The following is a 57,671-nucleotide window of genomic DNA, read 5'->3' as shown; positions in this document are numbered from 1 at the left end:
GAGTCGGCACTCGCGGCGGTGCGCCGCCAGTTCCTCGAAGCCCTCGACGCCCGCGACGCCTCGGTCGCGCTCTCCTCCGCCCCGGTGGTGCTGGCGGTGCGGCGGCTGATCGAAGAGACACCGTCCCTGCTCAGCCGGGCGCACGCCTACTCGATACGCACCCGGGACCGGCTCGCCGAGGTCCTGGCCGACGAAGGGGAGGACGCGGTCGAGGCCCGGATCGTGGCGGCGCAGCTGATCGCCACCCGCAGCGCACTCGTCCGCGAGATCCGGGTGCGGATTCTCGCCGGTGCCGACGCCGAAGCCCTCGCGCCGGAAGCGGTACGACTGGCCGAGCGGGGCTTCGCGCTGCTGGAGACCGGGCTCGGCGGGTTCGCGACCCGGCGATGAGGCGCGACCCGGCGGTCCCCGGCCCCGGTGCCCGGCGGGCTGCGGAGTGCCGGAGGCCACGGACGGGGACGCCCCTCGGAGCCGTACGCTCGTCGTCATGCCGCCGACGACCCGCAAGCGCGCCCGCCGCTACGACCCCGACCGCACCCGTACCGCCGTGCTGGCCCAGTTCGCCCAGGTCGGGCGGGCGGTCGCGGGGCTGACCGACGAGCAGCTCGCGCTGCCCACCCGGCTCGGCGACTGGACCGTGCGGGAACTGGCCGTCCACCTCACGGAAGCGCTCGCGGTGGTCTCCCGGAACCTGGAGCTGCCGGAGCCGCGCGGTGCCAAGCCGGAACTGGCCCTCGTGCAGTGGCCGTTCTCGACGGCGGCGCGGGCGGACCGGATCGACGAGGACATCCGTGCGCTCGTCGCCGCCCGCCCCGACCCGGCCGCCCTGTACGAGGAGGCCGCGGCCCGCTTCGAGGCGGTGGTGGTCCCGGCCGACCCCGAGCGGCTGCTGCCGACCCGTACCGGCTCGATGCGGTTGGGCGACTACCTGGTCACCCGGACCGTCGAGCTGATCGCGCACACCGACGACCTCAACGCGGCGACCGGCCTGGACATCCCGTACGACCGGCAGGCCCTGGCCGCCGCCACCCGGCTCCTCGCGGACGCCCTCGCCGAACGGGCGCCCGGCGGGTCGGTGGAGGTGCGCGTCCCGCCGTTCGCCGTGGTCCAGTGCCTCGGCGGGCCCCAGCACACCCGCGGTACGCCCCCGAACGTCGTGGAGACCGACCCGCTCACCTGGATCCGGCTGGCCACCGGGCGGGCCGGCTGGGCCGAGGAACGGGACGCGGCGCGGATCTCCGCGAGCGGGGAACGGGCCGATCTCGCGGGGCTGCTGCCGCTCATGGGCTGAGCCGCGGGAACGACCCGCCGACCCGCCGACTGCCGACTGCCGACTGCCGACCGCCGCCCGTCGTCAGGGGCGGGCGGCGGTCGGCGACGTGCGGCGGGACGGGGTTCAGAACGGCGAGGTGCCCGTGCTCGCCGGGTACGGCAGCAGCTCCGCGTTCGTCCGCTCCCAGAACGCCCGCAGCTCCGCCAGCAGCTCCGGCTCCTCGGCAGCCCGGTTCGCCTGCTCGCGCTGGTCCTCGCGCAGGTTGAAGAGCTGGTCCGCGCCGGTCTTGCCCCGGTAGTACTTCCAGTCGCCCCGGCGCACCGCGCGCTCGCCGCGCACCCGCCAGAACAGGTCGCGCTCCGGCACCTCCTCGCCCCGCAGCAGATAGCCGCCGAGGCTGGTGCCGTCCAGCGGGTACGCGGGGGCGGGGCGGGCGCCCGCTATCTCCAGCAGCGTCGCTGTCCAGTCCGGCGAGAACACCGGCAGGTCGCTGACCTGCCCGGCGTCGATCCTGGCGGGCCAGCGCAGCACCGCGGGCACCCGGATGCCGCCCTCCTGGAGCGAGCTCTTGTTGCCGGAGAGCGGCCACTGGTACGAGAAGCGCTCGCCGCCGTTGTCGCTGGCGAAGAAGACCAGGGTGTCCTCCTCCTGGCCCGACTTCCTCAGCGCGTCGAGCACCTTTCCGACCGAGCGGTCGAGGTCCTCGACCATCTCCTTGTACTTCTCGACCGAGCCGCCGTCGTTGTGGAACAGGGCGCCCACGTTGCCCGCCTTGATCTTCCGGACGACCTCCGCGCTCTCCTCGGTGTCGCCGTCCGCGATCCACGGCCAGTGCGGGGTGGTGAAGTTCAGGTTCAGCAGCCACGGCTTGTCGTGGTCGCGCTGGACGTACTCGCTCGCCCGCTCGGTGAGGATGCGCGTGTAGTAGCGGAGGTCCTTGTACTCGGCGTCGCCCTCGTAGAGGTCGTACTCGCCGCCGAGACCGAGCTTGGAGTAGTACTCCAGGGCCCCGCCGAAGTTGCCGAAGAACTCGTCCCAGCCCGACTTGGTGGGGCTGTAGTCCGGCAGGTAACCGCAGTGCCACTTGCCGATCAGCGCGGTGGCGTACCCCGTGGAGCGCAGCAGCGAGGCGAGCGTCGGGTGCGTCGGCTCCAGGCCCACCGACCGGTCCGCGATCGGCTCCGCGAGCCCGCCCGCGGTACGCCCCGGGTAGCGGCCCGTGTACAGGCTGAAGCGGGTCGGCGAGCAGGTGGCGGAGCCCGCGTACGCGTCGGTGAACCGCACGCCCTGGCGGCCGAGGCGGTCGAGGTTCGGCGTCCTTATGTGCGGGGAGCCGTACGAGGACAGGTCGGCCCAGCCGAGGTCGTCGCCGAGGATGAAGAGGATGTTCGGGCGGCGGGCGTGCTTGCCGCGCGCCGCCCGGAACGGCCTCTCCCGGAAGTCGGCCTGTTGCGAAGCGGCGGCCGGGGCGGCGGACGCGGGTCCGGCCGACAGGCCCACGGCCGCGGTGGCGGCACTCACGCCGACGGCGGTGCCGAAGGCGCGGCGGGAGAGCGAACCGGACGGCTCACCGGCCGCGGGGTTCTGGTTCTGGTCGGGGCGAGGGGCGGAAGACATGGCGACTCCGGACACGGGCCCCCGCAGGGCGGCCGGATGCGCACGGGCGCACCCGGCCCGCGCGGGAGCGGGCGGGAAGCAGGGAGGGAAGGGCGGGGCGGAGACCGGACGCCACGGGTGGGCCCGGAAACGGGGTCCACCGCCGAGGAGTACGCGGCCCGTGGCCCGCACACATGGCGCGGGCGCGCACCGGCGCGGGCAGCCACCGGCGGCGCGGTCGGCGGGCCGGTGGGCTCAGGAGCTCAGGAGCTCAGGAGCTCAGGAGCTCAGGAGCTCAGGAGCTCAGGGATTCAAGAGCCGGGCGGTCCGAGGCCGGAGCTCCCGGAAGCCCCCGGGTGCTCCCCGGGAATCAGGAACTCGGGGACACGGGGACGCGGGGGCTCAAGGGAATCAGGACTCGAAGACTCGGGAACTCCGCGGCTCGGGCGCGGCTCGGACGCTCAGGAACAGCGACAGATGGCGCTCGCCAGACGTCCCAGATCGACGTGGCGGCGCTCCACGAGCGTGACCGAGAGATCACCGAGGGGCTGCATGGCCCTGGAGCCTGCCGCCTGGGCGTGTCCGTGTCAACGATCGTCTCGCGGTACGGACAGGCGTACCGCTATCCGGACCCGGAACGCCGTTCGGAGCGCCGGTGCGGTCCCCGGCGCCCGTCTCCCGGCGCGCGCAGTGTGAGGCTCGCCACGGAACGGGCGCTCGCCGGGGGCGTCCGGCCGCCTCCGGGCCCGCCTCACCCAGAGCGACGGACGGGGCCGGCCGCCGACGGGCGGACCGGGACCGTCACCGGCCCGGAGAGGCCGCAGTGCTGGGCTCCGGCCGCCCCGGCGCCCGGGGAGCGCCGCCCGGGATCCGCTGGTGATCACTCCCGGTGATCAACGGGACCCCCCGGAAACGGACTTCCCGCTTCGCGTCCGCGCACGTCCGGGCGGCTCCGGTGGCCGGTGCGGGGCCCGTCCCCAATTCGGACCAGTGGTCGACCTCGCCTACACTCGGTGGCGTGCCTCGTGGTGATGGACGACTCAACCACGACCTGCTCCCCGGCGAGAAGGGCCCCCAGGACGCTTGCGGCGTCTTCGGTGTCTGGGCTCCCGGCGAAGAGGTCGCCAAGCTCACCTATTTCGGACTGTATGCCCTGCAGCACCGTGGACAGGAGTCCGCGGGCATCGCAGTGAGCAACGGGTCCCAGATCCTGGTCTTCAAGGACATGGGACTGGTCTCGCAGGTCTTCGACGAAACGTCTCTGGGGTCGCTCCAGGGCCATATCGCGGTCGGTCATGCCCGCTACTCCACCACCGGTGCCTCGGTGTGGGAGAACGCGCAGCCGACGTTCCGTGCCACCGCGCACGGCTCGATCGCCCTCGGCCACAACGGCAACCTGGTCAACACGGCCCAGCTCGCGGAGATGGTCGCCGACCTGCCGCGCAAGGACGGCCGCGCCACCCAGGTCGCCGCGACCAACGACACCGACCTCGTGACCGCGCTGCTCGCCGGGCAGACCGACGAGGAGGGCACCCCGCTCACGATCGAGGAAGCCGCCGCCAGGGTGCTTCCCCAGGTCCGCGGTGCCTTCTCGCTCGTCTTCATGGACGAACACACCCTCTACGCCGCCCGGGACCCGCAGGGCATCCGCCCGCTCGTCCTCGGCCGCCTGGAGCGCGGCTGGGTCGTCGCGTCGGAGTCCGCCGCCCTCGACATCTGCGGCGCCAGCTACGTCCGCGAGATCGAGCCGGGCGAACTCGTCGCCATCGACCAGAACGGTCTGCGCACCTCCCGCTTCGCGGAAGCGAAGCCCAAGGGCTGCGTCTTCGAGTACGTCTACCTGGCCCGCCCCGACACCGACATCGCCGGGCGGAACGTCTACCTCTCCCGCGTCGAGATGGGCCGGCGCCTCGCCGCCGAGTCCCCCGTCGAGGCGGACCTGGTCATAGCGACACCGGAGTCCGGCACCCCCGCCGCGATCGGTTACGCCGAGGCCAGCGGTATCCCGTTCGGCGCCGGTCTGGTCAAGAACGCCTACGTCGGCCGGACCTTCATCCAGCCCTCGCAGACCATCCGTCAGCTGGGCATCCGTCTGAAGCTGAACCCGCTCAAGGAAGTCATCAAGGGCAAGCGCCTGGTGGTCGTCGACGACTCGATCGTCCGCGGCAACACCCAGCGCGCGCTGGTCCGGATGCTCCGCGAAGCCGGTGCCGCCGAGATCCACATCCGGATCTCGTCCCCGCCGGTCAAGTGGCCCTGCTTCTTCGGCATCGACTTCGCGACCCGCGCCGAGCTCATCGCCAACGGCATGTCCGTCGACGAGATCGCCACGTCGCTGGGTGCCGACTCGCTCTCGTACATCTCGCTCGACGGGATGATCGAGGCGACGACGATCCAGAAGCCCAACCTCTGCCGCGCCTGCTTCGACGGTGAATACCCGATGGAGCTCCCGGACCCGGAGCTGCTCGGCAAGCAGCTGCTGGAGACCGAGCTGGCCGCCGGCCCCGCCGCCACCGCGGCGGCCGACGCGCTGCGTCGTCCGTGATCCGGACCGACCGGCGTTTCTCCCAGCCCCGTATTCCCACACGAAAGATCCCGGGCAATGTCTGAGACAACAGGTGCTTCCTACGCGGCGGCCGGCGTCGACATCGAGGCCGGCGACCGCGCGGTCGAGCTGATGAAGCAGTGGGTGAAGAAGACGAAGCGCCCCGAGACCGAGGGTCTCGGCGGGCTCGGCGGTTTCGCCGGACTCTTCGACGCCTCCGCCCTCAAGCGCTACGAGCGTCCGCTGCTGGCCTCCGCGACCGACGGTGTCGGCACGAAGGTCGACCTGGCGCGGCAGATGGGCGTCTACGACACCATCGGCCACGACCTGGTGGGCATGGTCGTCGACGACCTCGTGGTCTGCGGCGCCGAACCGCTCTTCATGACCGACTACATCTGCGTCGGCAAGGTGCACCCCGAGCGTGTCGCGGCGATCGTGAAGGGCATCGCCGAGGGCTGCGTCCTCGCCGGCTGCTCCCTGGTCGGCGGCGAGACGGCCGAGCACCCCGGGCTCCTCGGCCCGGACGACTTCGACGTCGCCGGCGCGGGTACGGGCGTGGTCGAGGCCGACCGCCTGCTCGGCCCCGAGCGCATCCGCAAGGGTGACGCCGTCATCGCCATGGCCTCGTCCGGTCTTCACTCCAACGGGTACTCGCTCGTGCGCCACGTGGTGTTCGACCGGGCCGGCTGGACCCTGGACCGCCAGGTGGAGGAGTTCGGCCGGACCCTCGGCGAGGAGCTCCTGGAGCCCACCCGGATCTACTCGCTGGACTGTCTCGCCCTGACCCGTACGACCGAGGTGCACGGCTTCAGCCACGTCACCGGCGGCGGTCTGGCGAACAACCTGGCCCGGGTCATTCCCGACGGGCTGCACGCCACCGTGGACCGTTCCACCTGGACCCCGGGCGCGGTGTTCGACCTGGTCGGCAAGGCCGGCAACGTCGAGCGGCTGGAGCTGGAGAAGACGCTGAACATGGGCGTCGGCATGATCGCGATCGTGCCGGCCGACTCCGTGGACGCGGCCCTGACGACGCTGGCCGACCGCGGGGTCGACTCCTGGGTCGCCGGCGAGATCACCGACCGCGGTGACCACGCCACGGGCGCCGAGCTGACCGGCGACTACGCCCGCTGATCACACGCGAAACCGCCGGGACCGGGCGGGGCAGGACGACTCAGGGAGCGTCCGCCCGCCCGCCGGCGGGGTCCGCACGGCGGGGGAGACCGGCGGGAAGCCGGCGGTGCCGTCGCGCCGACCCGGACCGGATCGGCCGTGCGCCGCACCGATCACCACGGTCCGCGAACCCCGCCGTCCGACCGTGACCGGACAGCACAGAACCCGGTCCGGGACAGGCCCGGACCGGGTTGTTGTGTCAGCGCGAGGTCAAGCGCCGCGGCGCTGGGACGAGGGACCGGACTCGTCGTCCTCGTCCTCGTCGTCGTTGTAAAGATCCGCGTACTGTGCGTACGGGTCATCGTCCTCGTCGTCGTCCTCGAACGGCTCGGCGTTCGGTGGCTGACTCGAAGGTGATGCGCCCAGCTCATTGGCCAGACGTGTGAGGTCGGTTCCGCCGCTGCTGTACTTCAGCTGGCGGGCGACCTTTGTCTGCTTGGCCTTTGCCCGGCCGCGCCCCATGGCTCGACCCCCTCGGTGACGGGGCTCGACGGCCCCAGAGTCTTGACACGCGTTCATGTTTCGGGACGGCCTCTCGGATGAGAGTCCGTGCCCGTAGAGCTTCAACGGTACCTGCTTCCGTGGCCATACGGTACGCCGCCCGCGTCTTGCGCCCCGGTGCAGGACCAATGAGGAGCTCCGTCCTCGCTGGTCAACTGCGATTTTAACCTCTTCTTGGCGTACGACCCGCCGACCGGCGTGAGTCTTGTCTCGCGGCTTCCGCGTGCCCTCCCACCGGCCGGAACCGTCCCGGAGGGCGGGACTCCGGAACGGTTCCTTCCGCTCCTGGACGGTTCAGGCCGACGGGAGGGCCACCCCTGTCAGACGCGCGGGGAGCGGGCGGCCCCGGCCATCCGGCGCTCGGCGATCCGGTCCGCGGCGGCGGCCGGCGGAACCCCATCCGCCTTCGCGAGTGCGAACAACTCCAGGGTGGTGTCGAAGATCCTCGCCGTCTTCGCCCTGGCCCGCTCGAAGTCGAAGCCGTGCAGCTCCTCGGCGACCTGGATCACCCCGCCGGCGTTCACCACGTAGTCCGGGGCGTAGAGGATCGCGCGGTCCGCGAGGTCCTTCTCCACCCCCGGGTGCGCGAGCTGGTTGTTGGCCGCTCCGCACACCACCTTCGCGGTGAGTACCGGCACCGTGGTGTCGTCCAGCGCGCCGCCGAGCGCGCACGGGGCGTAGATGTCGAGTCCCTCGGTGCGGATCAGCGCCTCGGTGTCCGCCGCGACCGCGACCTCGGGGTGGGCGTCGGTGATCCGGCGCACCGACTCCTCGCGCACGTCCGTGACGACGACCTCGGCCCCGTCCTCCAGCAGGTGCCGGACCAGGTGCCGGCCGACCTTGCCGACGCCCGCGACGCCGACCTTCCGGCCGCGCAGGGTCGGGTCCCCCCACAGGTGCTGGGCGGAGGCCCGCATCCCCTGGAAGACACCGAACGCGGTGAGCACCGACGAGTCCCCGGCGCCGCCGTTCTCGGGGGAGCGGCCGGTGGTCCAGCGGCACGCGCGGGCGACGACGTCCATGTCCTCGACGTACGTGCCGACGTCGCACGCCGTGACGTACCGTCCGCCCAGCGAGGCCACGAAGCGGCCGTAGGCGAGCAGGAGTTCCTCGGTCTTCACGAGGTCCGGGTCGCCGATGACGACGGCCTTGCCGCCGCCGTGGTCCAGCCCGGCCATGGCGTTCTTGTACGACATCCCGCGCGCGAGGTTCAGCGCGTCGGCGACGGCCTCCGCCTCGGTCGCGTACGGGTGGAAGCGGGTGCCGCCGAGGGCGGGGCCCAGGGCGGTGGAGTGGAGGGCGATGACGGCCTTGAGGCCGCTGGCCCGGTCCTGGCAGACGACGAGCTGCTCGTGCCCGCCCTGGTCCGAGTGGAACAGGGTGCGCAGCACGTCGACGGGTGCGCCGGTCACATCGGTCACGGTGGTGACTCCCAAGTACGAAGCGGCGGAAGGGGACTTCTGCGGGTGGGAAGGCCCCGGCGGGCCGGCGGACCGGCCCGTCCGGTTCAGAGCGTAGGCGCTGCTCCCGCGCGGATCGCCTCTCTGCCGGGGATCACCCCCTGAGGGAGTACGGGCGTGACACGATCAGCTTCATGCCGGTGGTGTCTTCAGTGCTCGTCCCTTACACGTCCTATCTGCGGGTGTACGAGCCCCTGGCCGCCTTCCCGGAGGCCGAGCGCGCGCACTGGACGCGTTACGCGCAACGGACCGAGTTCCCCACGGCACAGGACGAACTCCGCCGCTCGCTGGCGGACTTGGTGCCCACGCCCCCGGTCGGGGTGAGCCCTCACGAGAGCGCGGACGCCTTCGTCGCGGAGATCGACGGGGTGGTCTGCGTCTGTCCGTGGCGGACCCGGCTGCGCGGATGGCTGGCCCTGGAGGAGCTCGGGGGGCTATTTCCGGCCAATGTGCTGGACGCGGTGCTGCCTCCGGTGGTCCGGGATCAGCAGACCGCCGACCACGAGCGGTGGCAGCGCAGGAACCCCGACGCGCGGCCCTGGATCAGGACGGCCGTGTGGCACGTACCGGTCCGCTGGTTCGTGCTCTTCACCGACGAGGAGCGGGAGTACGGGGCGCCGGACGGCGCGATCGGACCGGCCTCGCTGCGGTACCGGACGCCCATGGTGCAGGCGCGGCGCAGGCTGGCGCGCGGGTTGCGGACCCTGCGCGAGACGGTGGACGACGGCCCGTTGGCGGACGGGCTGATCGACGTGGGCCGCTGGCTGGAGGAGTTCCACCCCCGCTCCCTGGTCGAACTGGACTACGGGGGACTGGTGCACGCGGTGCCGGCGGCCCGGCTCGCCGGGGACCGGTCGGCGGCGGACGTGGCCGAGGGCCTGGCGGCGCTGCGCGCGGGCGACAACGACCGCGCCGCGGAGGCCTACGGGCGGCTGGCGGAGCGCTGGCGGGCGGTGCGGGACCTCCGGTCCGCCAACTAAGGGTTGTCCCGCAATTCGTCGCGCACCCACCAGGAATTGCGGGACAACCCGTAGGTGGTGTCCGGGGGTGGCGGGTTGCCGCCGCTCGGAGTGGTCCGGGTGCGGCGGCTTCGTGAAGTGAACGGAGAAGGGGCTGTCCGGCGTCAACATGTGTCGGCGCACCGCACCACCAATGGATGCGAATCGGACCACGGTGGCATGAAAGGTCCGAACCGGGGCAACCTCATGCCGAGGCGGTCGCAAGCAGGCCAATCGGATGGAATCGTCCCCAAGGCGCTCCAACCGCCTCCTTCGCCAGGAAGGCCGACCCGGACGGGCGGCCGTGACCGGGAGGGGAGTTGAGGAAGCCGATGATCGCCGAGGAGATGTGCGAGCACGCACGCGAACCCACGGGGCGGGTCGAGAGGTGCCGGACCGGGACGTGATCCGGTGCGGGCCGGGTGGGCTCAGGAGCCCTGCTGACGGCCCGTGGGATGCGTCTGCTGTGACGTGTGGGGCCACTGGGGTGGGAGGCTACGTCCTCCGGCCTAGGTCTTACGTCCTGAACCGGTCCAATGGTCGCAAGCGTGACGGACGGCACTAAGGGCGCCCTTGCGTCCATCCCTACCCCTCGTGCCAAAATAGGACAAGGAGTCCGGGGAGGACTCTGTCCGTCCAACTATGGGCGGATTGCTCTGCATTGCACGCTATGGGGGGTCTAGTGACTCCTGATCGCTCTGTGACTGATCGTTACTGACGCGTGACTGTCCGCTATGGCATGGTCCATCGGCTTCCGTCGCTGATGAACACCTGGGAGGGCAATTCCATCGGTTTGGCCGACGTGGCTGGACGGATGGTGTAGTTGTAGTGCCGAGGACAAGCCGTTCGTCCTATAACCGACTCGGCCCCCGTCCGCCATTACGGGCAACGTGGGCCAAGGTGCAGAATTTAGAGGAAAGAACCGAGATGGTTCGGTTCTCCCGAGGAGGCCGCTCATGACCGCTCGCACCCCTGATGCCGAGCCGCTGCTGACCCCGGCTGAGGTTGCCACGATGTTCCGCGTGGACCCGAAGACGGTCACCCGTTGGGCCAAGGCTGGCAAGCTCACGTCCATCCGCACGCTCGGTGGACATCGCCGATACCGCGAGGCAGAGGTCCGCGCACTGCTTGCGGGTATTCCGCAGCAGCGCAGCGAGGCCTGAGAAACCCCTGTCGCCGCATCACGACCGGGCAGCTGACGGCCCCCCAACCGCAGCCGCTCACCCATAGCTCCATACGACGGGCGCCCGCCCCAACGGGCGCCATACCTGTGCGATGCGGGTACGTCGTGAAGATCGCGCTGGACTCCGCCGGGTCCAGCGCGATCTTTTTTTGTGCCCGAACGCCCTGGTGGCGTAGGCGGGAGGCATGTGCGGCCGTCATGGCCGACCGGGGTGTGCACCCGGAACGTGCGGCCGGCGCGGGCCTTGGTCCCTGCTCCGTGGGGGGCCGGGCGCCTCGTCGGGGCGCTTTCCGGGTGCTTTCCGGCCCCTTTCCCGGAGTCTCCGTACAGCCTGCCACGGGACTCCTCCGACCGGTGCGGGTGGGGGGTGTGGGCAGGTGTGGGGTTCTCTGTGCGACCCGGTGAAGGAGTCTGTCCGGAGGCGGGGGAGCTACCCGTACGGGTCGGGAGAAACCGGAGGGATGGATTCCAATGGAGGGCCCGAGGGGGGTGCAATTGCACATATTAAATTCGGCCGTTGTATGGGGAGGGTAAAGCCACCCTGTCCAAAAACTGGTCTGGTGACTCCCGTCACACCCCCTGCCGCTTGCCAACGTCCAGCCTGCCACTACGGGAAGCCGGGGAACTTCGCCGATGGTCACGGGCCGTGGGGACTTTCGTCCTTGGCCGGGGTGGCCTCCGCGCCCTCTCCCGGGGGCCCGGAGGGCATCCCGGCGGCCTCCGTGTGGGCGCCCCGGTGCGCGCCGGGTGCCCGTGCGGCCCCGAAGAGGGTGCTCTCGTGGGCCAGGCGCGGCCCCCGGGAGGCCGGTGCGGGGCCCGTCGGGAGGCGCTCCGGGCCGCTCGGGGCCGGTCCGGGCGGCTCTCCGGAGCCCCGTGGCGCCCGGGGCGCTCTGCGGGGCCCAGGAAGCCCCGGAGTGCCCGTCAGGTGTCCGCCGGGGCACTGGCGGGGCGCGTGCGGGGGACCCGCGGGTGACCCCGGTCGGCGGCGACCGGCGGGGCCGACCGCGGGGGCCCGCCGCGGGGGCCGTCGGACGCCCGGACCGCGGCGGGGCGGCCCCGCCCGGTGGAGGGAGCGGCGGTCGAGGGGGACGGTGACGAGGGCGACGGCCGCGAAGGGAACGGCATGCCCCGTTCGTTCCGGACCCGTTAGTTCCGTGCCCGCAACGCCACGGAAACCGGCCCGCGCGACCCGGGAGCCTCCGGCCGCCCCGGCCGTGGCACCTCGGCCGTGGCACCCCGGAACGCGCGAAAGCCCGGATCGGGATGATCCGGGCTTTCGACTGCTGCGGTCCTGACGGGATTTGAACCCGCGGCCTCCACCTTGACAGGGTGGCGAGCACTCCAAACTGCTCCACAGGACCTTGCTGTTGTTCTTCGCTTCCGTACTCTCGTCCGGCTGCGAAACAGGACTGTACAGGAGGTTGGCGGGCCAGGTCGAATTCACTCGGGGTGACGGCCCGCTCACGCCCTCGCGGGGGTGTGAGCAGGCCGTTCTCCTACGGTGCGGCGGCGTCGATCGCCTTCACGATCCGCTTGTCCGACACCGGGAAAGCCGTCCCCAGCGCGTGCGCGAAGTAGCTCACCCGCAGCTCCTCGATCATCCAGCGGATGTCCAGGACCTCCTGCGGCACCGGCCGTCCCTGCGGCAGCTGCTCCAGCAGCCAGGCGTACTCGTCCTGCATCTCGTGGACCTTCTCCATGCGCGTGGTGTCGCGCTGGACGGAGGTCGGCATCTGCTGGAGCCGGCGGTCCGCCGCGACGAGGTAGCGCATCAGGTCCGGCAGCCTGCGCAGCCCGGTCGCGGTGACGAACCCGGCCGGTACGAGGCGCGCCAGCTGCTCCCGCACGTCGGCCACGTTGTTCACCAGCGTCAGGCTGTTGGTGGCCTTCAGACGGCGCTCGCAGGCCTGCCAGGCGGCCAGGATCTGCTGGACCTGGCCGACCGTGCGGACCGTGAGGTCCACCAGGTCGGCGCGGACCTTGTCGTACAGGGCCGTGAAGGCCGCCTCGTCCCAGACGGGGCCGCCGTGGGCGGCGATCAGGCGGTCGGCGGCGGCGGTCGCGCAGTCGTCGAAGAGCGCCTGCACGGAGCCGTGCGGATTGCGCGAAAGAGCCAGCTTCTGCTGGTTGGTGAGCTTGTCCGAGGCGAACTTCGCCGGGTTCACCGGGATGTTCAGCAGAATCAGCTTCCGGGTGCCGCGCCACATCGCCTGCTGCTGCTCGGCCTCGGTGTCGAAGAGCCGGACGGCCACCGTCTCGCCCTGGTCCACCAGCGCCGGGTACGCCTTGACCGGCTGCCCGGCCCGCCGGGTCTCGAAGACGCGCTCCAGCGTGCCGATGGACCAGCCGGTGAGCCCCGAACGCTCGATGGAGACGCCCGAGGGCCCGGCGGTGGCCGCGGCGGCCTTGGAGAGGGCCTGGCGGGCCTTCGGGCGCAGCCGGAGCTTGAGCGCCTCCAGGTCCTTGTCCTCGGCGACCTTGCGTCGCCGCTCGTCGACGATCCGGAACGTGATCTTCAGGTGTTCCGGTACGCGCCCCAGGTCGAAGTCGTCCGCGGCGACCGGCACCCCGACCATCCGCTGGAGCTCGCGCGCGAGCGTGGCGGGCAGCGGCTCCTGGAGCGGGACCGCCCGGTCCAGGAACCGGTCCGCGTAGTTCGGGGCCGGTACGTAGTGGCGGCGGATCGGCTTGGGCAGCGAGCGGATCAGTTCGGTGACGACCTCCTCGCGCAGGCCCGGGATCTGCCAGTCGAAGCCCTCGGAGGTGACCTGGTTGAGCACCTGGAGCGGGATGTGGACGGTCACGCCGTCCGCGTCCGCGCCGGGCTCGAACTGGTACGTCACCTTGAACTTGAGCTTCCCCTGCCGCCAGGAGTCCGGGTAGTCGTCCTTGGTGACGGCCCCGGCCTTCTCGTTGATGAGCATGGAGCGCTCGAAGTCCAGCGCGTCCGGCTCGTCCCGGCGCTTGTGCTTCCACCACGAGTCGAAGTGGGCGCCCGAGACGATGTGCTCGGGGATGCGCTGGTCGTAGAAGTCGAAGAGCGTCTCGTCGTCCACGAGGATGTCGCGGCGCCGGGCGCGGTGCTCCAACTCCTCTACCTCGCCCAGGAGTTTGCGGTTGTCGTGGAAGAACTGGTGGTGCGTCCGCCAGTCCCCCTCGACGAGCGCGTTCCGGATGAAGAGGTCCCGGGACGCCTCCTGGTCGATTCGGCCGAAATTGATCTTGCGCTGGGCGATGATCGGCACTCCGTAGAGCGTGACCCGCTCGTACGCCATCACCGCCGCCTGGTCCTTCTCCCAGTGCGGCTCGCTGTAGGTGCGCTTCAGCAGGTGCTGGGCGACCGGCTCGATCCACTCCGGCTCGACCTTCGCGTTGACCCGCGCCCAGAGCCGGGAGGTCTCCACCAGCTCGGCCGACATCACGAACCGGGGCTGCTTCTTGAAGAGCGACGAGCCCGGGAAGATCGCGAACTTGGCGCTGCGCGCGCCCAGGTACTCGTTCTTCTCGGTGTCCTTGAGGCCGATGTGCGAGAGCAGACCGGCCAGCAGCGAGGTGTGCACCGCCTGCTCGGGGATGCCCGCGTCCGCGGCGGGCTCCTCGACCTTGATGTCCATCTGCCGGGCGACCGTGCGCAGCTGGGAGTAGATGTCCTGCCACTCGCGGATGCGCAGGAAGTTCAGGTACTCCTGCTTGCACATCCGGCGGAAGCTGGAGGAACCGCGCTCCCTCTGCTGATCGCGGACGTACTCCCAGAGCTTCAGGTACGCCAGGAAGTCCGAGGTCTCGTCCTTGAACCGGGCGTGCTGCTGGTCGGCCTGCGTCTGCTTGTCCGAAGGCCGCTCGCGCGGGTCCTGGATGGAGAGCGCGGCGGCGATGACCATGACCTCGCGGGCGCAGCCGTTGCGGTCGGCCTCGATGACCATGCGGGCGAGGCGCGGGTCCACCGGGAGCTGCGAGAGCTTGCGGCCGAGCGGGGTCAGCCGCTTGCGCGCGTCCTTCTCCGCCGGATCCAGCGCGCCCAGCTCCTGGAGCAGCTGCACGCCGTCGCGGATGTTGCGGTGGTCCGGCGGGTCGATGAAGGGGAACTTCTCGATGTCGCCGAGCCCGGCCGCGGTCATCTGCAGGATGACGGAGGCGAGGTTGGTCCGCAGGATCTCGGCGTCGGTGAACTCCGGCCGGGTGAGGAAGTCGTCCTCGGAGTACAGCCGGACGCAGATGCCGTCCGAGGTACGGCCGCAGCGGCCCTTGCGCTGGTTGGCGCTGGCCTGCGAGATCGCCTCGATCGGCAGCCGCTGCACCTTGGTGCGGTGGCTGTAGCGGGAGATGCGGGCGGTGCCCGGGTCGATCACGTACTTGATGCCGGGGACGGTCAGCGAGGTCTCGGCGACGTTGGTCGCCAGCACGATGCGGCGGCTGATGCCGCTGGGGGTCCGCTGGAACACCCGGTGCTGCTCGGCGTGGGAGAGGCGCGCGTAGAGCGGAAGCACCTCGGTGTGGCGGAGGTTGCGTTTGCCGAGGGCGTCGGCGGTGTCGCGGATCTCGCGCTCGCCGGAGAGGAAGACGAGGATGTCGCCGGGCCCGGCGGACTGGAGCTCGTCCACCGCCTCGCAGATCGCGGTGATCTGGTCGCGGTCGGCGTCCTCGCCGCCCTCTTCGAGGAGCGGGCGGTAGCGGACCTCCACCGGATAGGTGCGCCCGCTGACCTCGACGATCGGCGCGTCCCCGAAGTGCCGGGCGAACCGCTCCGGGTCGATCGTCGCCGAGGTGATGACGACCTTCAGGTCCGGGCGCTTCGGCAGCAGCCGGGCCAGGTAGCCGAGGAGGAAGTCGATGTTGAGCGACCGCTCGTGCGCCTCGTCGATGATGATCGTGTCGTAGGCGAGCAGCTCGCGGTCCGTCTGGATCTCGGCCAGCAGGATGCCGTCCGTCATCAGCTTCACGAAGGTCGACTCGGGGTTCACCTGGTCGGTGAAGCGGACCTTCCAGCCGACGGTCTCGCCGAGCGGGGTGTCCAGCTCCTCCGCGACGCGCTCCGCGACCGTGCGGGCCGCGATCCGGCGGGGCTGGGTGTGCCCGATCATGCCGCGCACCCCGCGCCCCAGCTCCATGCAGATCTTCGGGATCTGGGTGGTCTTGCCGGAGCCGGTCTCGCCCGCGACGATCACGACCTGGTGGTCGCGTATCGCCTCCAGGATCACGTCCTTCTTCTGGCTGACCGGAAGCTGGTCCGGGTACGACACGGTGGGCAGCCGGGAGGCGCGCGCGGCGAGCCGGTCGGCGGCCTTGCCCGCTTCGGCCGCGATCTCGTCCACGACGGACTGACGGGCCTCGGGCTTGCGGATGCGGCGCGCTCCTTCGAGACGCCGGCCGAGCCGGTGCGCGTCACGGAGCGAGAGCTGTCCGAGCTGGGACTGGAGATCAGCGAAGGAAGTAGACATACGGATCCCAGGATCTCACCCGCGCCCGAAGAGTGGCGAACCGATTTCGCGCGTGCCACGCCCCGGGTACGGGGCGGCGTGGCGGATGCCCGGCACGGCGCCCCGCCGCGTTGTGCGGGCCGCCCGAGTACGTCCCGTACGCGGGCGGCCCTCCGCCTTGCGATGCACCGCACCAGACACCGCCCGCCGATCCGACGGGAAGGGGCGGGCACGGCCTAGCATTTCCGGCAGTCGACCGCCGAGACCGTCCGGGAAGGGGCCCTCGCCTTGTCCCGTACGACGCGCCCGGCGCTCCGGACCGCGCTCCCGGCCCCGCTCCTGACCGCTTCTCGCGGGTACGGCTCCGGCGGGCGAATAGCCGCCGTCGGCCGCGCGCCCGGCCGGTAGAGCCGCAGCCCCGCGCGTGGGTTTCTCCTCCCCGCCGTCCCGCATCCGTACGACGCTCCCGGAGTGCCGCATGCCCCTGCCCCAGAAGAGCCGCCAGAAGAGCCGGTCGAAGAAGCCCCTGCTGTACGGCTCCGTCGTGGTCCTCGCCGCAGCCCTGCTCGGTTACGCCTCCTACCGGGCCACCGACCCCGGCCCGTCCCCCGCCGCGGCCGGCGAGTCGGCCCGGCCCGACGCGGGGGAGTACGAGGAGACCGCGAAGCTCGCCCGCCGCGAACCCGGCGATCCGCTGGCCCTCGGCCGCCCGGACGCGCTCGTCGTCCTCGTCGAGTACGGCGACTTCCAGTGCGGCTACTGCGGCACGTTCGCCCGGGACACCGAGCCGGACCTGATCGACGCCTACGTCGCCGACGGCACCCTGCGCATCGAATGGCGCAACTTCCCGATCTTCGGCGCGGAGTCCGAGGCCGCCGCCCGCGCCGCGTGGGCCGCGGGCCGCCAGAAGCGCTTCTGGGAGTTCCACCGGGCCGCGTACGCCAAGGGGGCCAAGGAGAAGGGGTTCGGCCCCGACCGGCTCACCGCCCTCGCGAAGGAGGCCGGGGTGAAGGATCTCGACAGGTTCCGCGCCGACCTCGACAGCGTCGCGGCCTCGGAGTCGGTGAGCAGGGACCAGGCCGAGGCGTACGGGCTCGGCGCGACCGCCACCCCGTCCTTCCTCGTCAACGGCCGTCCGCTCGCGGGCGCCCAGCCCGACGCGACCTTCACCTCGGCCATCGAGGAGGCCGCCGAGGCGGCTCGTACCGGCAGCGCGGCTCCGGCCGAGAGCGTCACCCCGGTGGGCAATCCGGCCGGGTGACGCCGGACGTCGGCCGAAACGGCGGAAGCCCCATCCGTGGGGATGGGGCTTCCGGGAGGTGGCTGGGGCCGGGATCGAACCGGCGACCTATCGCTTTTCAGGCGATCGCTCGTACCAACTGAGCTACCCAGCCACGCAGTTCCTGAGAACTGCAGCGGTCCTGACGGGATTTGAACCCGCGGCCTCCACCTTGACAGGGTGGCGAGCACTCCAAACTGCTCCACAGGACCAAGCAATGTGCGAGACAAGTCTCGCACACGGTGATGCGTGCCCCCAACGGGATTCGAACCCGTGCTACCGCCTTGAAAGGGCGGCGTCCTGGGCCACTAGACGATGAGGGCTAAAGGCCCGCCGGTTCGCTTTCCAGCGCGTCGGGGACGTGAGAAGCATATGTGATGGCGGAGCCAACGCCAAAACGGTTTCCCGGCCGGGTCACGGAGACGGGCTGGGCGCGCTCCGCGGCCTGTCGGACGAGGTCCGGGGCGAGGCCGGCGACCTGGTCGGCGACGGGGTCGGCGACGTGGTCGCGGCGGGGGAGTTCTCCTCCGGCAGATGGCGGCTCACCTCGGCCGTCGTCAGGCCGAGTCCGCCCAGCGTGATCTCGTCCCAGGCCTGGAGCCGCCGGGTCGCGCGGTCCAGGTAGAGGACCGAGGCGCGCACCTTCTCGGGCTTCTCGTTCTGCACCGCGCGCAGCCCGCCGCCACCGGTGGAGCCCTCCACCTTCAGCCGGGTGCCGAGCGGGAGCACCTCGTTGACCCGGTGGTGGACATGACCGGCGAGCACGAGCGGGACCGCGCCGTCCGTCTCCCGCGCGGCCTGCGGGTCGTGCGTCACCGCGATGTCCACCGGAGTGCCGGCCGAGGTCTGGTCGCGGAGGGCGGAGGCGAGGCGGAGGCCGGCCATCCGTTCCGCCGCCTCGCCGCCCCGGGCCAGCGTCCGGTCGGGGGTGAACTGGGGGTCGCCGGTGCCCGCGATGCGCAGCCCGGCGACGGTGACCGCGCTTCCCCCGTCCAGGACGCGCACGTTCCTGAGGCCCTTCAGGTACTTCTGCGTCTCCTTCGAGTCGTGGTTGCCGCGCACCCAGACGTACGGGGCGCCGAGGTCGCGGATCGGGTCGAGGAAGCCGTTCTCGGTGGTGGTGCCGTGGTCCATGGTGTCGCCGGAGTCGATGATCACGTCGATCCCGTACTGCTCCACGAGCGAGGCGACGATGTGCCAGGACGCCGGGTTGAGGTGGATGTCGGAGACGTGCAGGACCCGCAGGGTGCCCGGGTCCGGCTGGTAGACGGGGAGCGTGGAGGTGGCGTCGTACAGCCGGGAGACGTTGGTGACCAGCCGGGCCAGTTCCTGCTGGTAGACGTCGAACTCGGTGACGATCGAGCGGGCGTCGCCCACCACCGAGGGGGCGCTGGAGAGCAGCCCGGAGAACTTGGGCTCCAGCACCGACTTGGGGTTCCAGGTGGCGTACGCGCCGACGCCCGATCCGGCCAGCAGCACCAGGGCGAGCCCGCCGGCGGCCAGGGCCGGGCGGGGGCGCCGGTAGACGATCAGCCCGAGCGCGGTCGCCCCGGTCAGTACGGCCACCACCGACCGCACCGCCAGCTCCCGGGCGCCGTCCGCGATGTCCCGGGTGACCTCGTCCTGGAGCCCGGAGAAACGTGCGGGCTGCTCCACCAGGCGCTGGGAGCGCTCGGGGTCGAGGCGGTCCACGTCCACGTCGAGGCGGACCGGCGCGACGTGCGAGTCCAGCTCCAGCGCGCCGAGCGGGGAGACGTCCACCCGGGTGCCCCCGGTGAGCGAGGGGCGCAGGGCCATCGTGGTGTCCATGGGGCCGACGGGCGTCTTCACGTCCCCCACCACCAGCAGCCCGAGCCAGGCGCCCAGCACCACCACCGCGAGCATCACGAGCACCCGCACCAGCGGGCGCGGCCGGGCCCCGGCGAGCGCGGGCACCGGCATCGGGGCGGTCCGGGTGCGGTGGCTTCGGCCGCCTCGGGCCGGGCGGGAAGCGGAACGGAACGGACGGAACGGGACGCGCGCCATTGGGCCCGTATGCCCGGTCCCCGCTCCGGACATGCGGCAAGGCCCGTGACGACCCGCGTACGGGGCCGCACCCGGCGGCGGACGGGAGGTCTCGTCGGGGCCCACGGGCACCCACGAGGGCGTACGACGGCTTACGGGGGCGGGTTCCGGCCGGGCGGGTGCGCCGGGGCGGGGGTGCGTGACAATGGCGGGGTGCTGGAGATGACGCGCGAGCAGTTCGAAGAGCTGGTGAGCGAGGCGCTCGACCGGATTCCGCCGGAACTGACGCGGCTGATGGACAACGTCGCGGTGTTCGTCGAGGACGAACCGGACCCCGGCGACCCCGAGTTGCTCGGGCTCTACGAGGGGACCCCGCTCACCGACCGCGGCGAGTGGTACGCGGGCGTCCTGCCGGACCGGATCACCGTCTACCGGGGGCCGACGCTGCGGATGTGCGAGACCCGCGAGGACGTCGTCGCGGAGACGGAGATCACCGTGGTCCACGAGATCGCCCATCACTTCGGCATCGACGACGCGCGGCTGCACGCCCTGGGGTACGCGTGAAGGAGACCGGTGCCCCGCCGCCGGGCGAGCCGGTGCTGCCGGCGCCACCCGCCGTGCCGGGGCCGCGCGAGGCCGCGGTGCTCGGGGTCGTGGCGGCGGGCGGAGCGCTCGGTGCCGCCGCGCGCTACGCGGCCACCCTGGTCTGGCCCACCGGCACGGGTGCCTTCCCGTGGACGGTCTTCGTCGTCAACGTCGCCGGCTGCGCCCTGATCGGCGTCCTGATGGTGCTGACCGCCGAACTGTCCGTGGTCACCCGGCCTCTGGTGCGCCCGTTCCTCGGCGTCGGCGTGCTCGGCGGGTTCACCACCTTCTCCACCTACGCGGCCGACGTCTCGAAGCTGCTCCAGCGGCAGGAGGCCCTGACCGCCATGGCGTACGCCTTCCTCACCCTGGCGGCGGCGCTCGGCGCCGTGTGGACGTCGGCGGTGGTGACCCGGAAGGCGGTGGCACGGGCCCGCGGGGCCCGTGCGGGGCGCATGGGAGGCACGCGGTGAACTGGGTGCTGGTGGTCGTCGGCGGCGCGGTGGGCGCCCCGTTGAGGTATCTGACGGACCGTCTCGTACGGCGGTACCACGGCGCCGGACTTCCGTACGTCTTCCCCTGGGGCACCTTCGCGGCCAACGCGGCGGGCAGCCTGCTGCTCGGGGTGCTGACCGGGGCCGCCGTCTCCGCGCCCGTGTACGCCCTGCTCGGCACGGGGCTCTGCGGGGCGCTGACGACGTACTCGACCTTCTCGTACGAGACGCTGCGGCTGGCCGAGTCCGGGCGGGCCTTCCTCGCGGGGGCGAACGTGGTGGCCTCGGTCCTCATGGGGCTCGGAGCGGTGTTCCTCGGCGCCGAGGTGGCGGGCGGGGCCGGGTTCGGGGGGTGACGCCACCGGCCGCCCATCGGTGGCGCGGCGGGCGTGTCCCCGGCGGGGTCCGGGGAGTTGGGTACACGCACCCGTTCCCGCGTTCCCTCCCGGAGGTGCCCCGTGCGCCCGTTCCCCGTTCCCGTCCGTTGGGCGGTCCTCACCGCGCTGATGCTGGGCGCCTCCCTCGGGTGCGTGAGCGTGGACGCGGAGGAGTCCGGCCCCCGCCCCACGAAGTCCGCCGGGGCGGCCGGGGCCGTCGAGGAACAGGACGGCGGGGTGCCCGGCGGGTCCGGGCGCTCCGGCCCGGGCGCCGGTGGCCGCCACCACACCGACCGGGCCGAGGGCGGGAAGCCGGACCCGAAGGACTCCGGGGACCCCGCCTCGCCCAGTCCCTCGGCGGCGGACCGGGGCCCGGGCCTGCCGACGCCCAGCGGGAGCGGCGCGGTCGTGGTGGTCCCGCCGGGGAGCACGGCGGGACCCGGTGATCCGGTCGTCACGGCCGCGCCCGTCACGCCCGACCCGACGCCGCCGGCCCCCACCGAACCGGCCCCGGGCGGCGACGCGGGCGGGGGTCCGGGGCAGCCCGCGGAGTCGCCGGCCGCGCCGCAGGAGCCGACGCCGCCCGCCGCGTCCCCGGCGGAATGACCGCCCGGCGCGGTGCTGCCGGCGTACGTCATCACCGCAGGTCGGAGGCGCTTTGGCGGAGTGCCGAAGAAGGGCGGTTTGCGCAAGGTGGGGGAGGGTGCGTATGGTAGTAGATCGTTTGATCCCATTGCCCGGCGCCGACACAGAAGAGCGCCGTGTGGCGCGTACTCTCCCTTGCCGTGGCTGGACCGCATTGAGGCGGTCGAAATTGCGAAAACACGGAGTTACGGGCGCGTGCCGAGACTCCGGAAGGTTTCGCATTTCGCATGTCAATTTCCAGTTCTGACCACACCGTCATGTCCGCAGACGCCGACACCGAGCTCGCGCAGACCGCCGAGCTCGCCGCCGAGGCCGTCGTGGCCGAGGCCGCTCCCGTCGCCGTCGAGGTGACCGAGGAGAAGGCCGCCGAGGCCGCCCCCGTCGTCGAGACCGAGTCCGCCGAGACCGTCTCCGCCGAGGACGCCGAGCCGACCCTCACCTTCGCCTCGCTGGGCCTGCCCGAGGGCATCGTCCGCAAGCTGGCGCAGAACGGCGTGACCACCCCCTTCCCGATCCAGGCCGCGACCATCCCGGACGCCCTGGCCGGCAAGGACATCCTGGGCCGCGGCCGTACCGGCTCCGGCAAGACCCTCTCCTTCGGTCTGCCGACCCTGGCCGCGCTGGCCGGCGGGCACACCGAGAAGAAGAAGCCCCGCGCGATCATCCTCACGCCGACCCGTGAGCTCGCGATGCAGGTCGCGGACGCGCTCCAGCCGTACGGCGACGTGCTCGGCCTCAAGATGAAGGTCGTCTGCGGCGGTACGTCCATGGGCAACCAGATCTACGCCCTGGAGCGCGGTGTCGACGTCCTCGTCGCCACCCCGGGCCGTCTGCGCGACATCATCAACCGCGGCGCCTGCTCGCTCGAGAACGTCCAGGTCGCCGTCCTCGACGAGGCCGACCAGATGTCCGACCTGGGCTTCCTGCCCGAGGTCACCGAGCTGCTCGACCAGATCCCCGGCGGCGGCCAGCGGATGCTCTTCTCCGCCACCATGGAGAACGAGATCGGCACCCTGGTCAAGCGCTACCTGACCAACCCGGTCACGCACGAGGTCGACAGCGCCCAGGGCAACGTCTCGACCATGTCGCACCACGTCCTCGTCGTGAAGCCGAAGGACAAGGCGCCGGTCACGGCCGCCATCGCCGCCCGCAAGGGCCGCACGATCATCTTCGTCCGCACCCAGCTGGGCGCCGACCGCATCGCCGAGCAGCTCATCGAGTCCGGCGTGAAGGCCGACGCGCTGCACGGCGGCATGACGCAGGGCGCCCGTACCCGCGTCCTCGAAGACTTCAAGAAGGGCTACGTCAACGCCCTGGTCGCCACCGACGTCGCCGCCCGCGGCATCCACGTCGACGGCATCGACCTGGTGCTGAACGTGGACCCGGCCGGCGACCACAAGGACTACCTGCACCGCTCGGGCCGTACTGCCCGTGCCGGCAAGTCCGGTGTCGTCGTCTCGCTGGCGCTCCCGCACCAGCGTCGCCAGATCTTCCGCCTGATGGAGGACGCGGGCGTCGACGCCTCGCGCCACATCGTCCAGGGCGCGGGCGTCTTCGAGCCCGAGGTCGCCGAGATCACCGGTGCGCGTTCGCTCACCGAGGTCCAGGCCGACTCCGCGAACAACGCCGCCAAGCAGGCCGAGCGCGAGGTCGCCGAGCTGACCAAGCAGCTGGAGCACGTGCAGCGCCGCGCCGGCGAGCTCCGCGAGGAGGCCGACCGCCTGGTGGCCCGTGCCGCGCGCGAGCGGGGCGACGACCCGGAGCAGGCGGTGGCCGAGGCCGTCGCCGAGGCGGAGGCCGCCGTCGAGGCCGCCGTCGCCGTGCCGGAGCAGCCGGTCCGCGAGGAGCAGCGCCGGGACGAGCGGGGCAACTACGAGCGCCGTGACAACCGCGGGGGCGACCGTGGCGGCTACCGCGGCGGCAACGACCGTCGTGACGACCGTCCGTCGGGCGGCTTCCGCTCGGGTGGCGACCGTCGTGACGACCGTGGTGGCCGTTCCTTCGAGCGTCGTGACGACCGTCCGTCGTTCAACCGCGACCGTCGTGACGACCGTCCGTCCGGTGGCTTCCGCTCGGGTGGCGACCGTCGTGACGACCGTGGGGGCGACCGTGGTGGCCGTTCCTTCGAGCGTCGTGACGACCGTCCGTCGTTCAACCGCGACCGTCGTGACGACCGTCCGTCCGGTGGCTTCCGCTCCGGCGGCGACCGTCGTGACGACCGTGGTGGCCGTTCCTTCGAGCGCCGCGACGACCGTCCGTCGTTCAACCGCGACCGTCGTGACGACCGCCCCTCCGGCGGCTTCCGCTCCGGTGGCAGCGACCGTCCGTTCAACCGCGACCGTCGTGACGACCGTCCGTCCGGCGGCTTCCGCTCCGGCGGCACGAGCGACCGCCCGCAGGGCCGTCGTGACGACCACCGCGGCAACACCGGTACGAACACCGGCAGCTTCGGCCGCCGCGACGACAAGCCCCGCTGGAAGCGCAACGGCTGACCGGTCGTCCGGACCGCCGGCCGGCGGCCCCGCGACCTGACGGCCGCTTGAGCCGTCCGATCCGACGCCAGGGCCCGTACACACACCGAGAGGTGGTGTACGGGCCCTGGCGCGTTGACGGAGGCGTACGGAGGGAGGCCCCGGACACGGCGGGGCCGGTGAGGGGCGGGGCCGGCGTGCGTCGCCGGTGTGCTTCGCCCGCACCTCGCGCCCGTGCCCGTACCGCGGTTCACAAGGTCACGATCCGGCTGCCGGGAGGCCTTCCGGCGGCCCGCTTCCCCGCCGCGGCGGCCCATCACGGGATACCGGATCGGCTCGCGGGTCCGGGCGGGCTATGCTCGTGGGTGATCCGGTAGGGGCCGTTAGCTCAATTGGTCAGAGCAGCGGACTTTTAATCCGTTGGTTGTGGGTTCGAGTCCCACACGGCCTACCGAGCGCAGGGCGGGGGGAGAACCCCTCCGATCTGCTGCGCAGCGCCCCGACAGGCTCCGGCCGGTCGGGGCGCTCCGTCGTTTCCGGGAGACGTCCGGAGGCCGGTTCAGCGGGGCGGCAGGTGCTCGGTGGCGTCCGCGACGATCCGGGCGGCGACCTGCTCCCGGTGCGTGTCCAGGTAGAAGTGGCCGCCCGGGAAGACGTGGAAGCGGGCGGGCCGGGCTCCGGTGGCGGGGGCCCAGCCGGTGAGCTCTCCGGGGGAGGCGGCCGGATCGTCGCGGCCCGCGAAGACGGACAGCGGGACGGCCGGTCCGAGGCGGCCCGGCGGTTGCCGGTAGGTGGCCGTCGCGGTGAAGTCCGCCCGGAGCGCGGGGGCGAACATGCTCCACAGCCGGGAATCCGTCAGGAGCTCCGGGGGCGTGCCGCCGAGCGTGATGAGCCGTCGCCGGAGGGCGTCGTCGGTCAAGGGGCCGGGCACCGGCGGCTGGGTGCTGCCCGGTCCGGCGCGGCGGGGCGGCGGACAGGCGGACACACCGAGCCAGGAGGGGGCCACGAGGCCGTTCCCGACGAGTGCGTGGGCCAGTTCGTGGGCGACCAGCGCGCCCATGCTGTGGCCGAAGAAGGCCATGGGCCGGTCGGCCCAGGGCTCGATGGCCTCCTCGAAGAAGGCGACGAGACTTTCGACGGTGTCGAGGGGCGGCGCTCCGAGGAGGGCGCCTCTCCCCGGCGCCTCCATCAGGCAGATCTCCCACTCCGGGGGGAAGAGCGGCACCCAGCTCCGGAAGGCCAGGTGCGAGCCACCGGCGTGGTGGAAGAGGAAGAGGCGCTGCCGTGCCCCCGGCACGGGCCGGGGGCACACCACAGCGTCGCGGGCCGCGGTCAGGTGGGTCACGATCCGTCCGTTCCAGGTCGTCTCAGCCGCGGTACACGCTGAAGCGCTTGGTGAGGGTGCGGACGAGCTCGTGCTCGCCGAGGACGCCGACCGCGCACACGGTGAGCTCGCCGGGCGCGGACCGGGCGATCAAGTCCCGGTACTCCTCGAAGGAGTTGCTGAGCGCCCGGCCCTCGACGGTGAACACCGCGGTGGGCAGGTCCTCGGCGCGGGCGGCCTCCGCGAGGGCTGTCAGGTGGCTGCTGCGGCCGGAGAGCACCATGGTGTTGAAGCGGATGCCCGCGTGCAGTGAGCCCTCCGTGTCCCGTACGTCGTCCGCGTAGACGCGGTCGTCGAGGCGCGCCAGTTGTCCCATGACGATCGCGGAGGCGTTGGCGACGGCTCCCGCGTCGAGCGATTTGTCGACGGCGATGGCGGTGCGCAGGAGTCCGGAGGTCACAGCCGGTCCTTGCGCTCGAAGACGACGAAGCTCATGGGCGTGCCGGCCGACAGCACCTCCAGAGTCCTGAGGCCGTAGTGGTCCGCGCAGAGCTGGTTGGTGATGGCGGCGGCCCGGCCCGGGTTCTCCAGGGCGTCGCGGCACGCGGTGCTGTTGGAGGTGGCCTGGATCGCCCGGTCGGTCCGTCCTTCGACGGACGTTTCGAACAGGACCCTGGTCGCCGGGTGGTAGTAGACGGTGTCGAACCGGCGCAGCGCGGCGTGTTCCTCGGGGGCGGCCAGGACCATGTCCGGGAGCGCGCTGACGAATGCCTCGACGGCGCGCAGACGCGGGTCGAAGAAGAAGGAGCGGATCTCCGGATATGCCCCGGCGACGAGCAGCGCGTCGTGCCGGCCGTCCTTCACCGACTCGGCGGCGAGCTCGAACGAGGGGTACCCGGACAGTCGGCCGGCCCGTCCCTTGGCCGAGGCCCAGCGCATGCCCACGGTGACGCTGCAGGTCAGGCCCGCGGGGTCGTCGGCGAGGGTGGCCGCCGAGCGGTAGCGCGGCGTGTGGACGACCTCGGCGGTGAATGCCTCGGTCTCCTGATAGGTGTCGAACTGGGTGATCAAGAAAGGTCCCCTCCTTCGGCGGCGAAGGGAAGGGGATAATCACTGCGCGATGTCATAGAAACCCATTCCGTCGAGATATCGGATCGTTCCCATGTCGCGGATGACTATCTCTTCCACTTCATGCATGAGATTGATGATCACGGGATATGTCGTGTCGTCCACGGTAGGCACGATCCGGTCCCCTGGCCTGGTCAGCTGCCACAGTTCACGGAAGCTTTCCATCGAGGTAATCCGCTCGATGTCCCGGTACCCCGAGAGTTTGCCTTCGACCGGAGAAATCAAAGCCACCCAGGCGAAATACCGGTCGATCTCGTAGGGCTCGCCCCGGCGGGCGAGGAATCGCCGCGGCCGGAGGTACGCGTCGACGGCCCAGTCGAGCTGGGACTCGCCGGTGGCCAGTTGCGCGTAGTACGGCAGGTCGCCCCCCGACAGCCGGGCTCCGGCCTCGATGAGACAGGGGCCCTGCGGGGTCATCTTGAGTTCGACGTGCGCGGGGCCGTTCCGGATCTCCAGCGCGTCCAGCACGGCGAAGGCGTACTCGACCAGCGCGTCCTGCACCTCGCCGCGGCGCGGCACTATGTAGCAGGCGCCGGACATGTCGGTGACGCCGTTCACCGAGTACCGGGAGCTCCGCCAGATCTCGGCGGCGTGGTGCTGTCCGTCGAGGCTGGCCGTGTTGACGATGTACTCCGTCCCCACCAGGTATTCCTGGGCGAGGACGGCCGTGTTGGTGGCGGCGAAGACGTCGGGGGAGCCCATGAGGCGGCGGAACGCTTCGGCCGATTCCCGCGGGGTGTCGCAGAACGAGACGCCGTCGCCGCCCGCGCTGCGCAGCGGCTTGACGACGATCCGGCCGCCGGTCTCCCGGTGCCAGGCGACCAGTTCGGCCTCGGTCTCGACGCGCAGCTGCCGGGCCGTGCGCAGGCCCGCGGCGCTGACGGCCTCCGTCATCAGGGCCTTGTCCCTGCGGGCCTCGCTGAGGCGGGTGCCGTTGGAGGAGGGGAGCCCGAGGGCCTCGCTGAGGACGTCGGCGAAGGCGACACCGTACTCTCCGCCGGCCACCACCGCGGTCGGCCGGTAGGGGGCCAGTTCCTTCAACGTCCGGTCGAGGTCTCCGTCGTGGACGATGTTCGCCGCGTAATTCTCCAGCGTCGGCCGTGACGACCGGTATACGGCGGGCGGTTCCGGAGCGCTCTGGACGCGCACGCACGGGAATCCGGCCCGGATGAATGCGGGCGCTATGTGGCGGGCGGTCTGGGGAACTCCGTGCGAGGCCGTCTCATAGGTGTCCACGAGAACGACATGCGAATGTCCCCCCGTAGGAGAATTGTTGCTCACTGTTTCCTCCGTCGCATGGTGCGGCGTCGCACATCCTTCATGGCTTGATTACGATCGGTCAACTCGCATCTCAGTATCTGGGCTGCGGACGGCATTAGACAGCTCTCGACATTCCGGCCGTTACCGTGCAAAGATTCCCGCCCATGTGGACCAAGCAGGAGGCCGGTGCCGCAAGGTACTTTTCGGTCATATTCAAGGCGAGATTCGGCGGGCTGCCCAGACCTTTCTGGATTCTCTGGGCGGGCACTCTGGTCAACCGCCTCGGCACGATGGTCATCCCTTTTCTCTCTTTTTATCTCAGTCTCGAACGGGGATTCACCGCCACCGAAGTCGGCGTCGTCCTCGCCGTGCTGGGGGTGGGGAGCGTGCTCTCCCAGCCGATCGGCGGGGTGATCGCGGACCGCTGGGGCCGGCGCGTGGCGCTGACCGGAGGCATGCTGGCCACCGGCGCACTCATGCTGACCTTGGGTTATGCCGAGAGCACCCCGGTCACCGTGGTCGTGGTCTTCCTCCTCGGCGTCACCCTCGACCTGTTCCGGCCCGCGTCCCAGGCGATCGTCGCCGACCTGATCCCGGCCGAGGGACGCCCGAGGGCCTTCGGCATGCTGCTCTGGGCGGTGAACCTGGGCTTCGCCCTCTCCATGGCGCTCGGCGGGGCGCTGGCCAGGGAAGGATTCCTCACCCTGTTCTGGATCGACGCCCTGAGCTGCGCCCTGTTCGGTGCGCTTGTCTGGCGGGGCGTACCGGAACCCTCCGTTCAACAGGTGAAAACCAGCCAGGGCCGGGTCTCCGACGTCCTGCGGGACCGGGTGATGGTCGCCTTCGTCTGCCTGACCCTCCTGTGCGCCTTCGTCTTCGTCCAGGCCCTCACCACGCTGCCGCTCGCCATGGAGCGCAACGGCCTGCCCACGTCCTCGTACGGTCTGGTGATGGCCGTCAACGGCCTGACCGTCGTGGTGCTCCAGCCGCTTCTCGGACACCGGCTCGGGATGCTCGACCGCAACCGCGGGCTGATGCTCGGCATGGTGCTGATGGGCGCGGGCAACGCGGCCACCGCCTGGGTGTCCGGCACGCTCGGGTACGGCATGGCGGTCGCCGTGTGGACGGTGGGCGAGGTCCTGCTGACGTCGATCGGCTCCACGCTCGTCGCCGACCTCGCCCCGGCGCACCTGCGCGGCCGGTACAACGGCCTGTACGGACTCGCCTGGGGACTCGGAACCTTCACCGCGCCCCTCGGCGGCACCCGCCTGCTGGAGGCGGGCGCCCCCGTCCTCTGGTACACCTGCGCCGCGCTGTGCGGTGCCGCGGCCCTCGGACAGTGGGCCCTCGGCGGCCCGGTCCGGCGCCGGGTCCTGGAAGCCGCCGGCGCCTGAACCGGTCCGCCCGCTCACACCCGGCTCGCGGTCCCGCGCCGCCCCGCCTCCCGCAGGGCGGCCTGGTCGAGCTTGCCCGAGGGGGGTGAGCGAGCCGTCGGGCAGGGCGCGGGCGAGGCGGGTGCCGCGCACGTACAGTCGCACGCACCGGCGTGGCCCGCGGCCCGGGCGCCCGCGGTTTCGGCGCGGACGCCCGCGGTGTCAGTCGGCGGTCTCCGTGCGGAAGCGCTCCGCGGCGCGGAGGAAGCGGTCGTTGGCGGCCTGCTCCCCGATGCTGATCCGGACGCCCTCGCCGTCGAAGGCGCGCACCAGGATGCCCTCGTCCTCGCAGACGCGTGTGAACGCGGCCGTGTGCTCATGGGTGGCGAGCCACACGAAGTTGGCGTGCGACGGCGGGACCGTCCACCCCTGGGCGGTCAGCGCGGCGGTCACCCGGTCCCGCTCGGACACGAGCGCGGCCACCCGTTCCAGCATCGGCCCGACCGACTCCAGGGAGGCGACGGCCGCGTCCTGGGCGAACTGGGTCACACCGAACGGAACGGCCGTCTTCCGCAGCACCTCCGTGACGGGTTCGTGCGCCACGGCGAAGCCGATCCGCAGGCCCGCGAGCCCGAACGCCTTCGAGAAGGTGCGCAGCACACAGACGTTGGGCCGGTTCCGGTACATCTCGATGCCGTCGGGATAGTCGTCGTCCCGGACGAACTCGATGTACGCCTCGTCCAGGACCACCAGCACGTCGGAGGGGACCCGGTCCAGGAACCGTTCCAACTCCGCCCGGCGGACGATGGTTCCGGTGGGGTTGTTGGGATTGCAGACGAAGACGAGCCTGGTGCGCGGGGTGATCGCCGCGGCCATCGCGTCGAGGTCGTGCACGGCCCGCGCGGTGAGCGGGACCCGGACGGAGTCCGCGCCCACGATCTGGGTGAGCACCGGGTACGCCTCGAACGACCGCCAGGCGAAGAGGACTTCGTCCCCGGGCTGGGCCGTCGCCTGGAGCAGCTGCTGGGTGACCCCCACCGAGCCGGTGCCGGTCGCGATGTGGGTCTCCGGCACGTCGAGGTATTTGGCGAGCTGCCGGACGAGGTCCCCGCACGCCGCGTCGGGGTAGCGGTTGATGCCGGCCGAGGCCGCTACCGCCCGTTCCACCACGCCGGGGAGCGGCGGGAACGGGTTCTCGTTGGAGGAGAGTTTGTAGGTGCGCTCGTGCTTCTGACCGGAGGAACTCACCGAGCGGCCCGGCCGGTAGGCGGGTATGAGTTCGAGATCCGGCCTCGTTCTGGGTTCCCGCTCGCCCACTTGGACGTCCTCCTCGATCCACGACTGCGATGAGCGGCCATGATCCGTTATTCTTCCGACCCGCTCAAGGTCCCGGCGCCGGCCGGCACGGTGTTCCCTGCCGTTCCTCCCGTCCGCCGGCCCGCGCGGTGTTCCCTGCCGCCGCCGTCCGCCACCGGTGGCCGGGCGGGCGCGCCGGTCCGTCAGCCGAGCATGCCCATCTCGTCGCTCCCGACCTCCACTTCGGCGTGCGGGACCGTGACCTCGACGGGACGTCCCAGGTCGGTGAAGGTCAAGGTGCTGACGGACGACCCGGCGGTCCCCATCTGGAGGGTCATCCGTATCCGGACCGCCCGTCCCTGCCTGTCCACCCACACGTCGACGGGCACGAAGATCTCGCCGTCCAGCAGGTCGCGCAGCTTCTCCGCGGTCTCCAGCGGCTCCTTCGCCATCCTCAGTGTCAGCGCCGCGTAGGGGAGTCGGCCGCGGTAGTGGGTGGCCGGAGCGGAACCCACCTTCTCCGTGCCGGACATGTCGAAGTCCGTTGCCATGGCTGCCTGTTCGAGCGTGTACTCCGGGTCGTTCGCGGGCGACCGCAGCATGTGCTGGGCCTCGATGGCGGACCGGTCGACGGCCGTCCATTCCAGCGTCTCCGCCCCCGCGGAGCCCCGCATGTAGACCTTCTCGTCGGTGAAGACCTCTTCGAACCGGGCCACCGAACCCACGCTGACGTCCGTGGTGCCCCGGTGGTGGGTGAAGTCGTACGTGCCCGCGCCGGAGAGGGTGTACGTCGCTTCCCCTCCCGTGCCCAACTCCGTGCGGTGCGCGGTGTGTGCCGTCGTGCGGCGGGTCGCGTCGACGGCGGCCAGGACGGTTCGTGTGGGATCGGCGCTCGCGCTCGGCGAGGGGGACCGGCTCTCCGCCGCGCGCGTCCCGTCCGTCGGCGTGGACGTACCGCATCCTCCCGCGAGCAGGGCGGCGCAGGCGAAGGTGAGGAAGAGGGCGCGGCGAGGCAAGACGGACTCCGGATGACGTGGAGCGGTGGTGTGCGACCCGATGCGGCACCCCTACCGCTCCGGCCAGCCTATGTATCTGTGTGAGCGCTGTGCGCGAGCGCCTTCCTGATGCGGTGGCCTCGGCTGCGGGCCGGGGGCCGGCAATCCGGGGAGCCGGGTGGGTGGGCGTAGGCGTCGGGGCGGGCGCCCGAGGCCGAGTGGCCCTGCGCCGTGATCACGGCAGGACCCGTGATGGCCCGGTCGCAGTCGACGCAGATGCGGGGGATCACTGGCGGGCCGCCCGCCACGCGCGGCTCAGCCGGGCGGCGATCTCGCACTCGGCCCGGTCCGAGCGGCAGGCCGCGCACTCGGAGGTGTGCGTGATCAGGGTGCGGTACTCCGCGTCTCCGGGGGCGGGGTTCCCGGCCGGTTCTGGCATGTCGGATCTCCTTGGTCTCGGAGCGGGGTGGTCGATCTCGGCCCACACCCGGGCGATGCCGTCGGCGCCGGCCTCGTGGCCGAAGCGGTCGCCGTGCGCCAGCGTCATGAGGATCGTGCTGTGGATGGCGCTGCTCAGCGGGGAGGGGAGGGCGGCGTCGACCCGGAACGCGCCGGGCGTCTCGGTCACCTGCGGCTCGGCGCCGGTCGCGGCGGCGAGCATGCCCGCAAGGGCAACAACGCGCGGCGGCACGGAGGGCATGGCTCTCCCCTGGATGAGGTCATCACGTTTCGTGATGCTGAATATTCAGCTTCGACCTGATGGGTTAGCTTTGTCAATGTCCGACTTCCACGGCTGGGAGCTGTGCATATGCCTCGCGACACCCCTTACCTTCAGGTGGCCGACGCCCTCCGTGACCGCATTCGGTCGGGCGAATGGGCCGTGGGCGACAAGCTGCCCAGCCGTGCCCGGATCGCCAAGGAGTACGAGGTCGGCGCATCCGTCGCGCAGCGTGCCATGGAGCGGCTCACCATCGAGGGCATCCTCGAAGGCCGCGCCGGGTCCGGCACGTACGTCCGCCGGCCGCGTGAGCGCGGGCGCATGATCCGTACCAAGAGCCCCGAACGCCACAGTCCCTCGTTCTTCCGTGCCGTTCTCAACGCCCAGGACCACGAGGGGACATGGGAGTCGCGCTCCGCCGCCCGCACGCCCGCGCCCGAGCGCATCGCGGAGCGGCTGGGCATCGAGCCCGGTGACCTCTGCGTCGTCACGGACTACGAGTTCCTCATGGAGGGGCTGCCCGTTCAGCTCTCCCGGAGCTGGGAACCGATGGCGATCACCGGGGACACCCCGGTCGTGCTTCCCGAGATGGGCCCGCACGCCGGGATCGGTGTGGTCGAACGGATGCGGTCGATCGGCGTCCGCGTCGTACGCGCCGTCGAGATCCCGCGTCCGGCCCGCGCCAATCAGGAGCAGGCAAACCTCCTCGGCATCAGCATCGGCGGTCTGATCACCGAGTTGGAGCGCACCTTCTACGACAGTGACGGCCGCCCGGTCGAGACCGCGGACATCGTGGTGCCGGACGTGCGGTGGGAGATCGCGTACGAGATCGCCGTCGAGCAGCGCGAGTAGGGGCTGTCCGTGCGGGCCCGGACGTGACGCCGCCCCCGCCGGGCCGTATGGCCGGGCGGGGGCGGCGTGCTTCGTGCTCCAGGGTGCTTCGTGCTCCAGGGTGGTCAGGCGACGGTCGGGGCCTTGGCCTCGGCCGACCCGGTCGTGGTCGCCCCGGTGGTGACTGCCTCGGTGGTGACCGGTTCGGTGGTGACTGCCTCGGCGGCAGCTGTCGGTCTCGCCGCACCGGCCGCCACGTCGGCCGTCACGTCGGCCGTCACGTCGGCCCGCGCGGCGGCTTCGGCCGCCGCCGCCCGGGCCGCCGACGCCGCCTTGCCCTGGTGGATCATCAGGCCGATGAAGCCCGCCAGGAAGCCGCTGATCAGACCGGATATCGCGTTGTTCAGTGCGTTGGTGCCCTCGCCGTCCGGCATGCCGATGAGGAAGTAGACCACCACCGCGCTCATCACGGCACCGGCGAGACCGCCGATGATCGCGCTCGCCGCCGAGGTGCGCACCCGGGCCCCGAGCGATGTGTCCGAGGGGGCGGAAGGGGCGGGAGTGGCAGAGGTGGTCATGGCGGAGTCCTCCAGGAGGGGCTGCGATGCGGGACCGGGGGCGCGGCCGGTGCCGGGGCAGGGCGAAACCGCCGCCTCGGGGGTACGCGTCCTCACGGGCAGCCCGCCGGTTCTGGGGGATGCAGCCATATCCTTGGCCAGAAGAGCACGCGTGGCAACTACCTGCCGTAAAAGCGTCGTTGAGCCATGAACTGCCACGCTTTGGGCCCAACTGGGGTGCTCTGTGGCCGCGATGGTGTGGCGCTCATGCGCCTGCGGGAGGAACGCACCCTGACCGGCGGGTGATTGCCGGTCCTCCGTGTTCCTTCCGGGTCCCGGTGCGTTCCTGTCGGCGCGCGTGCCGAGGAGGCGGTGCGGGCCGGCTTCCCGGACGGCCGTACGCCGGGGTGGTCAAGAGTCCGTTCAGGATGGCGTAGAGTTGTGTTCACCGACGCGGGGTGGAGCAGCTCGGTAGCTCGCTGGGCTCATAACCCAGAGGTCGCAGGTTCAAATCCTGTCCCCGCTACTGAAGGCCCGGGCCCGGCACGCACAGCGTGCCGGGCCCGAGTCGTTTCCGTGTGTGCGTGCGCGGCTCGTCGCCCGCTCGCACCCGGGTGCGGGCGTGGAAGCGATCCGGGTGTGGTCCCCGTGTGCGGTCGTGGACGCGGTCCCCGGGCGTAACGATCTGCCGGACCGGGCATGAACTGGTCCATCCAGGAAATGTCTCGCACGCCTGCGCGGTCCGTGCCGTCCGGCCGAACGTGTGGACGTGCGCCCGGACGTCCGGGGCAGCCGCTCCGCCGCTTCCGTGCGCGGCGCCGGGGTCGCCGTGCGCGGAACTCGTCGCCTCGCCGGTCCTGACCACCCGGCGTACACCGGCGCTGGGGGGCGCTCGAAAGGGAGTCGTGCGCTCCCCCCTATGGACGACGAGGGGTCGCCGCGCGGCGCGGTTCGGGCCAGCCTGGGCAGGGCGCGGTAGGTTCCGCAGCCGTGGCGGGACAGGGCAGGAGAAGCGCAGAGGTGGGGAAACCGCTGTACGAGCATGGCTGGATGGCCGGGGGTGTGGGCGCCCGGCGTTTCGTGCGGATGCTGCCTGCCCTGCTCATCGCCGGCGGACTCGTCTTCGACATCGCCTCACCGCCCCGCTTCACGGCGGTGCCCCTGTTCGTCGCCGCCCCCCTGATCGCCGCGCCGTTCGCCTCCCGGGCCGGAACCATCCGGATCGGTGTCGCCTCGCTCGCCGCCGTCATCGCGATGCGGGTGTACGTGGGCACCATCGGGCAGATCGTCCCCGTCATCGAGACGCTCACCGTCTTCACCGCGGCCGTGCTCGCGCTCGTCATCAACGGGGTCGTACGGCGCGGCAACGAGCAGCTCGCCTCGGCCCGGATCATCGCGGAGACGGCCATGCGCGCGGTGCTGCCCGTCCCCGCCGACCGGGTCGGCGGGCTCCATGTCGCCGCGCGCTACGAGGCGGCGCAGGCGGACGAGTACGTCGGCGGCGACCTCTTCGCCGTCGCGGACACCCCGTACGGCGTACGCCTCGTGCTCGGTGACGTACGCGGCAAGGGGCTCGACGCGGTCGAGGCGGTGGCGGTGATCATCGGCGCCTTCCGGGAGGCCGCCGAGCAGGAGGAGACGCTGGAGGGGGTGGCGCAGCGGCTGGAACGTGCCCTGGCCAGGGACGCCGCGCGGCGCGGCGGGCTGGACCCGGTGGAGGGGTTCGTCACCGCGGTGCTCGCCGAGGTCCCGGAGGGCTCGGCGACCTTGCGGATCGTCAACCGGGGGCACCCCGAGCCCCTGCTGCTCCATGCCGGAGGGGCGCTGGACGTGCTGCGGCCGAGCATGCCCGCGCTGCCCCTCGGCATGGCGCTGGGCGCCTGGCCGGACCGGGTGGACGAGTGGGAACTCCCGCCGGGCGCGACGCTGTTGACCTACACGGACGGGCTTTCCGAGGCGCGCGACCGGGCGGGTGTGTTCTACGACCCGGCGGAGCGGCTGCGCGGGCGGATCTTCCCCGGCCCCGACGAGCTGCTGACGGCGCTCACCGACGACGTCCGGCTGCACACCGGTGGCCGCTCGACGGACGACCTGGCGCTGCTGGCGGTCGCCCGGCCGGCGGAGGACCAGCCGGAGCGCCGGACCACCGTGCCGATCGTGGGCCGCGGGAACGGCTGACGCGGGCCCGCCGGCCGTCGCCCCGGGGCTTCCCCGAGCCGGCCCGTGGTTCTCCCGACCCCTCCCGTGGTTTTCCCGGGGTGCGCCCCGGCCCGTCGGGCGGACGCGGCGACGGTCCGTAGCAGAGCGGTGCCGCTCGATAACATATGACACACCGTCAGAAAAGCGGGGGCGCTCCGGCTGTCCGTAAGTCGCCCTGATGAGTGGTGATATGCCCTGGTAAATCCCGCCCCGAAGTGGGAATGATCAAGGGGAACAGCTTGGAATCGGAGCCGTCTGTCTATTAACGTTCGATAACGCAGCGCGGTCGTCCCAGCCGTCGTCAGAGACGGCGCCGTGCGCGAGCGCCGAATTCCGCAAGGGAACCGGGGAACCACTTCTTGGGGTGAATCGGACACCTGTGTCTCCTCGGAGACGTCAGGCGCCCGTAGGAGACCTTCCTGCTCCGAACCCGTCAGCTAACCCGGTAGGCGAGAAGGAAGGAAAGGAGTGCGCCTCCGTGGCGTCCAACCAGCCTGCCCCCGAAGCCCCGTCACCTTCTGCCACGCTCGACGGTTTCGGTTCCCCCGGCGACTCCGACAAGGCGTGGGAGGAATGGAACCCCACCGAGGATTCCCTCCGCCCCGTACGCGGCCGGCACCGTGTGGCCAAGCAGCGCGGTCTCGCGCGTAGTTCCACCGTCCTCGGGGTCGGCGTCATCGCGGCTGTCGGTGCGGGCGGCATGGCCACCGCGCAGAGCAAGCCGCCGGTCTCCATCTCTCTTCCCGATTCGCTCGCGGACAACCTTCCGGATGCCAAGTCCGTCCCCGGGCTGGGCGCTCTGATCACCGCGGTCGAGTCCGACGACACCCCCGAGCCGGTGGTGTCGGCCGCGCCGTTCACCACGGCCGGGCTCACCACGGCCGAGACCGAGCAGGGTGCCACCGACGCGGGTGAGGCCCTGCGCGCCCGCATCCTCCAGCAGGCCGAGCAGCAGCGGTCCGCCGCCGACGCGGACGCGAAGGCGGCCGAGGAAGCGGCGGCAGCCACCAAGGCCGCCACCGAGGCGAAGAAGCAGCAGGGCGAGGCGGAGGCGAAGGCCGCCGCGGAGAAGAAGGCGGCCGAGGAGGCCGCGGCGAAGAAGGCCGAGGCCGAGAGGCTCGCCAAGCTCGCCGCCAGTTACGCGCTCCCCACCTCCTCGTACACGATCACCTCCACCTTCGGCGAGGCCGGCACGATGTGGGCCTCCGGGCAGCACACCGGGCTCGACTTCGCCGCGCCGACCGGCACCCCGGTCAAGGCCGTGCACGGCGGAACGGTCAAGTCCGCGGGCTGGTCGGGCTCGTACGGGTACCGCACGGTCCTGGAGCTCGACGACGGTACGGAGATCTGGTACTGCCACCAGTCCTCCATGGACGTGGTCGTCGGCCAGCAGGTCAGCACCGGCGACACCATCGGCCGCGTCGGAGCCACCGGCAACGTCACCGGCCCGCACCTCCACCTCGAAGTCCACACCCCGGACGGCACCGGCATCGACCCGATGGCCTGGCTGACCGACAAGGGCCTCGCGGTCTGACGCTCCGCGTCCCCGAGCCCACCGAACCCCGGCAGCCCTGCCGCTCTTCCCCCCCCCAGGACGTCAGGGCTGCCGGTTCTCCCTCCCCCCGGAGCACGGACGCCGCGTACCCGCGAGGAGCGCGCCTCCGGCGGGGCCGGCCACGATCGGAGCCGTACCGGGATCACGAGCGGAGCTGTACCGGAATACGGGCCTCCGTCCGGTCCGTTGAACCGTTCATGACTTCATCTCTCCGCAAGCTCGGCACGGCCGGTGCCGAGGTCTTCCCCCTCGCCCTCGGCGGCAACGTCTTCGGCTGGACCGCCGACGAGGCGCAGTCCTTCGCGGTCCTCGACGCCTACACCGCGGCCGGCGGCAACTTCGTCGACACCGCCGACGCGTACTCGGCCTGGGCCCCCGGCAATCAGGGCGGCGAGTCCGAGACGCTCATCGGCGCGTGGCTCAAGTCCCGCGGCAACCGCGCGGACGTCGTCGTCGCCACCAAGGCCGGTGCCCACCCCGAGTACCGGGGGCTCGCACCCGCCACCGTCAGGCGCGCGGTGGAGGAGTCGCTGCGGCGCCTCGACACCGACTACATCGACCTCTACTACACGCACTACGACGACGAGAGCGTCCCGGTGGAGGAGATCGTCACCACCCTCGACCAGCTGGTGAAGGAGGGCAAGGTCCGCGAGATCGGCGCCTCCAACATCAGCCCCGAGCGCCTGCGCGCCTCCCTCGCGTTCTCCGAGCGCGAGGGACTGGCCCGTTACGTCGCCCTCCAGCCGCACTACAACCTGGTCTCCCGCGCCACCTACGAGGGTCCCGCGCAGGACCTCGCCGCCGAGACCGGTCTCGGCGCGGTCCCGTACTCCGCGCTGGCATCCGGCTTCCTCACCGGCAAGTACCGCCCCGGTACCCGGGTGGAGAGCGCCCGCGCCGAGAAGGCCGGCGCGCACCTGGACTCCGAGCGGGGGCGGAAGGTGCTGAGCGCGCTCGACGCCGTCGCCGAGGCGCACGGGGCCGAGATCGCCACCGTCGCGCTGGCCTGGCTCGCGTCCCGCCCCACGGTCGTGGCACCGATCGCCTCGGCGCGCACGCCCGAACAGCTCCCCGCGCTGCTCGCGGTCGCCGACCTCGCGCTGACCGACGAGGAACTGGACCGGCTCACCGAAGCCTCCGCCTGAGCACGCCTTACTGCGGCGGATGCAGATAGGGGTTGTGCCCGCCGTACTGCCGGTGCGGAGGCGGCTGTTCGTTGGCCGGGGCCGGGGCCGGGGCCGGGGCGGGGGCGGGGGCCGGGGGCGCGTACCCCCGGGCCGCGTGGGCCCCGTGCGCCGCGTGGGCTCCGTGCGCCCGGTGTCCCGCGTGCGCACCATGTGCGCCATGCGCCGTGTGGGCTCCGGCGCCGTACGGGACGGGCACCGGGCGGTGGACGGCGGGGCGGAACACGCTGCGGGCCGCCTGGCTCAGCGCGGGGGCGGCGACCTCGCGGCGCTCCCACAGGTGGTGCAGCAACTCCTGTTCGCGCGCCGCGAAGTCGGCGCCCACCGCACCGCGCCGGGCGTCCCGCCGCAGCGCGGCCAGCGAGGTCGCGAACGACTCGTACTCCGCGACGGCACGGGCCGCCGCCCGGCCCCTGGCCCGGTCCGACGCCCCGTGCCAGTGCCGCGCCAGGTCGCGCGCCATGCCCCGGGCACGCATCGAGCCCAGCGCGAGCGGCTCGGCCGGAGTGAGCCAGCCGGCCACCGCGTACGCCGGGAACTCGGCGGTGAGCGTCCGCAGTTCCCGTCTGCGCGACCAGATCGCCAGCCAGGTCAGCAGCCCGAACACGGGCATCATGAAGACGCCGTAGACCAGGTAGAAGCCGTACGGACGCCAGGTCGCCGAACCGTTCCACAGGGCGTGCATGCCCATCGCCAGCAGCAGCCCCAGCACCGGCAGCGCGATCCGGCCGGCCCTGCGGAGCCGCCCGGCGGCGGCCAGGCCGAAGCCGATGCCCGTGAGTGTGGTGAACACCGGGTGCGCGAAGGGCGACAGGACGATCCGCACGAAGAAGGTGCCGACCGTCACCGAGGCGATTCCCACCGTCCCCAGCTGCCGGTCCTCGCCGAAGGCACTGCCGAGATAGAGGATGTTCTCGCTGAACGCGAACCCGGTCGCGGTGAAGCCCGCCGCCACGATCCCGTCGACGACCCCGCTGAACTCCCTTCTGCGGAACAGGAAGAGCATCAGCACGGCGGCGCCCTTGGCGCTCTCCTCGACGATCGGCGCGACGACCGTGGCGCCCAGGGTGTCGGCGCCCGAGGGGTCCGCCGAGAGGTTCGCTATCAGGTACGTCGCGTAGGAGTTCGCGACGATCGCGACCAGCGCCGCCGCGCACGAACCCCAGGCGAAGGCGAACAGCAGATTCCGCCACGGCGCCGGTTCGACCCGGTCCAGCCAGCGGAACGCCGTCATCAGGAGCGGCACCGGCAGCACCGCGAGCCCGAGACCGACGAGGAACCCCTCGGTGCCGGTCTCCCTGCGCACGAGCGCCAGGATGAGCAGCCCGCAGATGGCCAGCGTGACGATCACCGCGCCCGCGCGGAAGGCCCTGCTGCGCCACACCATCCCGACGCGGCGCGGGCGGTACCGCCAGTGGGCACGCTCCGGGACGGCGCCCAGAATCTCGCCGATCCGCTGCTCCTCGAGCACGGGCACGGCGGGCTGGGACTGCTGGTGCTGCTCTGACCCGGCGGACATGTCCCGACCCTAACGAGCGGGACCGACAGACGACCAGGAGGTCCCGCCCGGCCCGGGGCGAGGGGCCGGGCGGGCTCCCGGCCCTCTCGGACCCCGGCCCTCTCGGACCCCGGCGAATCAGACCCTGGCGAACAGCAGGTCGTGGACGACATGGCCCTTGTCCAGGCCCTGCCCCTCGAACCGGGTCAGTGGCCGGAACGCGGGACGCGGGGCGTAGCCGCCGTCGGGCCGGGTGTTCTCGAACCGGGGGTGCGCGGTGAGCACCTCCAGCATCTGCTCCGCGTACGGCTCCCAGTCGGTCGCGCAGTGGATCACCGCGCCCGGCTTCATCCGCCCCGCCACCAGGTCCAGGAAGTCCGGCTGGATCAGCCGCCGCTTGTGGTGGCGGACCTTGGGCCACGGGTCGGGGAAGTACACCCGCAGGCCGTCGAGGGACTCCGGCTTCAGCATCTCGCGGAGCAGGATGATCGCATCGCCGTTGGCGACCCGCACGTTGGTCGAGCCGGCCTGGTCGGCGAGGCGCAGGAGGTTGCCCTGGCCCGGGGTGTGCACGTCGACGGCGAGGATGCCCGTGGCCGGGTCGTCCGCCGCCATCTGCGCGGTGGCCTCACCCATGCCGAACCCGATCTCCAGCACGACCGGCAGCCCGCCGAACATCTGGTCGAGGTCGAGCACGCTCAGGCCGTCGATGTCGAAGCCCCACTGCGGCCAGAGGCGTTCGAGCGCGTCCTGCTGGCCCACCGTGACCCGGCTGCGGCGCGGCTGGAAGCTGCGGATGCGGCGCTCGTGGTGCGAGCCGGCCGGGTCGGCGGCCGGGCCGCCGGGGAAGCGCGGCTCCTGGCGCAACCGGCGCTGCCGGTCGAAGGAGGCGGCCCGGCGGGCGGCGGCGTCGGCCGCTTCCGCGTCGGCCGTGTCCACGGCGGCCGTGTCCTCGGGGGTGCTCGCGGGGGCGTTCGCCGCCGCGTCCACGGCTGCGGCGTCCACAGCTGCGGCGTCCACGGCTGCGTTCATGGCGGGGGCCCCGGCGGTCTCGTCGTGCGCGCCGGGCTCCGTGCTGGGGTTCAGGGGCTGCTCAGACACAATGCCCCGATTCTACGGCGGGCGGACTCCACCCCGCCCCCTGCGCCTGAGCCAGCACCCGCCGGGCGATCTCCCGTCCCACCGGCAGCGCCGTGGCCAGTGCGGCGTCCGCGGGGGTGTGGAGCACGTGCACGGTGTGCGGGGCCTCACGGATCAGGAAGTCCTCGACCGGAGTGCCGTCGCCGTGCACCGCCTGGGCGCGCACGGCGGTGCGCGCCGGTCCCAGGTCCTCCTCGGTCACGTCGGGCAGCAGCCGCCGCAAGGAGGCCGCCACCACCGCCCCCGTCGAGCCCGCCCGGACCGCCCGGCCCGCCTGCCAGGGATGCCCGGGGTGCGCGTCCCGGGCGGTCCGCCCGATCACGTCCGTCCGCTCCGCCGGCACCACAGCACCGGCCCCGACGAGGCGCGCCCCGTCGCGGGCGTACCCCTCCGGCCGGCGCGCGGTCCGCCAGGAGGCGGGCCGGGTCAGCGCGGAGAGCAGTCCGCCGGGAGGGGCCGACGGTACGGGCCGCCCGGGCGCCGTCGCGCCGACCGGCCCCACGTGGACCGTGCCGTCGACGGACCGGACGACGCCCCGGACCAGCTGCGCCCCGAGGAACGGGTGCCCCGGGTGCGGCACCGGATGGACCACTCCGCGTACCAGCTCCGGTCTGCGCAGCTCGACGTACGTGTCCCGGACGGGTACGACGCGCACGCCGGGCTCGTCGCCCGCGAGCCGGGCCACCCGGTCGCTCCCGAGGCCCGCGGCGTTGACCAGGACCCGGGCGCGGACCACCGTCCCGTCCGCCGTGCGGGCGGCGACGCCCCAGGGCCGCCGGTCCACGGCGGTCACCCGGGCCGCGCACCGCACGACCGCCCCGGCGGCGGCGACCTCGCGCGCCAGCGCCGAGAGGACCCCGGCCGCGTCGCAGACGCCCGTGGTGGAGACCCGGATCGCCGCCTGACCGCGCACCCCGGGCTCGTACTCCGAGATCTGCGCCGGGCCCAGCTCGCGCACCGGCAGCCCGTGCTCCCGGCCGCGCTGCGCGAGGGCGTGCAGCCGGGGGAGCTCGGAGCGGTCGGTGGCCACGATCAGCTTCCCGGCGACGGTGTGGGCGATGCCGTGCCGGGCGCAGAACTCGGTCATCTCGCCGCCGCCGCGCGCGGCGAACCGGGCCGTGAGGGAGCTCCTGCGGTGGTGGACACCGCTGTGGATCAGCCCGCCGCCCGGTCCCGCGAGGTGTCCGGCGGGGTCGCGCGCCTCCTCCAGCACCGTGACCCGGGTGCCCGGCGCCGCGCGCGTGAGCGCGTACGCCGTCGCCAGACCGACGATCCCGCCGCCGATCACCAGCACGTCGCAGTCGTAGTCCGCGTGCGTCCTCATCACGCCACCTCCCACCCCGATAGTGCACTGACCCGCTGACAACCGGATCAAACCCCGGACGGGGCGGGGACGTGGCGCGGGTCGTGGCGGCCGGCGCGCGACGGGGCCGCGGGACGGCCCGCACCGGGCCGTCAGGCCGGGGCCACCAGCAGGGGCCGGGCCCGCTCGCGCAGCTCGGCGACGCGCGGTTCGTCCCCGTACGGTTCGAGGCGGTGCAGCAGATCGCGCACGTACTCGGTGGTCCGGGCGGACGAGATCCGCCCCGCGACCTCCACCGCGCGGGTCCCGGCGGCACAGGCGGCGTCGAGGTTGCCCGACTCCAGCTCGGCGACGGCCGAGACGACGAGCCGCAGCCCGTGCGAGCGGACGAACTCCTCGGTGGGCTTCGACAGCGCCAGCTCCGTGAACCTGCGCACCTGGCGGGGCGCCTTGAGGTCGCGGTAGCACTCGGCGGCGTCGGCGGCGAACCGGTCGTACGAGTAGAAGCCGAGCCACGAGGGATCGGCGTCCCCCGGCCTCGACCGCTCCAGCCAGCTCTCCGCACCGCGCAGCGCCGCCCCGGCCGCCGGGGCGTCCCCGGCCTTCGCGTGGGCGCGCGCCTCGACCAGCCGGAAGAAGCTCATCGTCCGGGCCGTCGCCAGACCCCGGTTGCGCTCGACCGCCGCCTGCGCGAGATCGACCCCCTCGTCGGCGAAGCCCCGGTACGTCGCCTGCAACGACATCGACGCCAGGACGTACCCGCCGAGCGGGACGTCGGCGGCGGCGCGGGCGAGCCGCAGCGCCTGGATGTAGTACCGCTGGGCGGCCTCCTGCTGGCCGGTGTCGAAGGCCATCCACCCGGCGAGACGCGTCAGTTCGGCGGAGGCGCCGAAGAGCGCACGCCCCACCTCGTCGCTGTACGAACCGAGCAGCAGCGGCGCCGCGTCCACCCGTAAGCACTCCGGAACCATCGACGAACGCCAGTCCCCGCCGCCGTACTTGGAGTCCCAGCGGCGCGCGTCCTGGGCCGCCTCGCGCAGTTTGGCGACGTCACTGTGGCCGACCCGCAGCGGCGAGGCGTCCGCCACGGACTCGGGGCCCGGCTGCACCGGGACCGTCCCGTGTCCGCCGGGCAGCGGCGGACCGCCCGTCGCCGGGCCCGCCGCGGGCGCCGGACGGGCCGCCGACGCGCCGCCGAGGAGCGCGGTGCGCGCCGCCGCCGGGTCCCGGGCGACCGAGGGGTCGGCAGGGGTTATCAGCCAGCGCGAGGCGGGCGTCGCGTAGGCGCTCACCGAGAAGGATCCCGCCAGCGACTGCCAGATGCCACCGCTGCCGCCGCGGCGCCCGGCGAGGTCCAGGCGGTACAGCTCCGTGGCGGAGCGCACCGCCTCGCCCACGTCGCGCGGGAAGGCGAGGCCGACCTCGGGCGCCGGGTCGGCGTCGGCGAGACCGATCTCGTGCAGCGGGACCGGCCGGCCCAGCTTGGCCCCGATCGCGGCGGCGATGAGATGCGGCGCCGCGCCCTGCGGCACCATGCCCTTGGCGACCCACCGGGCCACCGAGGTCTTGTCGTAGCGAAGTGTCAGCCCGCGCTGTGCTCCGAGGTCGTTGACCCGCCGGGCGAGCCCGGCGTTGCTGATTCCCGCGAGGGCGAGAACCGTGCCGAGCTTCTCGTTCGGCCCGCGTTGCTCCCTGGACATGCGCCACCCCTCGACACACAGACAGCCGCCGCGTCACCGGGGGCGGCGCGCGGCATTCGTACCGGGATCTCCTCGCGGCGGACTGCCGGAGGCCGGGCGCACACGCATGTGGCCGAGCCCCGAGGAATATGCCGCCGTGCTGAGACCATCGGTAAACCCAGCGTAGTTCTCCGCATCCCTACCGTTAAGGGGCATGGGTTCGGATGGCGGGAATGTGGCCCGCGCCGGGGGTCGTGCGGGTGCCGCCCGGGTGGCCCGAGGGGGCGGGGGAGGGGGCCGGATGTGCCCCGGCCGTGTGGCCGTGCGCCCGGCCGTGCGCTCTCGCCGGGGAGCTGTCGAAGCGCTTCCATGGACCCTGCGTGGGTCGGCCCGCCGCACTGGACTCGGCGGGCTGGGGGACACTGCCGCCCCATTCCCCGCGGGCGGCGGACCGGCCCGGGAGGTGCGCGCCATCTCCCGGGCCGAGCGCCGGACGGAGCCCCCGGGGGCCGGCCGCCGGGCGTGGGGGACGCCGGAGCCTTCGGGGCGCGCGCCGGGAACGCGCGCCGGACCGGAGTGCGGGACCGGGGCGCGGGGTGGCGGAACGGGGGTGCGGGCACGGGGTGGTACCGACGTCCCGTCCGGGAAGAATGGCTGATTATCGACGGTCGTCGATCCGCCGGAATCCACCGCGAGAGCGCTCCTCGGGTGGCTGGAATGCGCCTGAGGGTACGGCTCCGGAACCGCCTCGGCGATCCGGTGGAGGGCGCCCGCGGGGGCGCGCGGGGGCGTGAGGCCGCGCGAGGGCGGGTGCGGGTGCGGTACGGGGGTGTGGGCGGGTGCGCTGCGTGGGGCGTCGGCGGTCGCGCCGCGACCTCCGGCTCCAACAAGCGGAATATGTAGTTCCGTTGATGGGAGCGGCCCCGCCCGGGTCCTGCCCGAGACCCCCGGCTCATGCCAGGGGCGCATGCTCTTCCGGCGTGCGCCGCGCGTACCCCCTCCCGGTCGTCGCACTCGTGGCAGCATGTCCCGCAGCGGCGTTTCCACGGACCATGTGCGCCGTCAGTCCACAGCCTGTGGAGGCGGCGATGCGTTGGTTGGTGGGGTGGAGCAGTATCGCCGCGAGCTTCGGCACGGTCGGCGGGGTCAGCGCGGGCGGCGAGGGGCGCACGGTCCATCCGGTGGGCTCCCAACTCCTGTGGGGAGATCCCGATCCGCTGTGGGCGGTCGGCGACTGGCGTCCCGACGAGATCCGGCTCGTCGACGCCGCGACCACGGTCGGCGCACCCACCACGCGGCTCGCGGTACTCGGCTGCTGCGGGGCGACCGACGAGCAACTGCGCGTCGGACTCCTCTCCGCGCGCGGCGGCGCCCTGCGCCATCTCACAGCCTGGCCCGGCAGTTACACGGTCGTCGTGCAGATAGGACGCCGCATCACCGTCGCCGGGGACCTCGCCGGTGCCCGGCCCGTCTTCCACACCCCGTGGGCCGGCGGCACCGCGTACGCCACCGCCGCGCTGCCGCTCGCCGACCTCATCGAGGCCCAGCTCGACATCGGCCACCTGGCCGCCCTGCTCGCCTGCCCCGATACCCCGGAGGCCCTCGGCGACGGCACCCCGTACGCCGGTGTGAAGCGCATCCCGCCCGGCCACGCCCTCATCCTCCGGGAGGGCTCCCGCGAGATCACCGGGTACGAACCCGTCGCCTCCCTCGCCGTCGCCGCCCCGCAGGCCGACCCCGTCCACGCGGTGGAAGGCGTACGGGACGCCCTCGTCGAAGCCGTACGCGCCCGGCTCACCGCCCCCCGCCACGCCCCGGAGACCGGGCCGCAGGACCCCGGGCCCGTACCCGGCATGGGGCCCGCCGACCGCCGCGCCGCCCGGGGCCGGGGACCGGTCCCCGGCATCGGGGCCGACCTCTCCGGCGGCAGCGCCTCCGCGACCCTCGCCCTCCTCGCCGCCGGACTGCCCGGCCTCCCCGGTACGGTCCTCGGCCACGGCACCGGTGCGGGGGAGCGGCTCCTCGCCGTCACCTTCAACGACCTCACCACGCGCGGCGACGAGGACGAACTCGCCCGCGCCCGCGCCATCGCCGCCAACCCGCGCCTGCACCACGTGGTGGTCCCCGCGGGCGAGGAAGCCCTCCCCTACGCGGACCTCTCGGTGGAGAACGCGGTGATCACCGACGAACCGGCGCCCTCCCTCGTCGTCGCCGAACGCCACCGCCGCCGGCTCGCCGCGGGCAGCGCGGACCACCTGGTCGGGTACGGCGCCCGGCAGGTGCTCGACGCCCACCCGGCCCGCCTCGCCGACCTCCTCATGGACCGCCGCCGCCGCGACCTGATGAGACCCGTCGCGGCGCTCACCCGGGCCGAAGGCGCCCTCGCGCACTCGCTGTTCGTCCCGCTCGCGGTCTACCGGGCCGCCCGCCGACTGGCCCGCACCTCCTACCGCACCGGCCTGGAGACGGCCGCCGGACTGCTGCCCGAGGCCAATCGGTACCCCGCCGGCCCCGACGGACCCGGCAGTGGCAGCACCCCCGCCGACGCCTCACTGGCCGCCCTCACCTGGTCCCGGCCCGGACCCGCCGCGCGCTGGCTCACCGGGGAGGCGCTCGCCCAGGTGGCGGTCCGGCTCCAGGAAGCGGCGATCCGCCCCACCACCGCGCAACGCCCGGGCCAGGCCAGGGCGGGCGCAGCCCTCGCCCGTGCCGCCGCCGGCCACCGCATCCTGGAACAGGCCGCCGACATCCGCAGCCAGCGACTGCACGCGCCCTTCCTCGACAACCAGGTCGTCCGGGCGGCCCGCGCCCTGCCCGAGTCGCTCCGGGTCCAGCCGGGCGCGCGCGCCGCGATTCTGCGCCGGGTCCTGTCCGGCGCGGGCATCCACGAACTGCCCACCGGCTGGGGTGCCCCGTCGGTGGCGCGGTCGACGGAGGCGAACCGCACCGGACTCCGCCTGGCGCTCCCCGAGTTGATGGACCTGTTCGACGCCCCGCTGCTCGCCGACGCCGGACTGATCGAGGCCCGCGTGGTCCGCAAGGCGCTGCGCGCCGCCGCCGGCGGGGAACCGCTGCCGCTCGACGGGCTCGCGGACCTCGCCTCCACGGAACTCTGGCTCCGCCGCCTGCTGAGCCGCCGGGGCACCTGCTGGACCGGGACGGCGGCACCGCGCAGCCGGGCCGTCGCGGGAGGCGTCCTCCCGGTCGCGCGCCGCTCGCTCCAGGCGTGAGCGCCGCTGGCTGGGCCGGGGGAGGGCTCTCGGGCGGCGGGGTCGCGTGAGCGGTGCCGTAAGCGGTTCCTCGTGGGTGGCGGTGCGCGCGTAGGCGGGGCCGTGTGAGTGGCGGTGCGCGTGAGCGGTGTCCCGCTACCGGCAGGTGAACCGGGAATCGGCCCAGTCGGCCATGGTCACCCCGCCGAACGGCCGCGCGGACTCGACGACCAGGCGCACCGCCGTCAGCCCGTCCAGCGCAACGCTCACCGGTACGGCGGGGGAGCCCGCCCGCACGGTCCCGGAGGTCCACAGCACCGCGCCCCCGCCGTCTCCGTCCTCACCGCCTTCGCCGCTGAGGACGGAGAAGCGCACCGCGCCCAGGCCGAGCGCCAGGTCGTCGATGCCGGCCATCGCCTCGTAACGGGTGCAGCGCCCGTCCAGCCGGACGACCACCGACGAATGGCCGCTCACCGTCACGCCGTGCGCGTACGGGGTGGAGGCGATCGACAGATTCCCGCGCTGCCAGATCGGGCTGCTCCCGCGCAGCTCCACCGCCGGCCCGGACCCGTCGTCCAGGAGGTCGTAGCGCAGCTCGCTGAACCGGTAGACCTCGGGTGCGGGCGCCTTCGGTGCGGGCTCCTCGGTGGGAGGGGGGGAGGGCTCCGGAGCGGGAGGCTCCTCGGCGGGCGGCGTGGGCGACGGCGTACGCGGAGCGGGCGCGGCCGGGGGCGAGGGCCTCGGGGCGGGCGGGGACGGCGAGGGAGTCGGCGCGGCCGTCGGGGACGGCTCCGGCGTGACGGCCGGCGAGGGCGCTGGGGGCGGTGGCGTCGGAGCGGGCGGCTCGGGGGAAGGCGCGACGGACGGGACCGAGGCCACCGCCACCGGGGGCTTCGCCACCGGCTCCGGCTGGTCGTCGCCGGCCAGGGCCCACACCAGTCCGGCTGCCGCCGCGATGGCCACCGTGGCCGCGACGCCCACCTTGACGGGCGCGCCGAGCCCCTCCGCCGCAGCGCCTCCGGCCGCCGAGCCACCACCGGTGCCGCCCGCCGCCGCGCCGCCCGCCGAGGCCGCGCCGGTGGCTGCGCCCGTGGCCGTGCCGGTGGCCGCCGTGCCGGTCCCGGTCGCGGCGGCTGCCGCCCCGGCTCCGGCGAGGCCCAGCGTGCCGCCCGCCACGACCCCCGCCGCCTTGAGCGAGTACGCGGCGGCGAACCAGCCGATGACGGCGATCGGCAGCAGCGCGGGAATCCCCGCGTTGACCTGCTGCAACTCACCCGCCGCCAAGCGGCACTTGGCGCACTCGTCCAGGTGCTTGCGGAGTCCGCGCTCCGCCCGCGTCCGCAGCCCGCCCCGCGCGTACGCGCCGAGCCGGTCGGCGTACCGCGCGCAGTCCCCGCCCGCCACCAGGGCCTGGCTGACGTGCGCCTGGAGGTAGGCCTGCTTCAGCCCCTCCCGGGCCCGGCCGGCGAGCACCGCGGTGGCGTTGGCGGACAGCCCGAAGAGCGGGGCGATCTCGCTCGGCGATTCCTCCTCCACGGTGGTGTGCCAGAGCACGGCCTGCCAGCGCTCCGGCAGACTGCGGAACGCCTGCAGGGCCATGGACTGCTCGGCCTCGTGCATCGCGCGGACGTCGGCGCCCAGGTCGAGGGTGTCGTCGTCGGACAGCTCGGAGGTACGCGCCGCCCCGGCGGCGAACACCGCGAAGTCGTCGACCAGATGCTCGCGCTTCGCGCTCTTCGTCCAGGCGGCGGCGACGTGCCGGACCGCCGTCATCAGATAGGCGCGGACAGCTTCTTCGGGCCCCTTCCCGCCACGTACCGCCTGAAGGGTCCGGGTGAACACCTCGGCCGTCAGGTCGTCCGCGGTGTGCGCGTCCCGGCAGCAGCTGCGCGCGTAGCGTCGGACGGCGCCGGAGTGGCGCCTGAACAACTCCTCGTACGCCCGGTCGTCACCGGACCGCATGCCCCTGATCAGCTCGGCGTCCGAGACGGTGAGCCCGGTCGCGGCACCCCGCCCCGTGCGCTGCGAGGGTACGGACCAGGGGCCGGGCAGCACCGTGCCGCCACCGCCACCGCTCTCCGCCGGAGCTTCCCCACCGTGCTCCGGCAGAACTGACGCGCCCGGTGCTCCCGGCTCCCGCCGTACGCCCGGCTCGCCCGCGTCGGGAGTTCCCGTCACCGACGGGCCGTCGACCGACGGGCTGGTCCCCGACGGGCCCGCTCCCGGTGAGCCGCTGCCGGACAGCCTGTCCTTGTCGCCCTGCGGGGGGACCTGGGCCCGGCGTGGCGAGGGGACCGTCCCTTCCTCGGCGCCGCCCTCGGCCGAGACGCCGTCGAGCGGCTCCTCCCGCGTGCCGTCACCGCTCATCGCGGAAGCCCCCGTACCTGGCGTGAACCCGATTCCGGGCAACACTGCCACACGGCCCTTGCGCAGCGCGCTGGTTCAGCCCCACCTTCCACTCGTCCGGGGTGTCCGACCGAATGGAAGCGCGAGAGGTCATCCGAACGGGACGGGCCCGTCTCCGGCCGGCCGGAGACCTCCGCAGGCCGTCACCCGCACCCGTCGGCTCAGCTCACCCGCAGGCTGGCGCACCGGCTCACCGACAGGCCGGGCGCACCCAGGCAGGCCGGTTCACCAAGGAGCCAGGCTCACCGGCAGGCCGCGTCACCGCCTCACCGGCGGACCGGCGCACTGGCGGACTGGCGCACCGGCCCACCGGACCGCTTCCTCTCCCTCACGCTTCCGCTCACCGTCACTTTCACGCGGGCCGCGAACGCAGTCCTTCCAGCAGGATGTCGAGCAGCCGTGCCGAGGCGGCGGACTGCTGGGCCGGGTCCGGCAGAGAGGGTGCGGAGGTGGCGATCACCAACAGGACGTCGGCCACCGTCACATCGGCGCGCAGCTCACCGGATTCCCTGGCCCGCTCCACGAGTCTGCCCACGACGTCGAGCAATTCGCCCGTACCCGAGCTCTCTTCGTCCGCCGGTCCTTCCGTGTGCCGCGGCGCCGGGCGGAGCTCCGCCGAGGCGGCGAACTGCCGCTGCTGCGGAACCCGCGTCCCGTCCCCACCGTCCCCGGCGGCTCGGAGCACCTCTTCGTCCTTCGAAGAGGCCTCGACGCGCAGCACCTGCGGCGGCAGCAGCCTGCCCGCTCCGGACGCCACCGACGTCCGGAGGAAACGGGAGAGCGCGGACCAGGCCTCGTCCTCCTGGCCGAGCGCGGCGCGTGCCTGCTCCGTCAGCCGAGCCGTCTCGGCCTCGGCTATTCGCCGTACCAGGACGTCCTTGCTGGGGAACCGGCGGTAGACGGTCCCCACGCCGACCCGTGCGCGGCGGGCCACGTCCTCCATCGGGGCGCCGTAACCCAGTTCACCGAAGACCTCCCGCGCCGCGCGCAGGACGTGCTCCAGATTCCGCTGCGCGTCCACGCGGAGCGGCGCCGAACGAGCCGGCGTCCCCACGGCGGAACCAACCGGCGGACCGGTCACCGGCCCTGCCGTCGGCACGGCGGCCGAACCGATCGACGCGACGACTCCGCCGGTCGTCCCCGGGCCGGAGTCCGCTCCGCCGGCCGGGCGGGACGACTCGACGACGGCGAGCCCTCCCGATGTGCTGAGCCGTGCGACGGCCTCGGCCGAGGTCGGGACGGCAACGTGCCCATGCGAATCCTGAATGTGCATGACTTCCCCCGGTTATGACGTCTCCCCCCGGAGACTTCCCCACCATGTGGACCGGAGAAGAGGAGTGTCGAACTTCCCCATCCCCCACCCCGATCGGCTACGAACATAGTTGAGCGGGGGGCAATTCAGAAGGGGCAGTTCCGCACGGAGCGCCCCTCGATCGGAGCAAGGACCCGATCGTTCCTGTTTCCGCCCTTGCGCGCGCCCCCTCCTCCCCCGCCTGACCTGCGGGACTGCCCCCTCATACCTGACGGGTCGTGAGCCCGCGCGCCGGAGCTTGGCGGTCACACAATTTGCGGGGCCTGTGGACAAACTCGCGACTCCGGTGCGTCATGGGGTGGTGATGGCTCCAGAATCCCGGGGAACGGCCCCCGGCAGCAGGCCAGGTGTGCGCATTCTCGTCGTGGGCGGGGGCTACGTCGGGATGTATACGGCGCTGCGCCTCCAGAGGAAGCTGAAGCGCGGGCTGAGGAGCGGCGAGGTCGAGATCCTGGTCGTCACGCCCGACCCCTACATGACGTACCAGCCGTTCCTCCCCGAAGCGGCGGCCGGTTCCCTCTCGCCCCGGCACGTCGTCGTACCCCTCCGCCGCGTCCTGGGACGATGCCGCATCGTCATCGGCGAGGTCCACCGCATCGACCACGCGGAGCGGACCGCCACCGTGACCACCCTCGCCACCGGGAGGCACGGCGACGGTGCGGTCGAGATGCCGTACGACGAGCTGATCCTCGCCCCCGGCTCCGTCGCGCGGACGCTCCCGGTCCCCGGGCTCGCCGAGTCCGGCATCGGTTTCCGGACGGTGGAGGAGGCCATCGGGCTGCGCAACCACGTCATCGAGCAGATGGACATCGCCTCGGCCACTCGCGATCCGGCCCTCCGCGAAGCGGCGCTCACCTTCGTCTTCGTCGGCGGCGGGTACGCCGGGGTGGAAGCACTCGCCGAACTCGAGGACATGGCCCGCTACGCCGCGCGGTACTACCACAACATCCGGCCCGACGACCTGAGATGGATTCTCGTCGAGGCGACCGGGCGCATCCTCCCGGAGGTCGGTGAGGCCATGAGCACGTACGCCGTGCGGGAGTTGCGCGGACGCAACGTCGACGTACGTCTCGACACCCGTCTGGAGTCCTGCGAGGACCGCGTCGCCGTGCTGAGCGACGGCTCCCGCTTTCCCACCCGCACGCTCGTCTGGACGGCCGGGGTGAAACCCGCGCCGCTCGTCGCCGCCACCGGCTTTCCGGTCACCGAACGGGGCCGGCTGCGCTGCACCGCCGACCTCAGGATCGCCGGTACCCGGCACGCCTGGGCCGCGGGCGACGCGGCGGCGGTCCCCGACGCGACGGTGCCGGACCCGGACGCCGTGACCGCGCCCAACGCCCAGCACGCCGTCCGCCAGGCGAAGGTCCTGGCGGGCAACGTCGTCGCCGCTCTCGAAGGGCGCCCGCTCACCGACTACCGGCACGCGTACGCCGGCTCGGTGGCCTCCCTCGGCCTGCACCGGGGGGTCGCCCACGTCTTCGGGCGGAGGCTGAAGGGCTATCCGGCCTGGTTCCTGCACCGGGCGTACCACCTCAGCCGCGTACCGACCTTCAACCGGAAGGCGCGCGTCCTTGCCGAATGGATCCTGTCCGGGCTCTTCACCCGCGAGATCGTCTCCCTCGGGTCGCTGGAGCATCCCCGCGCGGAGTTCGAGCTGGCGGCCGGGGGTGCGGGCCCCCACCGCACCCCGCCTCCCCGCAGGCCCTCCGGCACCGGCGACGCACCCCACGAGCCCCACGAGCCCCACGAGCCGCCGGGCTGACCGCCCGCCCCCGACGTACGGGGCCACCCGCCGTCCCCCGTTCCGGGGAGGCGTGAGATCCCGTCGTACCGATGCCGGACGGGCGCCCTACCGCACCGGTACGAACACGAGCCCGCCCCCTGTGCGGCCCGGGAACGCCCGAGGCAGGCGCATGCGTCACCCCGTCCGGAAGCTCCGGGCGGACGGACGTGCCGCGGACCCGTACCGACGGCCGAATGACGACTGTCAGTACGCTCCGTCACACTGGACGTGTGACCATAGGTACGTCCACATCTGCACAGAGTGACCCGGTCGACCGCGACCAGAGGTGAACGCCGACCTGACCCCCGGCGGCCACCGACGCGGCCACCGGTGAACCGCGACGCCGCATCGACAGCACGATCAGGCCCTGCCGTGATTCCCCGGGCCGCGTCCCCGCCTGACCCCGGCCGAGGACGCGGAACCGGTCGCGGCGGACGTGAGAGCACCGGCGCACCGCCGCGCGGCCCACGACGTGGCGGACGCGGAGCAGAGACGCAGCAGAAGCAGCCAGCCCGAGCGGACCAGACCGACACACGAGGCCAGAGATACGTGAACTTCACGCGCTGGAGCGCCCGCTTTCCCGGAACGCAGCGTCGCGCCGCCGCCCGGGACGACCGCGGTTCCGTCCCCGCCGCCCGGGCCGAGTACGCGCGGTCACAGGGCCCCGCCGCGCCGGCGGACGCCGCCGTGACGCAGACCCCCGACGAGCCGTCGCCCACCGGCCCGCCGCAGGGACCCGACGCCCCGTCCGGCGCTCCGTCCGGCGGCACCCCCGCCGGTGCGTCCGACGCCGTGCCGGTCCTCGACGACCTGCCCGCCCGCGAGATCCTCGGCCGGCTCCCCGCGCCCGTGGCGCTGTTCCAGGGCCCCGACCACCGGGTGGCGTACGTCAACGCCGCCTACGAGACGGCCTTCGGCCCCCGCACGTGCGGAACGGCCGCGGCCGAGGCCATGCCCGAGCTGGCCGAACTCAGCGTGCTGCCCCTGATGGACCAGGTCCTGCGCAGCGGAACCCCGCGCACGGTCAAGTCGCGCCGGACGCTCGGCGGCGCCTCGTACACCGTGACCTGCACCCCCGTCGCCCCCTGGGGCACCGACGGCACCGACGGCACCGAGGCCGCGGACGGCGGGACGCGCGGCGGGGTGCTGGTGCACGCCGCCGACGTCACCGACCACGCCGAAGCCGCCGAGCGCCTCCGCACCAGCGAGCGCCGCCACCGCGAGATGGCCGTCACCCTCCAGCGCTCGCTGCTTCCGCAGGAGCTGGAGCAGCCGGACGACCTCAGGATCGCCGCGACCTACCAGCCCGGCGGCACGGACGCGGCGGTCGGCGGCGACTGGTACGACGTCATCACCCTCGGCGCCGGCCGTACAGCCCTCGTCATCGGCGACGTGATGGGCCGCGGGGTCCGCGCCGCCGCCGTCATGGGCCAGCTGCGCACGGCGGTGCGCGCGTACGCCCGCCTCGACCTGCCCCCGCACGAGGTGCTCCAACTGCTCGACGGTCTGGCCGCCGAGATCGACGCCACCCAGATCGCCACCTGCGTCTACGCGGTGCACGACCCCAACGAGGGCCACCTCGTCTTCGCCTCCGCCGGGCACCTGCCGATCCTCGTGTCCGACGAGGACGGGACCGTGCGCGTGGCCGAGGACCCGACCGGTCCCCCGCTCGGTACCGGCGGCTGGATCCACACCTCCGGCACGATCGCGCTGCCGCCCGGCTCGACCGCCGTCCTCTACACGGACGGCCTGGTGGAGCGCCGCAGCGAGGACATCGACGAGGGGGTGGCCGCGCTCGGCCGGGCGCTGTCCGGTGCGAAGGGATCGCCGCAGGTCGTCTGCGACCGGCTGATCCGCTCCCTCGGGGTGACCGCCGAGCACGACGACGACGTGGCGGTCCTGGTGGTCCAGCATCCCGCCCGCAAGGGCGCGGACGCGGAGCTGTTCCACAACGCCTCGCTCGACCTGCTCGGGGGAGTGGAGGCGGCGCCGCGCGCCCGCGCCTTCGCCACCGGGGTGCTGACCTCCTGGCGCTTCCCGGACGAGCTGCGCGACCGCGGGGTGCTCGCCGCGAGCGAGCTGGTCGCCAACTCGCTCCAGCACGGCACCCCGCCGACGCGCCTGGGACTGCGGCGCACCGACCGGCGGCTGATCATCGAGGTGACGGACGGGGACGACCACCTGCCGCGCCGCCGGAGAGCGGAGCCCGGGGACGAGTCGGGGCGCGGCATCGCGATCGTCGCCGCGGTCGCCACGTCCTGGGGGAGCCGCCGCACCCCCGGTGGGGGCAAGGCCGTCTGGTGCGAGTTCGCGCTGCCCCGATGACGGCCGCGGACCCGCCTCCCCGGGACGTCCGCGCCTCTCCGTACGGCCGGGCTCCGTCAGACGGTCGCGGCCGGTACGGGAACGGCGCTCTCCGGCACGGACACCGCGACCACCCGTGAGTGCACGGCGAGCGAGGGCTGGTCCTGCACGGCGGTGAGCCGTCGGCCCAGCCGCAGCGCCAGCACCGTGATTCCGAGCGACACCACGACGAACGTCACGATGTACGGGGCGTGCAGCGAGGCCCCCATCGGACCGCCGACGGCAGGTCCGACCGCCAGCGCGAGCTGCTTGCAGAGGGCGAAAGCCGAGTTGTACTGCCCGACCATCGACTCCGGGGCCAGGTCGGCGACCAGCGGGGCGACGGTCGGCGACAGCATCGACTCGCCGAGGCCGAAGAGGGCGTACGTCGAGATCATCGCGGCCGTCGCCATCGTCTGGCTGCCATGCCCGAGGCCCGCGTAACCGGCCACGACCCAGGCGAAGGCCCAGATCAGGCCGACTCCGGCGATCACGCGGCTGCGCTTGCGCCGCTCCACCAGCCGCAGCACGACGAACTGCGCGACGACGATGGCGGCCGTGTTCGCGGCCAGCGCCAGCCCCAGCGTCGACGGCTCGATGCCGGCCGCCTCGGTGCCGTACGCAGCGAGCCCCGACTCGAACTGGCCGTAGCAGGCGAAGAACACCACGAAGCCCAGGACACAGAGCTGGACCATGGCCCGGTGCGACACCATCGCCCGCAGCCCGCCCGGTCCGGCGGCGGTACGGACCCCGTCGACGGAACGGGACACCGCGGGGACGTGGGGCAGCCGCACGGTGCTCACGACGGCGCCGAGCACCAGGAACATGACGGCCTCGACCACGAACAGCAGGGTGAACGTACCCGGCCGGTCCGTGTCGACGATCTGCCCACCGACCAGCCCGCCGATGCCCATGCCCAGGTTCTGCAGGAAGAACTGCATGGCGAAGGCGCGGGTACGGGTCGTGCTGGTGGACGAGCGGACGAGCAGGGTGGCCAGCGCCGGCTGCATCACGGCGGCACCCGCGCCGAGCACGGCGGCCGACAGCACCGCCGTCGTCACCCCGCCCGCGAAGCCGAGCGACGCGACACCGGCCGACGCCACGACCGAGGCGCCCATGAGCACCGGAAGCGGACCGCGCCGGTCGATGACCCGTCCGGTGAACGGAAGGACGACCAGTGCCGCCATGGCGAAGACCGCCAGCACGACTCCCGCCGTACCGGCTCCCAGACCCCGTACCTGCGCCACGTAGACGTACAGATACGGAACGGTGAACCCCGTGCCGAACGCGCTCAGCGCGCTCCCCAGCTGGATCCGCCGCAGCGCTGCGCCCATCTCCCTGGTCACACTCACCTACCCCACGATCACGGGGCAGCAGAGTCTGCCCCCGAACTACACAGACTCGAAGACTTTAACACTAAAGTTAGAACTTCAACAATGAACCTCGAAGGACTTCGAAGGGTGTGGACTTGCGTGCGATACTGCCCGCCATGTCCGAAACCACCGAGCTGGATCCCGACGAGCCGAGCCTCGACGAGCAGATCGCTGCCTACCAGCGCGAATTCAGCGACCTGGACCCGCAGGTCGAGCAGGTCGTCTCCGCCCTGGGCCGGCTCAACCGCCGGATGAACGTCGCGTACGGCAGACAGCTCGCGGCCCTGGGCATCAGCAACGCCGAGTGGGAGGTCCTCAAGACCCTCGTGCTCGTCGGCAGCCCCTACCGCCTCGGCCCGGGCGAGCTCGCCAAGCGCCTCGGGCTCACCCCCGCCGCCATGACGCACCGCATCGACCGCATGGCGGCCGAGGGCCTCGTCACCCGCGACCGGGACGAGAACAACCGGGTACGCGTCATCGTGGAGGTCACCGACGAGGGCCGTGCGAAGTGGCTGGAGGCGATGCGCATGGCGACCGTCTTCGAGGAGGACGTCCTCCAGGACCTCTCCGGTGACGAACGCGGAGTCCTCAGCGATCTCCTGATCCGACTGCTGCGCCGGGTGGAGGACACCCAGCCGGACGCGGACGGCCGGCTCACCGACCTCTCCTGAGCCTGCCGGGGAGCCCTCCGGGACGCGCCGTGGCGGTGCTGTCGCCGAGCCTGCGCGGCTCCGTCGAGTCTTCGCGGGCCGGGGTTGACACGGCACCCCCCGATCCGTAAAGTTCTCCGAGTTGTCAAGGGGCCGGAAGGTTCCGGGGCAGCCGATCCCGCCGCGGACAGCGGCAACCAAACTCTGTACGAACTCCCACTCGGGATAATTTCGGCATGCCGGAATTCATTTCGAAGGCCCGATTATGAGCCGCCGGGAGGAACCGCTAGAGTTTGGGACGTCGGAAGGGCCCGCAACGGCCCGGAGGACAAGCCCGCTGACTGGGAATCAGGCCCGAAAGGATCTGATAGAGTCGGACTCGCCGGAAAGGGAAACGCGAAAGCGAAGAACTGGAAAGCGAAAACCGCTTGACCCGCTTCGACCGGGAATCGGACACGAAACAGTCTGATAGAGTCGGAAACGCAAGAACGAAGGGAAGCGCCCGGAGGGCCCCGGTGAAACGGGACCGAAGGAAGCGTCCGTTCCTTGAGAACTCA

42 protein-coding genes, 6 tRNA genes and 1 riboswitch (1 of these 49 running past the window's edge) are annotated in these 57,671 nt (G+C 72.8%); of the genes, 23 read left to right on the top strand and 25 right to left on the bottom strand.

Going from position 1 to position 57,671, the window contains the following annotated elements:
• Nucleotides 1–390 carry the 3' portion of a TetR/AcrR family transcriptional regulator gene (locus ACFWEE_RS00240; RefSeq protein ID WP_386885043.1) on the top strand. 249 nt of this gene lie to the left of the window's left edge, so the window shows 390 of its 639 coding nt (coding positions 250–639); its start codon lies off the left edge, out of view; it ends in the stop codon at nt 388–390.
• A gap of 97 nt (nt 391–487) precedes the next feature.
• The gene (locus tag ACFWEE_RS00235) at nt 488–1,291 is read left to right on the top strand and encodes a sterol carrier family protein (protein ID WP_386885041.1); all 804 of its coding nucleotides are present in this window, start codon (nt 488–490) and stop codon (nt 1,289–1,291) included.
• 105 nt (nt 1,292–1,396) lie between these two features.
• On the opposite strand, the gene ACFWEE_RS00230 is transcribed toward ACFWEE_RS00235, so the two are convergent.
• Together ACFWEE_RS00230 and ACFWEE_RS00225 are read right to left on the bottom strand one after the other, a co-directional pair.
• Complete coding sequence (locus ACFWEE_RS00230; protein WP_386885039.1) at nt 1,397–2,890, bottom strand: sulfatase; 1,494 nt, start codon at nt 2,888–2,890, stop codon at nt 1,397–1,399.
• A 440-nt stretch (nt 2,891–3,330) separates the two neighbouring features.
• On the bottom strand, nt 3,331–3,423 hold the full coding sequence (locus ACFWEE_RS00225) for a putative leader peptide (protein WP_327269069.1): 93 nt from the start codon (nt 3,421–3,423) through the stop codon (nt 3,331–3,333).
• Between the two features lie 464 nt (nt 3,424–3,887).
• Between ACFWEE_RS00225 and purF the strand changes: the two genes are divergently transcribed.
• Nucleotides 3,888–5,414, top strand: coding sequence for an amidophosphoribosyltransferase (purF, locus tag ACFWEE_RS00220; RefSeq protein ID WP_386885038.1), 1,527 nt, complete (start codon nt 3,888–3,890; stop codon nt 5,412–5,414).
• A gap of 57 nt (nt 5,415–5,471) precedes the next feature.
• Complete coding sequence (gene purM, locus ACFWEE_RS00215; RefSeq protein ID WP_386885036.1) at nt 5,472–6,545, top strand: phosphoribosylformylglycinamidine cyclo-ligase; 1,074 nt, start codon at nt 5,472–5,474, stop codon at nt 6,543–6,545.
• Between the two features lie 249 nt (nt 6,546–6,794).
• Here purM and ACFWEE_RS00210 read toward each other — a convergent pair whose 3' ends face one another.
• A complete protein-coding gene (locus ACFWEE_RS00210) occupies nt 6,795–7,046 on the bottom strand; it encodes a DUF3073 domain-containing protein (protein WP_327176660.1) in 252 nt (83 codons plus the stop codon).
• Between the two features lie 359 nt (nt 7,047–7,405).
• A complete protein-coding gene (locus ACFWEE_RS00205) occupies nt 7,406–8,506 on the bottom strand; it encodes a Leu/Phe/Val dehydrogenase (protein ID WP_386885034.1) in 1,101 nt (366 codons plus the stop codon).
• Nucleotides 8,507–8,679: 173 nt separating this feature from the next.
• Between ACFWEE_RS00205 and ACFWEE_RS00200 the strand changes: the two genes are divergently transcribed.
• Together ACFWEE_RS00200 and bldC are read left to right on the top strand one after the other, a co-directional pair.
• Nucleotides 8,680–9,525, top strand: coding sequence for a hypothetical protein (locus tag ACFWEE_RS00200; RefSeq protein WP_386885032.1), 846 nt, complete (start codon nt 8,680–8,682; stop codon nt 9,523–9,525).
• Nucleotides 9,526–10,499: 974 nt separating this feature from the next.
• Nucleotides 10,500–10,706 carry a developmental transcriptional regulator BldC gene (bldC, locus tag ACFWEE_RS00195; protein ID WP_003949541.1) on the top strand — a complete coding sequence of 69 codons (207 nt, stop codon included), beginning with the start codon at nt 10,500–10,502 and terminating at the stop codon, nt 10,704–10,706.
• Between the two features lie 1,306 nt (nt 10,707–12,012).
• Here bldC and ACFWEE_RS00190 read toward each other — a convergent pair.
• Nucleotides 12,013–12,087, bottom strand: a tRNA-Asp gene (locus ACFWEE_RS00190).
• A gap of 135 nt (nt 12,088–12,222) precedes the next feature.
• Complete coding sequence (gene hrpA / locus ACFWEE_RS00185) at nt 12,223–16,164, bottom strand: ATP-dependent RNA helicase HrpA (protein WP_386885030.1); 3,942 nt, start codon at nt 16,162–16,164, stop codon at nt 12,223–12,225.
• A gap of 457 nt (nt 16,165–16,621) precedes the next feature.
• Here hrpA and ACFWEE_RS00180 point away from each other — a divergent pair, with 457 nt between their 5' ends.
• Complete coding sequence (locus tag ACFWEE_RS00180; protein WP_386885028.1) at nt 16,622–17,404, top strand: DsbA family protein; 783 nt, start codon at nt 16,622–16,624, stop codon at nt 17,402–17,404.
• 59 nt (nt 17,405–17,463) lie between these two features.
• Here ACFWEE_RS00180 and ACFWEE_RS00175 read toward each other — a convergent pair.
• The 4 genes from ACFWEE_RS00175 to ACFWEE_RS00160 form a co-directional block, all read right to left on the bottom strand.
• A tRNA-Phe gene (locus ACFWEE_RS00175) sits at nt 17,464–17,537 on the bottom strand.
• Between the two features lie 22 nt (nt 17,538–17,559).
• Nucleotides 17,560–17,634 (bottom strand) — tRNA-Asp (locus tag ACFWEE_RS00170).
• Between the two features lie 38 nt (nt 17,635–17,672).
• Nucleotides 17,673–17,745: transfer RNA gene (locus ACFWEE_RS00165), tRNA-Glu, on the bottom strand.
• A 91-nt stretch (nt 17,746–17,836) separates the two neighbouring features.
• Complete coding sequence (locus ACFWEE_RS00160) at nt 17,837–19,447, bottom strand: metallophosphoesterase (RefSeq protein WP_386885026.1); 1,611 nt, start codon at nt 19,445–19,447, stop codon at nt 17,837–17,839.
• 192 nt (nt 19,448–19,639) lie between these two features.
• On the opposite strand from ACFWEE_RS00160, the gene ACFWEE_RS00155 reads away from it, so the two are divergent.
• From ACFWEE_RS00155 to ACFWEE_RS00130, 6 genes are all read left to right on the top strand, one after another.
• Nucleotides 19,640–19,990, top strand: a complete 351-nt coding sequence (locus tag ACFWEE_RS00155; RefSeq protein ID WP_327176650.1) for a metallopeptidase family protein — start codon at nt 19,640–19,642, stop codon at nt 19,988–19,990.
• A complete protein-coding gene (locus ACFWEE_RS00150) occupies nt 19,987–20,484 on the top strand; it encodes a CrcB family protein (RefSeq protein WP_386885025.1) in 498 nt (165 codons plus the stop codon). Before ACFWEE_RS00155 ends, ACFWEE_RS00150 begins: the two co-directional genes overlap by 4 nt.
• Nucleotides 20,481–20,861 (top strand): fluoride efflux transporter FluC, encoded by a 381-nt coding sequence (locus tag ACFWEE_RS00145; protein WP_386885024.1) that lies wholly within the window; start codon nt 20,481–20,483, stop codon nt 20,859–20,861. The genes ACFWEE_RS00150 and ACFWEE_RS00145 overlap by 4 nt, the downstream gene beginning before the upstream one ends.
• 102 nt (nt 20,862–20,963) lie before the next feature.
• The gene (locus tag ACFWEE_RS00140; RefSeq protein ID WP_386885023.1) at nt 20,964–21,488 is read left to right on the top strand and encodes a hypothetical protein; all 525 of its coding nucleotides are present in this window, start codon (nt 20,964–20,966) and stop codon (nt 21,486–21,488) included.
• 296 nt (nt 21,489–21,784) lie between these two features.
• A complete protein-coding gene (locus tag ACFWEE_RS00135; RefSeq protein ID WP_386885022.1) occupies nt 21,785–24,019 on the top strand; it encodes a DEAD/DEAH box helicase in 2,235 nt (744 codons plus the stop codon).
• A gap of 356 nt (nt 24,020–24,375) precedes the next feature.
• Nucleotides 24,376–24,449, top strand: a tRNA-Lys gene (locus ACFWEE_RS00130).
• A gap of 108 nt (nt 24,450–24,557) precedes the next feature.
• On the opposite strand, the gene ACFWEE_RS00125 is transcribed toward ACFWEE_RS00130, so the two are convergent.
• The 4 genes from ACFWEE_RS00125 to ACFWEE_RS00110 are packed head-to-tail and all read right to left on the bottom strand — an operon-like array spanning nt 24,558 to nt 27,686.
• Nucleotides 24,558–25,343 (bottom strand): thioesterase II family protein, encoded by a 786-nt coding sequence (locus tag ACFWEE_RS00125; protein ID WP_386885020.1) that lies wholly within the window; start codon nt 25,341–25,343, stop codon nt 24,558–24,560.
• A gap of 22 nt (nt 25,344–25,365) precedes the next feature.
• A complete protein-coding gene (locus ACFWEE_RS00120; RefSeq protein WP_386885019.1) occupies nt 25,366–25,782 on the bottom strand; it encodes a DUF2000 family protein in 417 nt (138 codons plus the stop codon).
• Nucleotides 25,779–26,393 (bottom strand): hypothetical protein, encoded by a 615-nt coding sequence (locus ACFWEE_RS00115; RefSeq protein WP_386885018.1) that lies wholly within the window; start codon nt 26,391–26,393, stop codon nt 25,779–25,781. The genes ACFWEE_RS00120 and ACFWEE_RS00115 overlap by 4 nt, the downstream gene beginning before the upstream one ends.
• Before the next feature lie 39 nt (nt 26,394–26,432).
• Nucleotides 26,433–27,686: an ATP-grasp domain-containing protein gene (locus tag ACFWEE_RS00110; RefSeq protein WP_386885016.1), complete on the bottom strand. Its 1,254-nt coding sequence runs from the start codon at nt 27,684–27,686 to the stop codon at nt 26,433–26,435.
• A gap of 188 nt (nt 27,687–27,874) precedes the next feature.
• Between ACFWEE_RS00110 and ACFWEE_RS00105 the strand changes: the two genes are divergently transcribed.
• Nucleotides 27,875–29,104, top strand: coding sequence for an MDR family MFS transporter (locus tag ACFWEE_RS00105; protein WP_386885015.1), 1,230 nt, complete (start codon nt 27,875–27,877; stop codon nt 29,102–29,104).
• A 201-nt stretch (nt 29,105–29,305) separates the two neighbouring features.
• Here ACFWEE_RS00105 and hisC read toward each other — a convergent pair whose 3' ends face one another.
• The 3 genes from hisC to ACFWEE_RS00090 form a co-directional block, all read right to left on the bottom strand.
• The gene (gene hisC / locus ACFWEE_RS00100) at nt 29,306–30,400 is read right to left on the bottom strand and encodes a histidinol-phosphate transaminase (protein WP_386885013.1); all 1,095 of its coding nucleotides are present in this window, start codon (nt 30,398–30,400) and stop codon (nt 29,306–29,308) included.
• Between the two features lie 182 nt (nt 30,401–30,582).
• Nucleotides 30,583–31,395 carry a hypothetical protein gene (locus tag ACFWEE_RS00095; RefSeq protein ID WP_386885011.1) on the bottom strand — a complete coding sequence of 271 codons (813 nt, stop codon included), beginning with the start codon at nt 31,393–31,395 and terminating at the stop codon, nt 30,583–30,585.
• 265 nt (nt 31,396–31,660) lie between these two features.
• Complete coding sequence (locus ACFWEE_RS00090; protein ID WP_386885010.1) at nt 31,661–32,035, bottom strand: hypothetical protein; 375 nt, start codon at nt 32,033–32,035, stop codon at nt 31,661–31,663.
• Between the two features lie 147 nt (nt 32,036–32,182).
• On the opposite strand from ACFWEE_RS00090, the gene ACFWEE_RS00085 reads away from it, so the two are divergent.
• Nucleotides 32,183–32,944, top strand: a complete 762-nt coding sequence (locus tag ACFWEE_RS00085) for a GntR family transcriptional regulator (protein ID WP_386885008.1) — start codon at nt 32,183–32,185, stop codon at nt 32,942–32,944.
• Between the two features lie 104 nt (nt 32,945–33,048).
• Here the strand turns inward: ACFWEE_RS00085 and ACFWEE_RS00080 are convergent, their stop codons facing one another.
• Nucleotides 33,049–33,501 (bottom strand): hypothetical protein, encoded by a 453-nt coding sequence (locus ACFWEE_RS00080; protein WP_386885007.1) that lies wholly within the window; start codon nt 33,499–33,501, stop codon nt 33,049–33,051.
• Between the two features lie 431 nt (nt 33,502–33,932).
• On the opposite strand from ACFWEE_RS00080, the gene ACFWEE_RS00075 reads away from it, so the two are divergent.
• The 4 genes from ACFWEE_RS00075 to ACFWEE_RS00060 all read left to right on the top strand — a co-directional run bounded on the left by ACFWEE_RS00075 (nt 33,933) and on the right by ACFWEE_RS00060 (nt 38,379).
• A tRNA-Met gene (locus tag ACFWEE_RS00075) sits at nt 33,933–34,006 on the top strand.
• 524 nt (nt 34,007–34,530) lie between these two features.
• Entirely contained in the window at nt 34,531–35,658 is a 1,128-nt protein-coding gene (locus ACFWEE_RS00070; RefSeq protein ID WP_386885404.1) for a PP2C family protein-serine/threonine phosphatase, read from the top strand.
• Between the two features lie 335 nt (nt 35,659–35,993).
• A riboswitch (cyclic di-AMP (ydaO/yuaA leader) is annotated at nt 35,994–36,146 on the top strand.
• Nucleotides 36,147–36,157: 11 nt separating this feature from the next.
• Nucleotides 36,158–37,213, top strand: a complete 1,056-nt coding sequence (locus ACFWEE_RS00065; protein ID WP_386885006.1) for a M23 family metallopeptidase — start codon at nt 36,158–36,160, stop codon at nt 37,211–37,213.
• A gap of 218 nt (nt 37,214–37,431) precedes the next feature.
• A complete protein-coding gene (locus ACFWEE_RS00060; RefSeq protein ID WP_386885004.1) occupies nt 37,432–38,379 on the top strand; it encodes an aldo/keto reductase in 948 nt (315 codons plus the stop codon).
• A 7-nt stretch (nt 38,380–38,386) separates the two neighbouring features.
• On the opposite strand, the gene ACFWEE_RS00055 is transcribed toward ACFWEE_RS00060, so the two are convergent.
• The 4 genes from ACFWEE_RS00055 to ACFWEE_RS00040 all read right to left on the bottom strand — a co-directional run bounded on the left by ACFWEE_RS00055 (nt 38,387) and on the right by ACFWEE_RS00040 (nt 44,059).
• Nucleotides 38,387–39,937, bottom strand: a complete 1,551-nt coding sequence (locus ACFWEE_RS00055; RefSeq protein ID WP_386885002.1) for a PrsW family intramembrane metalloprotease — start codon at nt 39,935–39,937, stop codon at nt 38,387–38,389.
• Between the two features lie 117 nt (nt 39,938–40,054).
• A complete protein-coding gene (trmB, locus tag ACFWEE_RS00050; RefSeq protein WP_386885001.1) occupies nt 40,055–41,017 on the bottom strand; it encodes a tRNA (guanosine(46)-N7)-methyltransferase TrmB in 963 nt (320 codons plus the stop codon).
• On the bottom strand, nt 41,010–42,380 hold the full coding sequence (locus tag ACFWEE_RS00045; protein ID WP_386885000.1) for an FAD-dependent oxidoreductase: 1,371 nt from the start codon (nt 42,378–42,380) through the stop codon (nt 41,010–41,012). Before ACFWEE_RS00045 ends, trmB begins: the two co-directional genes overlap by 8 nt.
• Before the next feature lie 131 nt (nt 42,381–42,511).
• Nucleotides 42,512–44,059: a sporulation protein gene (locus ACFWEE_RS00040; RefSeq protein ID WP_386884998.1), complete on the bottom strand. Its 1,548-nt coding sequence runs from the start codon at nt 44,057–44,059 to the stop codon at nt 42,512–42,514.
• Nucleotides 44,060–45,126: 1,067 nt separating this feature from the next.
• On the opposite strand from ACFWEE_RS00040, the gene ACFWEE_RS00035 reads away from it, so the two are divergent.
• A complete protein-coding gene (locus ACFWEE_RS00035) occupies nt 45,127–47,268 on the top strand; it encodes an asparagine synthase-related protein (protein ID WP_386884996.1) in 2,142 nt (713 codons plus the stop codon).
• A 135-nt stretch (nt 47,269–47,403) separates the two neighbouring features.
• On the opposite strand, the gene ACFWEE_RS00030 is transcribed toward ACFWEE_RS00035, so the two are convergent.
• On the bottom strand, nt 47,404–49,614 hold the full coding sequence (locus ACFWEE_RS00030) for a sigma-70 family RNA polymerase sigma factor (protein WP_386884994.1): 2,211 nt from the start codon (nt 49,612–49,614) through the stop codon (nt 47,404–47,406).
• A 391-nt stretch (nt 49,615–50,005) separates the two neighbouring features.
• Entirely contained in the window at nt 50,006–50,926 is a 921-nt protein-coding gene (locus tag ACFWEE_RS00025; RefSeq protein ID WP_386884993.1) for a TetR/AcrR family transcriptional regulator, read from the bottom strand.
• A 343-nt stretch (nt 50,927–51,269) separates the two neighbouring features.
• Between ACFWEE_RS00025 and ACFWEE_RS00020 the strand changes: the two genes are divergently transcribed.
• Both ACFWEE_RS00020 and ACFWEE_RS00015 read left to right on the top strand, forming a co-directional pair.
• Nucleotides 51,270–52,727 (top strand): NAD(P)/FAD-dependent oxidoreductase, encoded by a 1,458-nt coding sequence (locus ACFWEE_RS00020; protein ID WP_386884991.1) that lies wholly within the window; start codon nt 51,270–51,272, stop codon nt 52,725–52,727.
• Between the two features lie 570 nt (nt 52,728–53,297).
• Entirely contained in the window at nt 53,298–55,073 is a 1,776-nt protein-coding gene (locus tag ACFWEE_RS00015) for a SpoIIE family protein phosphatase (RefSeq protein WP_386884989.1), read from the top strand.
• A gap of 56 nt (nt 55,074–55,129) precedes the next feature.
• On the opposite strand, the gene ACFWEE_RS00010 is transcribed toward ACFWEE_RS00015, so the two are convergent.
• The gene (locus tag ACFWEE_RS00010) at nt 55,130–56,425 is read right to left on the bottom strand and encodes an MFS transporter (RefSeq protein WP_386885403.1); all 1,296 of its coding nucleotides are present in this window, start codon (nt 56,423–56,425) and stop codon (nt 55,130–55,132) included.
• Nucleotides 56,426–56,580: 155 nt separating this feature from the next.
• On the opposite strand from ACFWEE_RS00010, the gene ACFWEE_RS00005 reads away from it, so the two are divergent.
• The gene (locus tag ACFWEE_RS00005; RefSeq protein ID WP_386884988.1) at nt 56,581–57,135 is read left to right on the top strand and encodes a MarR family winged helix-turn-helix transcriptional regulator; all 555 of its coding nucleotides are present in this window, start codon (nt 56,581–56,583) and stop codon (nt 57,133–57,135) included.
• Nucleotides 57,136–57,671: the final 536 nt, after the last annotated feature.

The sequence above is a fragment of the Streptomyces sp. NPDC060184 genome, assembly GCF_042728795.1.
Lineage (GTDB): Bacteria > Actinomycetota > Actinomycetes > Streptomycetales > Streptomycetaceae > Streptomyces.
Note: the sequence above shows the minus strand (reverse complement) of the source record. Positions and strands in the feature narration are given on the sequence as shown.

What these genes read in the sequence shown, in the direction of transcription:
- ACFWEE_RS00020 (WP_386884991.1), top strand. Translation starts at nt 51,270, where the DNA reads ATGGCTCCAGAATCCCGGGGAACGGCCCCCGGCAGCAGGCCAGGTGTG.
- ACFWEE_RS00085 (WP_386885008.1), top strand. Translation starts at nt 32,183, where the DNA reads ATGCCTCGCGACACCCCTTACCTTCAGGTGGCCGACGCCCTCCGTGAC.
- ACFWEE_RS00070 (WP_386885404.1), top strand. Translation starts at nt 34,531, where the DNA reads ATGGCCGGGGGTGTGGGCGCCCGGCGTTTCGTGCGGATGCTGCCTGCC.
- ACFWEE_RS00180 (WP_386885028.1), top strand. Translation starts at nt 16,622, where the DNA reads ATGCCCCTGCCCCAGAAGAGCCGCCAGAAGAGCCGGTCGAAGAAGCCC.
- ACFWEE_RS00030 (WP_386884994.1), bottom strand. Translation starts at nt 49,614, where the DNA reads ATGAGCGGTGACGGCACGCGGGAGGAGCCGCTCGACGGCGTCTCGGCC.
- ACFWEE_RS00200 (WP_386885032.1), top strand. Translation starts at nt 8,680, where the DNA reads ATGCCGGTGGTGTCTTCAGTGCTCGTCCCTTACACGTCCTATCTGCGG.
- ACFWEE_RS00230 (WP_386885039.1), bottom strand. Translation starts at nt 2,890, where the DNA reads ATGTCTTCCGCCCCTCGCCCCGACCAGAACCAGAACCCCGCGGCCGGT.
- bldC (WP_003949541.1), top strand. Translation starts at nt 10,500, where the DNA reads ATGACCGCTCGCACCCCTGATGCCGAGCCGCTGCTGACCCCGGCTGAG.
- ACFWEE_RS00055 (WP_386885002.1), bottom strand. Translation starts at nt 39,937, where the DNA reads ATGTCCGCCGGGTCAGAGCAGCACCAGCAGTCCCAGCCCGCCGTGCCC.
- ACFWEE_RS00210 (WP_327176660.1), bottom strand. Translation starts at nt 7,046, where the DNA reads ATGGGGCGCGGCCGGGCAAAGGCCAAGCAGACAAAGGTCGCCCGCCAG.
- ACFWEE_RS00010 (WP_386885403.1), bottom strand. Translation starts at nt 56,425, where the DNA reads ATGGGCGCAGCGCTGCGGCGGATCCAGCTGGGGAGCGCGCTGAGCGCG.
- ACFWEE_RS00060 (WP_386885004.1), top strand. Translation starts at nt 37,432, where the DNA reads ATGACTTCATCTCTCCGCAAGCTCGGCACGGCCGGTGCCGAGGTCTTC.
- ACFWEE_RS00135 (WP_386885022.1), top strand. Translation starts at nt 21,785, where the DNA reads ATGTCCGCAGACGCCGACACCGAGCTCGCGCAGACCGCCGAGCTCGCC.
- ACFWEE_RS00045 (WP_386885000.1), bottom strand. Translation starts at nt 42,380, where the DNA reads ATGAGGACGCACGCGGACTACGACTGCGACGTGCTGGTGATCGGCGGC.
- ACFWEE_RS00025 (WP_386884993.1), bottom strand. Translation starts at nt 50,926, where the DNA reads ATGCACATTCAGGATTCGCATGGGCACGTTGCCGTCCCGACCTCGGCC.
- ACFWEE_RS00225 (WP_327269069.1), bottom strand. Translation starts at nt 3,423, where the DNA reads ATGCAGCCCCTCGGTGATCTCTCGGTCACGCTCGTGGAGCGCCGCCAC.
- ACFWEE_RS00235 (WP_386885041.1), top strand. Translation starts at nt 488, where the DNA reads ATGCCGCCGACGACCCGCAAGCGCGCCCGCCGCTACGACCCCGACCGC.
- ACFWEE_RS00005 (WP_386884988.1), top strand. Translation starts at nt 56,581, where the DNA reads ATGTCCGAAACCACCGAGCTGGATCCCGACGAGCCGAGCCTCGACGAG.
- hrpA (WP_386885030.1), bottom strand. Translation starts at nt 16,164, where the DNA reads ATGTCTACTTCCTTCGCTGATCTCCAGTCCCAGCTCGGACAGCTCTCG.
- ACFWEE_RS00090 (WP_386885010.1), bottom strand. Translation starts at nt 32,035, where the DNA reads ATGCTCGCCGCCGCGACCGGCGCCGAGCCGCAGGTGACCGAGACGCCC.
- ACFWEE_RS00080 (WP_386885007.1), bottom strand. Translation starts at nt 33,501, where the DNA reads ATGACCACCTCTGCCACTCCCGCCCCTTCCGCCCCCTCGGACACATCG.
- ACFWEE_RS00160 (WP_386885026.1), bottom strand. Translation starts at nt 19,447, where the DNA reads ATGGCGCGCGTCCCGTTCCGTCCGTTCCGTTCCGCTTCCCGCCCGGCC.
- ACFWEE_RS00035 (WP_386884996.1), top strand. Translation starts at nt 45,127, where the DNA reads ATGCGTTGGTTGGTGGGGTGGAGCAGTATCGCCGCGAGCTTCGGCACG.
- ACFWEE_RS00040 (WP_386884998.1), bottom strand. Translation starts at nt 44,059, where the DNA reads ATGTCCAGGGAGCAACGCGGGCCGAACGAGAAGCTCGGCACGGTTCTC.
- ACFWEE_RS00105 (WP_386885015.1), top strand. Translation starts at nt 27,875, where the DNA reads ATGTGGACCAAGCAGGAGGCCGGTGCCGCAAGGTACTTTTCGGTCATA.
- purM (WP_386885036.1), top strand. Translation starts at nt 5,472, where the DNA reads ATGTCTGAGACAACAGGTGCTTCCTACGCGGCGGCCGGCGTCGACATC.